Origin of the sequence: Pseudomonas sp. 22085, from assembly GCF_052045815.1 — a bacterium.
Classification (GTDB): domain Bacteria; phylum Pseudomonadota; class Gammaproteobacteria; order Pseudomonadales; family Pseudomonadaceae; genus Aquipseudomonas; species Aquipseudomonas glycinae.
Map to the genome: position 1 here is coordinate 13627 of NZ_JBQEQA010000005.1, position 57671 is coordinate 71297.

Consider the following 57671-nt stretch of genomic DNA (forward strand, 5'->3'; position numbering starts at 1 on the left):
TGAAACGATGCATCGCCGATGGTAGTGTGGGGTTTCCCCATGTGAGAGTAGGTCATCGTCAAGATTAAATTCCGAAACCCCAATTGCGAAAGCAGTTGGGGTTTTGTTTTAGTAGAAGTCACCGATTTTTGCCGGAACGTTACTGCGGTAACGGGCTGGTCACAGAATTTCTTGACGACCATAGAGCGTTGGAACCACCTGATCCCATCCCGAACTCAGAAGTGAAACGATGCATCGCCGATGGTAGTGTGGGGTTTCCCCATGTGAGAGTAGGTCATCGTCAAGATTGAATTCCGAAACCCCTGTCTGCTAACGCAGACAGGGGTTTTGTCGTTTCAGGGGACACCAAAAACCAGTCTTCAAACCGCTCTGCGTGCCTTGCTGCTCTGACGAGCCTGCCACTTGCGCCACCAGATGTAGACGCCAGTCCCCGACAATCCCGCAATCAGAACACCCAACATCGCGATCATCACTTGTCCGGTGAAGCCTATGATCCGCCCCCCATGTATCGGCAACTGCAACCGATAAAACCGCTCTCCCAACGTCCCTTCTCCTGCAATCTCCTGCCCCAATAATCGTCCGTCCGTACCGTGGAAGAACAACCAGGATTTGCCGTGGGCCTCCGTGTCATGCTGTCCGAACCCCGCACCGTAGAAGTTGTACTCAAAGCTGTAATACAGCTCGCCGATCGCTGCTGTCAGCCCCAACCTTTTTCCCTCCTGCTGTGCTCTTTCGTACGCCTGTTGATAACTCAATCGGGTGATCCCCAGCTCTTCGGCAGGCATTCGCCCTCGAGCTTCATACACGCTCGGTTCAATCGGGGAAAACAACGACACCACCGGTTTGAAAACCTGGCTCGGCAGGTTCATCGCCACGCTGCTGACGGCGATCGGCAGTAATAACAACCACAGCCACAAGCCCCCCGCCCGATGTAGATCGAAGTTGAGTCGATAGGCATGACCGCCCTTGATCTTCCAGGCCTTAGACCACTTCTTCCAGAACGGTTTACCCCGCGGCAACGTCAGCCAGAGGGCGATGAAGCAATCGATTACCCAGGCGATGGCCACCAACCCCATCAACAGCAAACCCCAGTTACCGGGCAGTGTCAGGTTGTAGTGAAACTCAAGAATGAACGGGACGAAATTCTCACGCTGGAAACAGCACTCGCCCCAGTAACGCTGGCCTTTCTGTTCGCCACTGACCGGGTCGAGGTAGAACACCTGATTGCGTTCTTTAAACGGTTCGCCCGTCGCCGGATCTTTACGTGGAACCGTCGCAAGCATTGCCGTGTGGCCTTCCTCGTTCGGGTATTCCATGTACCAGACTTGCAACTTCGGATGTACCGATTGCACCGTATCGACCAGCTCACCGGGCGGTAGACGTTTTCCCTCGGCCGACGCCGCGTAAAACTCCGGATTCAACCACTCATCCAGCTCATGATTGAACGCCAGAATGCTCCCGGTGATCCCGGCCAGCAGCAGAAAAACCGCCGTGGCCAACCCGATATACCGGTGCAACAAAACCAGAAACGAACGCATGGAAACTTTCCCCTCAGATACGACAAAGCCAGCCCCTGATTTCAGGGGCTGGCTTTTTTATGCACAAGACAAAGGCTTAGAACTGGTAACTAACCGTAGCGGCGACGTTGCGCTCTTCGCCCATGTAGCAGAAGTCCAGACTGGCGCAGGAGGCCACGTAGGATTCGTTGGTCAGATTGTTCGCATTCAGGCGTACGTCGACACCCTTCAGACCGACCTTGCCGAGGTCATAACCGATCGATGCGTCGAACAATGTGTAGGACGGCACCTTCATGGTGTTCTCTGCATCCGCCCAGCTATAGCCGACATAACGCACACCACCGCCCAGTCGCAGACCATCGAGTGCCGCGCTGTCGAATTTGTAGTCGGCCCACAGCGATGCCATATGTCGTGGCGCCTGGGTTGGCGAGTTGCCCTTGTTCTCGATCAAATTGGTCGGTGTGCTCAAGGTGCTGGTCATCGACTTCGAGTATTCAATGTCGGTGAAGGTGTAGCTGCCGAGGACTTTCAGGTTGTCGGTCAACTGCATGTGCGCTTCCAGTTCCAGACCCTGAGAACGGACAGCGCCTACAGCGCGATAGAAGTTTTCCTGCGGCAGTTTGGTCGCCAGGTTTTCCTGATCAATGCGGAACAACGAGGCGGTGAACAGGTTGTCAGTACCCGGCGGCTGATACTTCAAGCCCATTTCCCACTGCGTTCCATCGGTCGGTGCGAGAGGATTGCCGGCGCTGTCCGCGTAGGAATTCGGATTGAACGACTCGGAATAGCTGACGTACGGCGCGAGGCCGTTATCGAACAGATACAGTGCGCCGGCGCGACCGGTGAGCTTGGTGCGTCGATCGTTGATCTCGGTGCCGACCGGACGGCCCGCTTCGGCGATGCGGTTTTCGTCGGAGGTTTCCACCCAGTCCTGGCGCAGCCCCAGCGAGAAGCGCCACTTGTCCATCTCGATCAGGTCTTGCAGGTAAACGCCGGTCTGCTCCAGGCGCCGCAGATAGCTGGTCTCGCCGTATGGCGTAATTGCCGAATTGCCATACACCGGGTTGAACGCATTGATCGGCGCCAGGCCGCCACTGGTCCAGTCGACCACGGTTTTGCGTCGCTGGTAATCCGCCCCCATCAGCACAGTGTGCTTGGTCGCGCCGGTGAAAAATTCGGCCTGGAGCATGTTGTCGACGATGAACGCGTGCAGGCGCTCGTCACCGCCGGTGTAGTAGCGATTCAGTTCGTTGCTGGTCGGCGACGTCCAGCCATAGGCGTACACCTGATCCATGTTCACTTTGGAGTCGAGGTAGCGGAAATTCTGCCGCGCGGTGAAGACGTCGTTGAAGCGGTGTTCGAACTGGTAACCGAACGACTGCTGATCACGGGAGTAACCGTCAATGCCCGGCTCGCCTTCGAAGAAGTGCGGCGAGATGCGATTGCCGTTGCGCTGATGAATCGTGCCGTCGGCCGGCACGCCACCGTGGTAGCCGCCATCCGGGTCATGCTGCAGATACGCTTGCAGGGTCAGCGAGGTGTCTTCGCTGAAATCGATGCTGACGGTCGGTGCGAGGGCGAAGCGCTTTTCCTTGTTGTGGTCGAATTGCGTGTCGGACTGATCCGTCAAACCGATCAGACGATAGGCGATGCGCTTGTCGTCATCGACCGGTCCGCTGAAGTCAAAACCGACACCACGTTGGCCCTGAGTACCCACCGTGGCTTGTACCTGGTGATAGGCCTCGTACAGCGGCTTCTTGCTGGTCAGCGCCACCAGACCGCCCGGCGAGCTACGGCCGTAGAGTACCGACGACGGGCCCTTCAGAATATCAACGCGTTCGAGGAAAGACGGATCGACCTGCATCGTGCTGTAGGTGCCGCTGTCGCCCATCGACTTGAGGCCGTCGAGGTAAATGTTATCCACCGAACCGTCGTTGAAGCCGCGCATTGCCACGTAGTCGTAGCGGTGCGTGGCACCGTAAGGGTTGGTCAGTACGCCGGGGGTGTAACGCATGGTCTGGGACACGGTTTGCGAGCCTTGGTCATCCATTTGCTCGCGGGTGACCACGGACACACTTTGTGAGGTTTCCAGCAACGCGGTACTGGTCTTGGTGGCGATCTGGCTGTGCGTCGCGTTGTAGCCATCCATGCTGCCCAGCGCGTTGCCGAGGGCGAAGCCTTTGATGTCGGTGGTCGGCAGGGCCAGCGCTTCGGTTTCCGCGACGGTGCGCAACACATAGCTGCTGCCGTCCTGGCTGACCGCCTCCAGACCCGAACCGCCGAGCAGATGACTCAGCGCCTGATCGGTCGAATACTCGCCCTGCACGCCGGGTGATTGTCGGCCTTGAGTCTGCTGTGGGGTCATCGACAAGGTGATGCCCGCCTCACGCGCGAACTGGTTCAGCGCCTCGCCCAATGGCCCGGCGGCGATGTTGTAGCGGTGGCTGCTGACCTCGCTGGCATTGGCCGCCATGCTCAGGCTCGGCAACACGCCAACGCCCAGTACGGTAGAAAACAGCGCCGCCCGAACGGCGTGGCGCAACAGGCCGGATTCGGCAGAGAAATTCAGAGGGTTCTTACAGGTAACGCGCGCAGTCATTGTAGGTTTCCGTAGGCAGTCGCGAAGGCTGAGTTGAAGTGCTTACTGACTAAGCCGGACTTGCCACGAAAACCCGCCAAAATAATTTCAGGCCACAGACTCCAGCGTCACCCACCAACGAGTGCGGTAGCGCAATTGCACCGGCAGGGTCTGGGGCAGAATCGCCAGCAGCTTGTCGGTGTTCTCAAGACGGAACACACCGGAGAGGCGCAGATCCGCAATGTCCGACGCACAGCTCAGAAACCCCTGACGATACCGGCCGACTTCGTTGAGGAAGTCACCCAGCCGCATGTTGCGGGTCACGATCAGACCGTCGACCCAGGCACCGGCGTCCATGTCCAACGGTGGCGCCGGGCGAACTTGATGGTGATCGATCAGATAGCTCTGACCGGCGATGGCCTCTGTCGAGTTGCCGGCGGAGTGAATCGCGACCCGGCCACTGGTGACGCTCAGGCGCGTGCATCCATCTTCCTGGCGCAGAATGAATCGCGCCTTGAACGGCTCGTAACTGCCATGACGACTCTGCACCCGCAGCGGTCGCTCAATCGGCGCACCTTCATCGGCACCGCCACAGGTGACGATGATTTCGCCACGGGTCAGCCTGATCAGCCGTTGTTGCGCGGTGTAATCGAGATCCACGCTGCTGGCGGTGTTGAGTTCGATCCGCGTGCCGTCCGGCAACTGGAAGCCACGGCGTTCGCCGGTGGCGGTGGCGTAGTCGGCGCTCCACTGTTGCCAGACCGACGTGTCTTTGGCCAGCCATCCCGCCGAGCCCATCAACAGCGCGCCGGACAATAGCTTCAAGGCCTGACGTCGACCCAACCCTTTTGCACTGTTTTCCAGCGTGTTGAACGCCACCTGCGCACTGGGCACGGCGCGCAGATTGTGAGTCAGTTCGGCTTGCAGAGACTGCACCCGTTGCCATGCCAGTTCGTGATCATGGTGCTCGGCGCGCCATTGTTCGCACTGGCGATTCAGGCGCGGGTTGCCGTTGTTATTACGCAGGCGCAGGAGCCAATGGATGGCCTGTCGGACGACTTGCTGCGGTGGCTCGGCGCGTCGGCCAAGCGAGAGGTTATCCACCGGCATCAGTTTTCGTACCGCAGCACGTAGCAGTGATACAGCGCATCGGCGACGTAGCGTTCCACCGAGCGCAAGGACAGGCCCATCTGCTCGGCAATCTGCTTGTGGGTCAAACCTTCGCACTGAGCCAGCAGAAACGCCTGACGCACTTTCGGCTTCAAGCCTTCAAGCATGCGGGCAATGCCTTCGAGCAGTTCGATCACCAATGCGCGGGATTCAGCACTCGGGGTTTCGGCTTCAGGTAAATGGGCGATGGTTTCCAGATAGGCGCGTTCAATTTCTTCACGGCGCCAATGATCGATCACCAAACCCCGGGCAACCGTGCGCAAGAATGCGCGTGGTGCCTTGAGTTCCAGACGCTCGGTGCGTTGCAGCAAACGTACGAACGTGTCCTGAGCCAGATCCGCCGCATCGGCGGCATTGCCCAGTCGCGCGCGCAACCAACCGTTGAGCCAGCCGTGATGACTACTGTAAAGCGCCTGTACTGCAAACTCAGGTGAGGACATGAATGCGACAGCCCGAACGTCACAAATGATAATTAGTCGCATTGTCATCAAGGGTTACAGAATTTGCAACCGGCGCTGCAAAACAGTCATCAAAAATTGACAGGCGAACGCTCTGGCACGCCGTTCGGCGGGAATCTGGCAGAAATTTCGTCCATTTCCCACAAAGCCCTAAGTTTTCTCCTAAGCGTGCCGACAGACTGGTGAGACATGCGTGCACCAAAGTAGAGCAGTCGTCAGAACGCTGCCTGCGCTGTACATGGAATGTTGCATCCGGAACGCATCCCCACTTTTCGCATAAGAAGTCCCATGAAATGAATCTCAAGTTCAGCCATAAAATCCTGCTGGCCGCCTCGGGCGTTGTGGTCCTGGCGTTCGCGCTGTTCACTTTGTACAACGACTATCTGCAGCGAAATACGATTCGCCAGAACCTCCAGTCCTCCGTTCAACAGGCCGGCGACCTGACCGCGAGCAGTGTGCAGAACTGGATGAGCGGGCGGATTCTGGTACTGGAAAACCTCGCACAAAACGTCGCTCATCAAGGCAAGAACGCCGACTTCCCGGGCCTGGTCGATCAACCGGCCTTCACCTCGAACTTCCAGTTCACCTACGTCGGCCAGGCCAACGGTGTGTTCACCCAGCGCCCTGACGCGAAGATGCCGGATGGCTACGACCCGCGTCAGCGCCCGTGGTACAAGCAGGCCGTGGCCGCTGACCAGACCATGCTGACCCCGCCATACATGGCTGCCGTTGGCGGTCTGGTGGTGACCATCGCCATGCCGGTGAAAAAGAACGGCGAACTGCTCGGCGTAGTGGGCGGTGACCTGAGCCTGGAAACCCTGGTAAAGATCATCAACTCGGTGGACTTCGGTGGCCTGGGCCACGCGTTCCTGGTCAGCGGTGACGGTCAGGTGATCGTCAGCCCGGACAAAGACCAGGTGATGAAGAACCTCAAGGACATCTACCCGAACGCCGGTGTGCGCATCGAGAAGGGCAATCAGAACGTGGTGCTCAACGGCCAGGAACGCATCCTGTCGTTCACCCCGGTTGCCGGTCTGCCGAATGCCGAGTGGTACATCGGTCTGTCGATCGACCGCGACAAGGCCTACGCCGCACTCAGCCAGTTCCGTACCTCGGCAGTGATTGCGATGTTCGTCGCGGTGGGCGCGATTGCGGTGTTCCTGAGCCTGCTGATCACCGTACTGATGCGTCCGCTGATCACCATGGGCCGCGCGATGCAGGACATCGCCCAGGGTGAAGGTGACCTGACCCGTCGTCTGGTCGTGGAAAGCAAGGACGAGTTCGGCGAGCTGGGCAGTTCGTTCAACCAGTTCGTGGAGCGGATTCACGCGTCCATTTCCGAAGTGTCTTCCGCGACTCGCCACGTACACGACCTGTCGCAACGGGTGATGGCATCGTCCAACGCCTCGATCATCGGCTCCGACGAGCAAAGTGCACGCACCAACAGCGTGGCTGCGGCGATCAATCAACTGGGTGCCGCCACTCAGGAAATCGCCCGCAACGCCGCCGATGCTTCGCAACACGCCAGTGGCGCGAGCGAGCAGGCCGATGACGGTCGTCAGGTGGTCGAGCAGACGATTCAGGCCATGACCGAGCTGTCGCAGAAGATCAGCCTGTCGTGCACCCAGATCGAAACCCTGAATGCCAGCACCGACAACATCGGCCACATTCTCGACGTGATCAAAGGCATCTCCCAACAGACCAACCTGCTGGCGCTCAACGCAGCCATCGAAGCGGCCCGTGCCGGTGAAGCCGGACGCGGTTTTGCGGTGGTGGCGGACGAGGTGCGTAACCTCGCTCACCGTACTCAGGAATCGGCGGAAGAGATCCACAAGATGATCACTTCGCTGCAGGTCGGCTCCCGCGAAGCGGTGACCACCATGAACGCCAGTCAGGCGTCCAGCGAGGAAACCGTTGAAGTGGCGAACCAGGCCGGTCTGCGTCTGGTCAGCGTGACCCAGCGCATCGGCGAAATCGATGGCATGAACCAGTCGGTGGCAGCGGCCACAGAAGAACAGACTGCGGTGGTGGAAACCCTCAACGTCGACGTCAACCAGATCAACCTGCTGAACCAGCAGAGCGTGGCCAACCTCAATGAAACGTTGAAGGATTGCGATGCGTTGTCGCAGCAGGCCAACCGTTTGAAACAGCTGGTCGACAGCTTCAAGATCTGACATCAAGTCAGACCGCGTTATCGTTCATCGCGGGCAAGCCCGCTCCCACAGGATTTCCGGCGCACACAACATTTGTGACCGATCGGGAACCTGTGGGAGCTGGCTTGCCAGCGATAGCGGTGGGTCAATCACCGCAGAACTGAAACCTTACACAAACAGCTTCAGCACATTGCCCATCGCATCATCGGCAAAGCCCTGCACGAAATCCTTGAACCCCGGCAGTGCCTCGGGCCCACCGCTGGCCGGCTCGGCAATGATCGTCCAGGTCGCCCGCGACTTGCCCGCGCCCAGCGATTCCACATTCATCGCCGCCCACAGATTGGCCACGCCCAGCGTGTTGTAGATCGTGGTCCAGGTCATGCTCAGCGCCTGGTCATCCCGGGAGTTGAGTTGCTCGACCACGACGTTGCCATCCTTGAAGAACTTCTTGCGCAGCGAAGACACGCCTTCGCCGGTCATTTCGATGTGCGAAAGCGCTGGAATGAAACGGTCGAAGCCGTCGAATTTGCCGACCACTGCCCACACCTGTTTGGCGTCCACCGGTACTTCCACCGAAGACACGACGTGGCAGCCGTGAGGGTTTTTGATCAGGGTGTCGGGTTGAAGATTGCTCATGGTGTTGCTCCTTGGTTGATGAGTCAGATGAAGTTGATTTCTTTCAGGTAGTCGCAGCCGCGACGCAGCAGCGCCGGGGATTTTTCCGGGTAGTGCGCGCCCATTTGCTGCACGCCGGCCTGGGCGTTGGCGTGGCCGATCAGGGAGATGTCGCCGATGTCTTCCTCGAAGCCGTTGAGGTAGAAACCGAGCACGCCGAACAGCGCGTTGTCGGCATCGACCCGGCCCAGTTGCTGTTGCCAGTCGGCGACGCTGACCAGCGAAAACTCGCTGCCGGTTTCGCGGAACGACGCGACGTAGGCATCCCAGCTCAGGGGCTCCGGGTTATGCAGGTTGAACACCGCCCGTTCGGCCGAATAACGGCTGGCGTGGAAGGCGATGAAACGGGCGAGAAAATCCACCGGCATCAGGTCGAAATTCAGCGCGAAGGCCGGCACCTGACCGAGCTGGATCGAGCCCTTGAGCATCAGCATCAAACGGTTCTTGTGCGGCTGGCAGACGCCGCTGAGGCTGTTGAAACTAATGTTGCCGGGCCGGTACAGATTGACCCGCACCCCACGCTCCCGCGCCCGTTCGAGGATGCGCTCGCCGACCCATTTCGACAGGTTGTAGCCGTTGCGGATGTAGATCGGCGGCGTCGGTGCGGCGGGCAGTTCCAGCACCCGGCCTGCTTCGTCGACGGTGCTGGAGGCCGACAGCGTCGAGACGAAATTGAACACCTTCTTGCTGCGCCCTTCGCACAGCCGCAGCAGTTCGAAAATCGGCTCGACGTTGTCCGCCGCCAACGTCTCGTAATCGAGCACGTGATTGACGTTGGCAGCGTTGTGCACCAGCGCGCCGAACTCGCGATCCAGTCGCTCGAAATCGTCATCGGCCAAGCCCAGTTGCGGCCGGCTGATGTCCGCCGAATAGACCCGCACCCGGCTCAGGTCCAGATGCTCCAGCCGGTTCTCTCGCAGCGCTTGGGCAAAGCGCTGCGCCGCGGTTTGCCCGCCGCCGTCGCGCACCAGACACGCCACTTCGCTGGCGCCCCATCCCAGCAGCGCCTCGACGATGTGCACGCCGACAAAACTGTTGGCGCCGGTGACGATCACCTTGTGCACATCGCCCATGCGGCTGATCGGCAATGGCTCGATGTCCAGCGCTCGCTCGGCGTCGGCCATCGCCTGGGCGCTGAGCACCGCGCTGTCATCGGTGCCGCGCACCAGGGTGGCGAGCTTGGTGATGGTCGGCAGTTCGATGAAGCGGTTGATCGAAATGCTGCGACCGAATTCCTCCCGCAGACGCAGGAGCATGCGCGACAGCAGAATCGAGTGCCCGCCGAGATTGAAGAAGCTTTCGTCGGTGGAAATGTCGCTGGCCGGCAACTCCAGCAACTCACCCCAGATCTCCAGCAGCAGCGCTTCGTCGGCGTTGGCCGGCAGGCATTTGGGGCCGCTGTCCTGCACGCTGACCGGCAGCTCCAGCAAGGCCTTGCGGTCGACTTTGCCATTGGCGGCGAACGGCATGTTCGGCAGTTCCGTCCATGCCACCGGTTGCATGTAGTCGGGTAAAAACTGCTGCGCGTGAGCTTTCAAAGACTCCCGCGCGGCATCCGATTGCGGCTGGGCAAGGAACGCCAGAATTCGCCGCTGACTGTCGATCACCACGGCGATTTGCCGATACAGCTGACTCTCGCGCAGGCACCGCTCGATCTCTTCCGGCTCGACTCGGAAACCGCGGATCTTCACCTGATTGTCGCGGCGTCCGCACAGCTCGATGCCGTCTTCGCCCCACTTGGCCATGTCGCCGCTGCGGTAGGCGCGCAGACGCTGGCCGTCCGGCAGCTCCAGGTGCAGATAGCGCTCCGCCGTCTGCTGCGGATTGTTCAGGTAACCCAGGCACACGCCCGGGCCGACGATGAACAGCTCGCCCACCGTTTGCTCCGGCACCGGTTGCAAGTCGTCATCGAGGATCAGCACCTGACTGTTGGCAATCGGCCCGCCGAGGGTGCGATTGCTGTCGCCCGGTTGCAGTTGCCGCGCGGTGATCAGCACCGTGGCTTCGGTGGGGCCGTAGAGGTTGTGCAGCTTGCCCTGGCGCGTCAGCTGCTCGATCACGAACGGCTCGCAGACGTCGCCGCCGGTCATGATCTGCCCGACGCTTTGCAGTTGTTCCAGCGGCAGGATGCTCAACAGCGCCGGCGGCAGGAACGCGTGGGTCAGTTGCCGACGGCGAATCAGCGCCACCAGTTGCAGCGGATCGCGGCGCTGGTTGTCGTCGGGCACCACCAGTTCCGCGCCTTCGAGCAAGGTCGGGAAAATGTCGATCAGCGACGAGTCAAAACTCAGCGACGAGAACTGCAGCACCCGGCTCTCGGCGCGCAACTGCACGTACTCGGCGTACCACGCGGTGAAGTGGGCCAGGTTCGCCTGACTCAGCAGCACACCCTTCGGGTGCCCGGTAGTGCCCGAGGTGTAGAGCGCCATGCACGGCGCGTCGAGTCTGGGCCGGCGAAGCATCAACGGTTGCGACAGATCGGCGTCAGTACGGTCGATGCGGCAGACATCCAGCCCCGGCATCGAACCGCTCAGCGGGTGTTCGCCGTCGTGCAGCAACAACACCGCTCCGGCGTTTTCCAGAATGTACTGCTGGCGCTGAAGCGGATGGCTCGGCTCCAGCGGCAAATACACCGCGCCGCTGCCGAGAATCGCCAGGATCGAAGCAAACAGCGCATCGCATTTCGGCAGGCAAATCCCCACCACCCACGGTTGCGGTTGTGCCTCCAGCATTGCCAGCAACCGTTGCTGGATTGCACGGCTGTGATCATGCAACTGGCGGTAGCTGATCGACTGCTCGGCGAGGTGCAGTGCCGGGCGCTCCGCATGCTTGATCAGGCTCTGTTGCAGTCGCTCGATCACGGGACTCTGCGCCTGTTGCAACAATCCCGGATTGGCCGTGGCATTAAGGCGATGGACGTAAGCCAGGCCGTCGAGAAACAGCAGATTTTCCACCTGCTCGAAGTCCGGCGCACGGGCCGCTGTCGCGTGCTGGAAATACTCGGCATCGCGGGAAAAACGACTGACCAGCAGCGCCACTTCGTCCACCACCTGCGCCAGTGTTCGCAGGCGCAGCGCCTGACCGTTGCCGGACGGTTCGTCGGCGATGGGCACGCGGCTCAGCAGTGTCGTGTTGCACAGGCACAGCAGATCAAGCACCGGCAAACCGCCGACGCCCGTTGCGCCGATACCCAGACGCAAGTTCAGGTGCGGTGTCGGGCCGTGATCCTGCGGCGCAAGACTGCCGTCATCGATCACCAGGTCCACCGACACAGCAATCTCTGTCAGCAATGAATGACCGTGTTGTTCGAGCTCCTGCGCCAGGTCGGTCAAGGCCTGGCTGCGGCCCCTCAGCAAAATGTCGAGACGTCTCATGTCAGCCTCCTTGTCAAACCAGGTAGTCGCGCAGGGCGTGCTGCACGCACGGTGTGTCGAGCAGCGAACTGTTGTGAAAAAACCGCACGATGTTGCCCACCAGCGGGTGGTGGCGATTGATCGGGAAGGCCAGCCCGGCCATCTCGTCTTTCAGTGCGCAGCGGGTTGCGTCGTTGACCGGCAGGGCGTCGATCAGGCGCAGGTCGAAAGACTTCTGGATGTCGTTGGTCAGGTAATGGCCGATGAACACCGGCAGGATCTGCGCGATGCATTCGCGATCCGCATCGTTCGCGGTGTGCCAGTAGATGCGCACCATCCGCGCCCAGAAACTCGAGTGACGACCCTCGTCGAGCAAGTGATCAGCCATCAAGCCCTTGATCGACGGCTTGACCGTGTCGTCCCGGGCGAACGCCGCGACGTCGCCAGTCACGGTGTTCTCGGCGATGGCCACGCAGATCAGTTCCACGGCGCTGCGCAGGTGTGGCGGAGCCAGTTCGACGGCGGCCGGAATCGCCCGGCTCAGTTCGATTTCATTCGGCAACTCGATCGGCTCGATGCCGGTCATGGCCACCGTCTGTTGCATGAAATCCATCGCCACCAGCGCGTGGTAATCCTCGTCCACCACCACGGTCATGGCGTCGTAACGACAGGCGAACGGGAAGGGCACGGCGAAGCGGTTCTTGGCGATGCTGCGGGCGGTTTTGTCGACGATTTCGGTCTCGAAAATCACCACGTCGTTGATGAATTTGTACAGCGTCTGCACCAGGGCGAAATCACGCTGCTGCGGGCATTCGCGCAGGAAGGTTTCGCTGAGCACCAACGGCTGGCGGCTGAGCGGATAGATCAGCCGCGCATCGTCCTCCAGCACGCGGCGCGGCCGGGTGCGGATGGTCGCGCGGCTTTCCCAGGCATCGGCGAAAGACTGATAGTCGGCGGCATTCATTGGGCCACCTCCGCCAGCGGTTCGCGCATGCTCAGGCGCAAGCCGTCCCACAGGGCGATGCGGCTTTCCACGGCGGCGATGGCGCTGGCGTAGACCTCGGCTTCGCGCTGCGGATCGCCGTCCACCAGTCGGTCCAGCAGTTGCTCTGCGGCAGGGCCGTGGTCTTCGGAGTCGACTTCGATGTGTCGCTCCAGGTAGTAGCGGAAGGTCGGCGCCTGTTCGACGCCGATGCCCCAGGCATCGAGCATGCGCTGGAACATGGTCGGGATCACGCTCTCGCGGCCGTGCAGGAATGCGGCAGCCACGCTGTGCCCCGGCGCATGCAGTGCGGTTTGCAGCGTGTCACGGACGAACCGCGCAGCGGCCGGGTCGACCTCGATGCTTTGCAGGGCGACGTCGTAACTTACGCCTTCCTGTTGCAGCGTCACGAAGCGCTCCACCGCCGTCGTGTCCGCACCGACTTCGCGCATCGCATCGAGGTACAGTTCGAAGTGACTGTAATGCCCGTGTGACAGCCGATCGTCAGATTCTTCCCCGAGCACGATTTCGTTGATCAGTCGTGCGGCGTGCGGATCCCGTGGTGGCAACCACGGCAGACGGGTGCAGGTCAGTTCCTGCTGCAGACGCTTGGTCAGTGACATGAAGTCCCAGACGGCAAATACATGGGACTCCATGAACCGGCGCAATGTCGCCAATGAATCGATTTCAGAGAAGATTGGATGAACGCTAAGTTCGGCTTTCTTGAGTGTAAGTTGCTCTTTGGTTGGCATGGTTGCGAGACTCTGGCTAATAGGGAAATAGGGATTTCTCAACCATTTGCTAACTACGGTGAACAAGTTTCTCCAGGCGAACGACAGCCTCATTCGGATTCGATGAAAACAGGCAATGTCTGAAGGGCCCGGGACAGCGGAGGACGGTAAAAGCCGTCACAAACGAGGCCGTACTGCAAGGTTGTGCCGGGTTGGTGATTTCGGATCCAAACTCGACGAAGAAAAACTAATACATCGCAAAACAACTTAACAAGTTTATTTTTATTTATTTTTAGTTGGCTGTTTTTGAAGTATGAGTGGGGCTGATAAAACTTATAAGTTAAGTTTTATTTGGGCGTAGTTGCTCCTTTCGGCGTTTAATGGCCAAAATTGAACGACAAGAGTGAATGCCTCACTCGAAGCAACTTTCAAGTTAAGTAATCGAATTGATATGAGGGGATGAAGTCGGGCTGTAAGAACGCCGTTTCTTCCTGTTCCCGTGACAAGGCTCCTTCCGTAGGTTCCTGGTGCGGGGACTGCTGCCGGGGCGGCGCGTCCCCGTTCTATATTGGGTTGGCGATTCAAGGGTGCGCGTAAATCGGCGCCGCGGCTATCGTCGAAAATGACTTCCTTGCGGTGCAAATTCCGGGCTGTTCAAAGCAGAAGGGAGGTTAGAGCGCAGGCGTCGATGTGCCACGGCAAATGACCGCGAGCGGAGGGGGGATTTGTAAGCGGGTTATTCGCCGGGTGAGTGGAGGCTCACCCGGGAGGGAGGATTCAGTGCGCCGCTTTGCGGCTTTGGCCGGCGGAGCTGGCGAGGTAACGGGTGATGACCTCGACACCGCGGTTGAGGTGCTGCTCCAGCAGTGTCACGGCGTGCGCGGTGTCACGCTCTTTCACCGCCTGCAACAGCGCGCGGTGATCGTCCTGGGAGAGTTTGCCCAGGCCCATGGCCTCGAGGTTGAAGCGCAGGAAGCGTTCTTCTTCATTCAGGCCGTCTTCCACCAGTCGCAACAGCCGGCCATTGGGCGCCTTGCTGTAGAGCGCCATGTGGAACAGACGGTTTAGCCGACCGATTTCGGTGTAGTCGTGTTCGTTTTCCAGCTCTTCGATGAAGCTGGCGGCGCGTTCGTGGTCGGCCTGGGTCAGCAGCGGGATCGACTGGCGCAGCGCTTCGGACTCCAGCAGGATGCGCAGCTCGTAGGTTTCCGTTGCATCGCCCTGGATCAACGGCGCGACCACGGCGCCCTTATGGGCAGTCACATTCAGCAAGCCTTGGGCCTCGAGTTGACGCAAGGCTTCGCGCACCGGCATGCGGCTGACACCGAACAGGTCGGCCAGATCCTGCTGGCGCACGGCGGTGCCGCAGGGCAGGCGCCCGTCGAGAATCGCGGCGCGCAGGGTTTCTTCAATGACCGAGCGCGCCAGATGCGCGGGAATCGGGCCGTCGACTTTGATGCTGTGGAGTGGCTTGGGCTTCTGGGTCACAACTGCACACCCTATGACTGCGGATTTGGATCCAAAGGACACTAGTGATTGCTCTACAGGTTGTCAAACCGTGTAGAAGAACCCTGTCACATCTGAAGTTTAGCGCGCCAGCGATGATCTCAGGATGCCATTGTTTTTTGCTGGGCTAACCTTCACCATCAAGCGCTTTCCTCTCTACCCTGGATGCCTTGCATTGGCGGTACGTTTCGCGATCCCACGGATTGCGCGCTGGCTTGCCGGCGCGCTGCTGCTGGCCGGCATCATGCTGGGCGGCCTGCATGCCGATTGGGATTTTTCCGCGATCAGCCGCAAAGCCACGGCGCTATACGGGCCGTTGGGCGCCGGGCAACAGCGGATCGACGCCTGGCAGAATCTGCTGGCTACGCAGAAGCAGGTCAGCGAGATGGAAAAGCTCAAGGTGGTCAACCTGTTTTTCAACAAACAGATGCGCTACGTCGAAGACATCGATCTGTGGCACGAGGTCGATTATTGGGAAACCCCCATCGAAGCCTTGTGGAAAGGCGCCGGCGACTGCGAAGACTATGCGATCGCCAAGTATTTCAGCCTGCGCCACCTTGGTGTGGCCAGTGACAAGTTGCGCATCACCTACGTAAAAGCGCTGCGCCAGAACCGCGCGCACATGGTCCTGACTTACTATTCCAGCCCTGACGCCATGCCGCTGGTGCTCGACAGCCTGATCGACCCGATCAAGCCGGCCGCCGAGCGGACCGATTTGCTGCCGGTCTACTCTTTCAATGCCGAAGGGCTGTACCTGCCGGGCGCCAAGGGCAACAAGAAGGTCGGTGACACCAAACGCCTGTCACGCTGGCAGGATGTGTTGAAGAAAATGCAGGCCGAAGGATTCCCGGTCGAGACGACTAACTAGGAGCACGCGCTCAGATGTCTTTGTTCAAACAGCTGTTGATCGCTATCTGTCTGTTCCTGGTGGTCGCCTTCACCGGCAGCTTCATGGTCAGTCTGGAGAGCTCGCGCACCCAGTACGTCAACCAGTTGCGCTCCCACGCCCAGGATGCGGCCACGGCGCTGGCGCTGTCGTTGACGCCGAACATCGATGACCCGGCGATGGTCGAGCTGCTGGTCAGCTCAATCTTCGACAGCGGTTATTACTCGAGCATCCGCGTGGTCGATCTGAAGACCGACCAGACCATCGTCGAGCGCAACGGCATTCCGGCGGTCACCAACGTGCCCGACTGGTTCGTCAAACTGATCGGCCTGGAGCCGGCCGGTGGCGATGCGCTGGTCAGCCGTGGCTGGGAGCAGGCGGCGCGGGTCGAGGTGGTCAGCCATCCGATGTTCGCCCTGGCCAAGCTCTGGCAGAGCGCACTCGGCAGCCTTGGCTGGCTGCTGGTCTGCGGCGCGGTGAGTGCGGTGCTGGGCGCGTTGTTGTTGCGTCGGCAATTGAAGCCGTTGGATTACATGGTCAAGCAATCCCACGCCATCGCCCGTCGTGAGTTCCTCAGCCTGCCGGATCTGCCGCGCACGCCTGAATTGCGCCGCGTAGTGCTGGCGATGAACCAGATGGTCGAGAAGCTCAAGGCACTGTTTCAGGAGCAGGCCGAGCGCAGTGAAAAACTGCGCACCGAGTCCTATCAGGACAACCTCACGGGGTTGGCCAACCGGCGTTATTTCGAGATGCAACTGAATGCGCGGGTGAGCAATCCGGAGCAGGCCAGTTCCGGTTATCTGCTGCTGTTGCGGGTCAAGGATCTGGCTGGTCTGAACCAGCGCCTTGGTGGTCAGCGCACCGATGAATTGTTGAAAGCGGTCGGCGAGCAGCTGTCCCGCGAGTGCGCCAAATACCCGGAAACCCAGAACCTCGTCACCCGTATCCGTGGTGGTGAATTCGCCGTGCTGGCGCCGGGGCTGACCCGCGAAGAGGCGCTGCAACTGGCGCAGAATCTCGACAGCGCCCTGAGCAGCCTGCACGCGACAGGTGCCACCGACGTGGCCGCCGTGGCTTCTATCGGCCTGGCACCGTTCGCTCACGGCGATTCGCCGCAAGCGGTCCTCAGCCTCGGCGATCAGGCGCTGGCCCAGGCCGAAGGGCAGGGCGAGCAGAACTGGGCGTGCCTCGATCAGAGCCTGGTGGCAGACGTCGGTGACGATCACCACGCCTGGCATCGCTTGCTCGATCAGGCGCTGAACCAGCGGCGTTTCGAGCTGTTCTTCCAGCCGGTGGTGGCGGCGCAGGACACGCAACTGGTGCTGCATTACAAAGTGCTGTCGCGCTTGCTCGACGAGCAGGGACAGACCATTCCCGCCGGGCGCTTCCTGCCGTGGCTGGAGCGCTTCGGCTGGACCGCGCGACTGGATCGGTTGATGCTCGAGCGGGTGCTGGAGCAGATGGCCGGACATGAAGAATCGCTGGCGCTGAACCTGTCCTCGGCGACCCTGGCCGATCCGCAGGCGTTGAACAAAGTGTTCGAGATTCTGCGGGCGCATTCCAACCTCGGTGCGCGCCTGACCCTGGAAATCGGCGAGGAACAATTGCCGGAGCAAGCGGTGCTGGAACAGCTGACCCGGCGCCTGCGCGAGCTCGGTTTCTCCCTGAGCCTGCAGCGTTTCGGCGGGCGCTTCAGCATGATCGGCAACCTGGCGCGGCTGGGGCTGGCGTACCTGAAGATCGACGGCAGCTACATCCGGGCGATCGATCAGGAAAGCGACAAGCGCCTGTTCATCGAAGCGATCCAGCGTGCGGCGCACAGCATCGATCTGCCGTTGATTGCCGAGCGGGTCGAGACGGAAGGGGAATTGTCGGTGATTCGCGAGATGGGGTTGTATGGGGTTCAGGGGCAGTTGTTCGGTGAGCCCAAACCCTGGAAATAATGCAGCGCCAAACTGATCGTTCCCACGCTCCGCGTGGGAATGCATAAAGGGACGCTCCGCGTTCCAGTCACACCGTCGGTGTCGCGTCAGACACCGATATGACGCGGAGCGTCACGGGCGGCATTCCCACGCAGAGCGTGGGAACGATCGACTGTAGGCAAATCAGATCAACCCGCCCTCATCCTCATCAATCAACTGGCTCAACCCGCCCAGCGCTTCCCGCGCCTGGGTCCGGTCCATCAACTTGGCCTGGGCCGCCGGAGGCAAGTCGGTGACGCGGATCACGCCTTTCTGGGTCAGTACCTGAATCAGGTCGTCGAGTACCCGGATCATTTCCAGGTCGCTCTGCTTGAGCTGTTTGAGGCTGTTCTCCACGGCCTCGTTGGCGTACCAGGCCTGGATTTCATGGTGGTCGGCCGGCAGCGTTTCCGTGGCCTCGGCGTAGGCCGCAGCTTCCACGCGAATCAACTGACCCTGCGCATCGCGTTGCACGTAAAACATTGAGCATCCCTCGGAAATGGACCAGCGTCATGCTGTCAGCAGCATAGCCAACTGCACGCGAGTATGCGGTGCGCCGACGCAATCGTCACCGGTTCAAGTACTGCAAACGTGACGACCGCCCCAGTGGGGCGGCCGTTGTTCACGCATCAGCTGTTGTTGTGGTCGACCTTGATGGTCGGATCGCTGCCGGCAATCAGGTTGTGAATGTTGGCCGTGGACCAGTTGTTGCCTTCCAGTTTGATCGTCACGTCCGGTGTGGCGGCTGCGGCATCGCCCGAGTTGAACTTGCCGCCCGAGCTGACTTGCAGCGACGACACGCCGTCGACCGTGGTGATCTTCAGGAAGTTGTCGATGGTGCTGCCGGTCTCGCCCTGCAACAGATCACGCAGGTCGATGCGGTCGCCTTCGCTGGCCTTGAAGTCCTTGATCACGTCGTTGCCGGTGTCGCCCGCCTTCCAGACGAAGGTGTCGGCACCGGAACCACCGATCAGGATGTCGTTGCCCTGACCGCCGATCAGCGTGTCGTTGCCCGTGCCGCCGAGCAGGATGTCATTGCCCTTGCCGCCATCGAGCAGGTCGTTGCCGCCCGAGCCGAACAGGATGTCATTGCCCGCGCCGCCCAGCAGCGTGTCGTTGCCGTCGTGGGCACCGGACACATCGAACGCCTGATAGTGCTCGGTGATGTACTGGTGCACGTTGCTGGTGGTGACTTTGCTGACGTCGACCCCGGTTTCCTTGGCCACGAACGCCTGCATCGCCTGATAACCCTCGCCGGCAATGCCGTTGAAGCTCACCAGGTCGCCGAACAGGATGTCGTTGCCATCGCCACCGCTGACGGTGTCGTTGCCCGGCATCGTCGCTTCGGTGTGGCCGATGATCGAGTTGGCCAGGTCCTTCGGATCGATGTTGGTTTGCGGCGTCTTGTCCGAATCGTACGGTTTCAGGTCGTTGAGGCTGACACCGCTGTTGATGCCGATGGCCTCCACATTCGACAAACCGTTGAGCAAGGCGAAACCGCTGCTGGCGTTATCGGTGGTCGTCGTCGTGGTGCTGCTGCCGTTGCCCGCCAGGCTCGAGAACTCGTAAGTACCGTCACCCTGGGCGTGCAAGGTGCCGAAGTTCTGGTACGACCAGTTGCCGCCGGACTTGGTCCAGACCGTCACGTAGCCCGAGGCACTGATGTCGATCTGGTGCGAGCTGTCCGGGTAGAGGCTGACAGCTTTGCCCAACTGATAGTTGCTGGTGGTGATCAGGCTATCGAGGGTTTTGTTGCCGTAGAGCGTCGGGTTGGTCGACTCGTTGCTCTGGTAGTAGGTCGGCTGGCCGTCGGTGATGAAGTACGTGAGGTTCTTCGCCCCGGTGTTGGCCACGGCCTCGGCACTCTGGAACCAGTTGGCGGTGGTCTTGAACACGTCCTCGTAGTTGGTGCCACCACCGGACGACATCGAGTCCAGCACGGCCTTGAGCAAGGTCAGTGCGTTCGGGTCGTTGAGGTTCACCGATACGGACTTGTTGACCTGGGTGTCGAAGTCCACCAGGAAGATGTTCACCGTCCCCGAGTTGCTGCCGCCCAGGCTCTGCTTGAGGGTGTTGAACACCGACGTCAGCGAGTCCTTGGCGGCGTTGATCGACGAGGCGCTCATGCTGCCCGAGCTGTCGACCATGAACGCGATGTTGTAGTTGGTGCCCGGCACCACGGTCAGGCCGCCGATGTCGGCGACGATGATGTCGTTGCCGTCGGTGCCGGTAACGGTGTCGTCCGCCGAGGTGGCGACCACCGCGTTATACACCGCTGGCACCACGGTGACCGGGATGGTTGCAGTGGTGCTGGCCGAGCCGCCAACCTGTTCGGTTGAGGTCGAGGTCACGGTCAGGTTGAACTGGCCGTTGTAGTAGGTCGGCGGGGTCACGGTCAGGGTGCCGAGGTTCCAGCCGGTGACGTTGGCGTCGCCGCTGGTGGCGGTCACGGTGAAGCTGTGGCCTGCGCCATCGCTGAGCACCGAACCGACCGGTGCGCCGCTGATCTTGATGCTCAGGGTTTCCGAGCCGTCGGTGTCGGTCAGCGCGGTGCTGATCGACGACAGTTTCACCGTGGTGCCTTCGGCGCCGGTGTTGAGCTTGTAGCCGTCGTAATAGCCTTCGCCGTTGCTGCCGTGCAGATCGGAGACCGTCACGCCGGCATTCACCAGATCCTGCACGCCGGTGTAGATCGGCACGCCGGCACTGCTCAGGTCGATCGGCGTGCTGCCGTTGACCGACAGGTTGACGTCGTAGCTGCCCGGGCCGCTCTGGTTGTGGTGGTAGATGTCCAGGGTGTAGTAGCCGCTGGTGGTCGGGGTGAACGAACCGTTGAGGTTGCCACCCGCGCCCCACGTGGTCGAGGCCACGTTCTTGCCGCCGATGGTCACCAGCAGGCTGTCATCACCGGTGCCGCTGAAGGTGTAGGTCTTGCCGGCTTCCAGATAGATCAGGCCCGAGGTTTTCGACGCGGTGCCGGCGGTCACGCTGCCGTCGGACTGCACGTTGTTCACGGTGCCGCTGGTGTTCGGCTTGCCTGCACCATCGATCACGTTTTTCAGGGTGGTCGAGTTGGCGCCGCTGCCATCAGTGCCCAGGCCCGACAGACCGGTCCAGACTTCCTTGATCAGCCCGGTGGACTTCACGCTGTTGTCGGCGACTGACAGGGTCGGTGCATCCGCCACCGGCGTGATGTCGATCTTGATGGTGCCAGTGTTGCCCAGCAACTGGCCGTCGGTTGGCTGGAATTTGATCTGCGCGTAGTCGGCCTGATTGTTACCAACGCCAGTGCCACCGTAACCGTTCACACCCGACTCGTTGGCATCCGGCAGGAAGCGCAGCTTGCCGGCGTCGATATCGGCCTTGCTGAAAGTCTGGTTGTTGGCGACGTCTTTCCAGGTCGAGCCGTCCAGATACTGCAGTTTGCCTTCGCCCGGCAGCTGGGTGATTTTCACGCCCAGGCTGCTGGCCGGGCTGTCGACATCGCTGACGCCGAAGGTCGACCAGCCGAGGATCAGCGGGGTGTCTTCAGTGCCGGTGACGTTGACCGGTGCGGCGACCGGCGCATCGTTGACCGCCACCACGTTGACCGTGGTGGTCGCGGTGTTGGAGTAGTTGCCGCCATCGGTCACGGTCACGGTGATGATCCGTGGCACGGTGCTCGGGTCTTCACTGCTGTTGGTGAAGCTGATGTTCTTGATGGCCTGCATGTAGTCGGCGAGCGTCGCGTTGCCCGACAGGGTCAGGGTGACGGTGCCGTTGGTGCTGTTGGCATTGATGGTGATGCCGTTGACGCTGTTGCCCAGGTTCAGCGCATCGCCGTCCTGACGGTTGGTCAGCACGACGGTGGCGCCGGTCAGCATGGTGCTGTCCGGGTCGGTGATCTTGATGTCGGTGTCGGCAATCGACACGCCCGCGCCCGGGGTGTTCTCGGTGAAGGTCACCTTGTAGTCGGCACCCGTTGCACCGCTGGAGTTGTTGGCGTCGAGGTCGATGACCGGTGGCGCATCGTTGTCGATGATCGAGGTGCTGACGCTGCCATTGGTGCTGCTGACCGCCAGGTTCTCGAAGTTGCCGCCGGTGGCCGAGTCGATCTTGACCACGAAGTTCTCGGTGCCTTCGGTGATCTTGTCATCGATGGTCGCAACGTTGAACTGCGCACTGCTGGCACCCGCCGGGATCTTCACGGTGTACACGCCGGTGAAGTCCGAACCGTCGGCGGCGGTGCCGCTGTAGACGATTTTCAGGGTGACTTCGGTTTGCGCCGGGTTGGTCAGGCTGACGGTGTAGGTTGCGGTCTGACCTTCGGTCACCGAGGTGCTGCCGGTGATGCTGACGGTGGTGGTGTCGACGGTGTCGGTGACGCTGGTCACGGCTGGTGTGTTGCTGGTCACCAGGTTTTCGAAATTGCCGCCCGTGGCATTGGTGATCGTGGCCTGCACGTTGCCGGCGTCTTTGTAGACGTCGTCAGCTGGCGCAGGAACGGTCACGGTGCCGGTGGTTTTGCCGGCTTCGATGGTGATCACGGCGCCGTTCGACAGGGTCACGGTCACTGGCGAGCCAGCGGCGTTGGTCAGGGTTGCGGTGTAAGTGATCGAGCCACCTTCGGCGACCGAGTTGGTGGCGCTCAAGGACAGGTTGGTGGTGTCGATGGTGTCGGTGACGGTGGTGCTGACCGGTGTCTTGTCGGCCACGAGGTTTTCGTAGTTGCCGCCAGAAACGTTGGTGATCGAGTTGGTCAGCGGTGTGTGGCCGGTCAACGCGTCGTTCGGCGCGGTAGTGGTCACGGTGCCGGTGGTTTTGCCGACTTCGATGGTGATCGACTGACCGTTCGACAGAGTCACGGTCACTGGCGAGCCAGTCACCGGCGCACCGACAGTGGCGGTGTAGACAACGTTGCCACCCTCGGCCGCTGTTGCGGTCGCGGTCAGCTTCACGGTGGTGGTGTCGATGGTGTCAGTGACGTTGGTCACGGCCGGTGTGTTGCTGGTCACCAGGTTTTCGAAGTTGCCACCGGTGGCCGACTTGATTGTTGCCTGAACAGTGCCGGCGTCCTTGTAGACGTCGTCGGCTGGCGCAGGAACGGTCACGGTGCCGCTGGTTTTACCGGCGTCGATGGTGATCACGGCGCCGTTCGACAGGGTCACGGTCACTGGCGAGCCAGCGGCGTTGGTCAGGGTCGCGGTGTAGATGATCGAACCGCCCTCGGCCACGGTGCCGGTCGCGCTGAGCGACAGGTTGGTGGTGTCGATGGTGTCGGTGACGGTGGTGCTGACCGGTGTCTTGTCGGCCACGAGGTTTTCGTAGTTGCCGCCAGTAACGCCAGTGATCGCGTTGGTCAGCGGCGCATGGCCGCTGAGCGCATCGTTCGGCGCGGTGGTGGTCACGGTGCCCGTGGTCTTGCCGACTTCGATGGTGATTGACTGACCGTTGGCCAGATTCACGGTTACCGGCGAGCCAGTCACCGGCGCACCCACGGTAGCGGTGTAAGTGACGGTGCCACCCTCGGCCGCTGTTGCGGTTGCGGTCAGCTTCACGGTGGTGGTGTCGATGGTGTCAGTAACGCTGGTCACTGCTGGCGTGGTGCTGGTCACCAGGTTTTCGAAATTGCCGCCCGTGGCGTTGGTGATCGTGGCCTGCACGTTGCCGGCGTCCTTGTAGACGTCGTCGGCTGGAGCAGGAACGGTCACGGTGCCTGTGGTTTTACCGGCCTCGATGGTGATCACGGCGCCGTTCGACAAGGTCACGGTCACTGGCGAGCCAGCGGCATTGGTCAGTGTGGCGGTGTATGTGATCGAGCCACCCTCGGCGACCGAGTTGGTAGCGCTCAGAGACAGGTTGGTGGTGTCGACCGTGTCGGTGACGGTTGTCGAAACCGGGGTTTTATCAGCCACCAGATTTTCGTAGTTACCACCGCTCACGCCGGTGATGGCGTTGGTCAGCGGTGCATGACCGGTCAGCACGTCGTTAGGCGCGGTGGTGGTCACGGTGCCGGTGGTCTTGCCGACTTCGATGGTAATGCTCTGGCCGTTCGACAGGTTCACGGTCACTGGCGAGCCAGTCACAGGAGCGCCCACGGTGGCGGTGTAAGTGACAGTGCCGCCTTCAGCCGCCGACTCGGTGGCGGTGAGTTTCACCGTGGTGGTGTCGATGGTATCGGTGACCTGGGTCACGGCAGGAACAGTGCTCGGGACCAGATTTTCGAAGTTGCCACCGGTGGCATTGGTGATCGTGGCCTGCACGTTGCCGGCGTCCTTGTAGACGTCATCGGCTGGCGCAGGAACGGTCACAGTGCCGGTGGTTTTGCCGGCTTCGATGGTGATCACGGCGCCGTTCGACAAGGTTACGGTCACTGGCGAACCAGCGGCGTTGGTCAGGGTTGCGGTGTAAGTGATCGAGCCACCTTCGGCCACGGTGCCGGTCGCGCTGAGCGACAGGTTGGTGGTGTCGACGGTGTCGGTCACGGTCGTGCTGACCGGCGTCTTGTCGGCCACCAGATTTTCGTAGTTGCCGCCCGTCACGCCTGTGATGGCGTTGGTCAGCGGCGTGTGGCCGTTGAGTGCATCGTTAGGCGCGGTGGTCGTCACGGTGCCGGTGGTTTTACCCACTTCGATGGTAATGCTCTGGCCGTTCGACAGGTTCACGGTCACTGGCGAGCCAGTCACTGGCGCACCTACGGTAGCGGTGTAGGTGACGGTGCCACCCTCGGCCGCTGTTGCGGTCGCGGTCAGCTTCACGGTGGTGGTGTCGATGGTGTCAGTAACGCTGGTCACTGCTGGCGTGGTGCTGGTCACCAAGTTTTCGAAGTTGCCGCCCGTGGCGTTGGTGATCGTGGCTTGCACGTTGCCGGCGTCTTTGTAGACGTCATCAGCGGGGGCTGGAACGGTCACGGTGCCCGTGGTTTTGCCGGCTTCGATGGTGATCACGGCGCCGTTGCTCAAGGTCACGGTTACCGGAGTGCCCGCAGCATTGGTCAGGGTTGCGGTGTAAGTGATCGAACCACCTTCGGCGACCGAGTTGGTAGCGCTCAGGGACAGGTTGGTGGTGTCGACGGTGTCAGTGACGGTGGTCGAGACCGGGGTCTTGTCGGCCACCAGATTTTCGTAGTTGCCGCCCGTCACGTTGGTGATGGCGTTGGTCAGCGGCGTGTGGCCGTTGAGTGCATCGTTAGGCGCCGTGGTCGTCACGGTGCCGGTGGTTTTACCCACTTCGATGGTGATGCTCTGGCCGTTCGACAGGTTCACGGTCACTGGCGAGCCAGTCACAGGAGCGCCCACGGTGGCGGTGTAAGTGACAGTGCCGCCTTCAGCCGCCGACTCGGTGGCGGTGAGTTTCACCGTGGTGGTGTCGATGGTATCGGTGACCTGGGTCACGGCAGGAACAGTGCTCGGGACCAGATTTTCGAAGTTGCCACCGGTGGCATTGGTGATCGTGGCCTGCACGTTGCCGGCGTCCTTGTAGACGTCATCGGCTGGCGCAGGAACGGTCACGGTGCCAGTGGTTTTGCCGGCCTCGATGGTGATCATGGCGCCGTTCGACAGGGTCACGGTCACTGGCGAGCCAGCGGCGTTGGTCAGGGTCGCGGTGTAGATGATCGAACCGCCCTCGGCAACCGAATTGGTGGCGCTGAGGGTCAGGTTGGTGGTGTCGACCGTGTCGGTGACGGTGGTCGAGACCGGCGTTTTGTCAGCCACGAGATTTTCGTAGTTGCCGCCCGTCACGCCAGTGATCGCGTTGGTCAGCGGTGTGTGACCGTTCAACGCATCGTTCGGCGCGGTGGTGGTGACGGTGCCGGTGGTTTTGCCGACCTCGATGGTGATCGACTGACCATTGGCCAGGGTCACGGTCACAGGCGAACCGGTGACAGGTGCGCCAACAGTCGCGGTGTAAGTAACGGTGCCGCCCTCAGCCGCCGACTCGGTCGCAGTCAGTTTGACCGTGGTGGTGTCGATGGTGTCGGTGACCTGGGTCACGGCCGGAACAGTGCTCGGAACAAGGTTCTCGAAGTTGCCACCGGTGGCGGTCGAAATGGTTGCTTCGACTTTGCCGGCGTCTTTGTAGACGTCGTCTTTCGGTGCGTCGACGGTCACGGTGCCGGTGGTTTTGCCGGCTTCGATGGTGATCACGGCGCCGTTGCTCAAGGTCACGGTTACCGGAGTGCCCGCAGCGTTGGTCAGTGTAGCGGTGTAAGTGATCGAACCACCCTCGGCCACCGAATTAGTAGCGCTCAGGGTCAGGTTGGTGGTGTCGACGGTATCCGTGACGGTGGTCGAAACCGGGGTCTTGTCGGCTACAAGGTTTTCGTAGTTGCCGCCAGACACGCCAGTGATCGCGTTGGTCAGCGGCGCATGGCCGTTGAGTGCATCGTTCGGCGCGGTGGTGGTGACAGTGCCAGTGGTTTTGCCCACCTCGATGGTGATCGACTGACCATTGGCCAGGGTTACGGTCACAGGCGAACCGGTCACCGGTGCGCCAACGGTGGCGGTGTAAGTAACGGTGCCACCTTCAGCCGCGGTTTCGGAAGCGGTCAGCTTCACGGTCGTCGTGTCGATGGTGTCGGTGACTTCTGTTACGGCTGGAACGGTGCTCGGAACCAGGTTCTCGAAGTTGCCACCGGTTGCGTCCTTGATGGTGACTTCGACTTTTCCGGCGTCCTTGTAGACGTCATCGGCAGGTGCTGGAACGTTCACCGTGCCGATGGTTTTACCGGCCTCGATGGTGATCACGGCGCCGTTCGACAGGGTCACGGTCAGCGGGGTGCCAGCCGGGTTGGTCAGGGTAGCGGTGTAAACGATCGAGCCGCCTTCGGCCACGCTGTCGGTCGCGGTCAGCGACAGATTGGTGGTGTCGACGGTGTCGGTCACGGTGGTGCTGACCGGCGTCTTGTCGGCCACCAGACTCTCGTAGTTACCGCCGCTCACGCCGGTGATCGCGTTGGTCAGTGGCGCATGACCGTTGAGCGCATCGTTTGGCGCAGTGGTAGTGACGGTGCCAGTGGTTTTGCCGACTTCGATGGTGATCGACTGACCATTGGCCAGAGTCACGGTGACCGGCGAGCCAGTCACCGGAGCACCAACGGTGGCGGTGTAGGTGACGGTACCGCCTTCGGCCGCCGACTCGGTCGCGGTCAGTTTGACCGTAGTGGTGTCGATGGTGTCGGTGACTTCGGTAACCGCTGGAACGGTGCTCGGCACCAGGTTTTCAAAGTTGCCACCGGTAGCGGTCGAAATGGTTGCCTCGACTTTGCCGGCGTCCTTGTAGACGTCGTCCTTCGGCGCGTCGACAGTCACCGTGCCAGTGGTTTTGCCGGCTTCGATAGTGATGACGGCGCCGTTCGACAAGGTCACGGTCACCGGCGTGCCGGCCGGGTTGGTCAGGGTCGCGGTGTAAACGATCGAACCACCCTCGGCTACCGAGCCAGTTGCGCTCAGGGTCAGGTTGGTGGTGTCGACGGTGTCGGTCACGGTGGTGCTGACCGGCGTCTTGTCGGCCACCAGACTCTCGTAGTTACCGCCGCTCACGCCGGAGATCGAGTTGGTCAGTGGCGCATGACCGTTGAGCGCATCGTTTGGCGCAGTGGTAGTGACGGTGCCAGTGGTTTTGCCGACTTCGATGGTGATCGACTGACCATTGGCCAGAGTCACGGTCACAGGCGAACCGGTGACAGGCGCACCGACGGTAGCGGTGTAAGTAACGGTGCCGCCTTCAGCCGCCGACTCAGTCGCGGTGAGTTTCACCGTGGTGGTGTCGATGGTGTCGGTGACGTTGGTCACGGCCGGAACCGTGCTCGGCACCAGGTTCTCGAACCCACCGCCGGTAGCGGTCGAAATGGTCGCCTCGACTTTGCCGGCGTCCTTGTAGACGTCGTCTTTTGGTGCATCGACGGTCACGGTGCCGGAGGTTTTGCCGGCCTCGATGGTGATCACGGCACCGTTCGACAGGGTCACGGTCACCGGCGTACCCGCCGGGTTGGTCAGGGTCGCGGTGTAAGTGATCGAACCACCCTCGGCCACCGAATCGGTGGCCGTCAGGTTCAGGTTGGTCGTGTCGACGGTGTCTGAAACCGAGGTATTTGCCGGTTTGCTGTCGACCGCCAGGTTTTCGTAGTTGCCACCGGTGGCCTTGTCGATGGTCACGCTCAGCGAGCTGCCGCCCGCCAGCGGGCTGTTCGGCGCGACGAAGTTCACGGTGCCGGTGGTCTCGCCGACGGCGATGGTGATGGTCTGGCCGTTGGACAGATTTACGACGAGCGGCGAACCGGTCACTGGCGCCGTCACGGTCGCGGTGTAGACCACGGTTTCGCCTTCGGCGACGTTGGCGGTGGCGGTCAGCGACACGGTGGACGTGTCGATGGTGTCATTGACGGTGGTGACCGCCGGGGTGTTGCTGGTGACCAGGTTTTCGAAGTTGCCACCAGTGGCGGTCGAAATGGTCGTTTCGACTTTACCGGCGTCCTTGTAGACGTCGTCCTTCGGTGCATCGACGGTCACAGTGCCGGAGGTTTTGCCGGCCTCGATGGTGATCACGGCGCCGTTGCTCAACGTTACGGTCACCGGAGTGCCGGCAGCGTTGGTCAGGGTCGCGGTGTAGGTGATCTGGCCACCTTCGTTGACTTCCGGCGTCGCGCTCAGGGTCAGGTTGGTGGTATCGACGGTGTCGGTCACGGTGGTGCTGACCGGGGTCTTGTCGGCCACCAGATTTTCGTAGTTGCCGCCGCTCACGCCGGTGATCGAGTTGATCAGCGGTTCGTGACCGTTGAGTGCGTCGTTCGGTGCGGTAGTGGTAACGGTGCCGGTGGTTTTGCCGACTTCGATGGTGATCGACTGACCGTTGGACAGGGTTACGGTCACAGGCGAGCCAGTCACCGGTGCGCCGACAGTCGCGGTGTAAGTGACGGTACCGCCTTCAGCCGCCGATTCGGTCGCGGTCAGTTTGACCGTAGTGGTGTCGATGGTATCAGTGACTTCGGTAACAGCTGGAACAGTGCTTGGCACCAGGTTTTCGAAGTTGCCACCGGACGCATCCTTGATCGTGACTTCAACCTTGCCGGCGTCCTTGTAAACGTCATCGGCCGGGGCTGGAACGCTCACGGTGCCGGTGGTCTTACCGGCTTCGATGGTGATTACGGCACCGTTCGACAGGGTCACGGTGACCGGCGTGCCGGCCGGGTTGGTCAGGGTCGCGGTGTAAACAATCGAACCACCCTCGGCCACGGTACCGGTCGCAGTCAACGACAGGTTGGTGGTGTCGAAGGTGTCGGTGACCGAAGTCGAAACCGGGGTCTTGTCGGCGACCAGATTCTCGTAGTTGCCACCGGTCACGCCCGTGATCGAGTTGGTCAGTGGTTCATGACCGTTCAACGCATCGTTCGGCGCGGTGGTGGTCACGGTGCCGGTGGTCTTACCGACTTCGATGGTGATCGACTGACCGTTGGCCAGGGTTACGGTGACTGGCGATCCGGTTACCGGAGCGCCCACAGTCGCGGTGTAGGTCACGGTGCCGCCTTCAGCCGCCGACTCGGTCGCGGTCAGTTTGACCGTGGTGGTATCGATGGTGTCGGTCACTTCGGTGACAGCCGGAACGGTGCTTGGCACCAGGTTCTCGAAGTTGCCGCCGGTTGCATCCTTGATGGTCACTTCGACTTTGCCGGCGTCTTTATAGACGTCATCGGCCGGGGCTGGAACGCTCACGGTGCCGGTGGTCTTACCGGCTTCGATGGTGATTACGGCACCGTTCGACAGGGTCACGGTGACCGGAGTGCCGGCCGGGTTGGTCAGGGTCGCGGTGTAAACAATCGAACCACCCTCGGCCACCGAGCCAGTGGCGCTCAGGGTCAGGTTGGTGGTGTCGACGGTGTCAGTCACGGTGGTGCTGACCGGGGTTTTGTCGGCCACCAGATTTTCGTAGTTGCCGCCGCTCACGCCGGTGATCGAGTTGATCAGCGGTTCGTGACCGTTGAGTGCGTCGTTCGGCGCGGTGGTGGTCACGGTGCCGGTGGTCTTGCCGACTTCGATGGTGATCGACTGACCGTTGGACAGGGTTACGGTCACAGGCGATCCGGTTACCGGAGCGCCAACAGTGGCGGTGTAAGTGACGGTGCCACCTTCAGCAGCGGTTTCGGTCGCTGTCAGCTTGACCGTGGTGGTATCGATGGTGTCGGTGACTTCGGTGACGGCCGGAACGGTGCTTGGCACCAGGTTCTCGAAGTTGCCACCGGTTGCATCCTTGATTGTGACTTCGACTTTGCCGGCGTCCTTGTAAACGTCATCGGCAGGTGCTGGAACGGTCACGGTGCCGATGGTTTTGCCGGCTTCGATGGTGATGACGGCACCGTTCGACAGGGTCACGGTGACCGGCGTACCAGCCGGGTTGGTCAGGGTCGCGGTGTAAACAATTGAACCACCTTCGGCGACGGTGCCAGTGGCGCTCAGGGTCAGGTTGGTGGTGTCGGCAACGTCGGTAACCGTGGTCGAAACCGGAGTCTTGTCGGCTACCAGATTTTCGTAATTACCGCCGGAAACGCCGGTGATTGCGTTGGTCAGTGGTGCATTGCCGGTCAACGCATCGTTAGGCGCAGTGGTGGTCACGGTACCGGTGGTCTTGCCCACTTCGATGGTGATCGACTGACCGTTGGCCAGGGTTACGGTCACAGGCGATCCAGTCACTGGCGCGCCAACAGTCGCGGTGTAAGTGACAGTGCCGCCTTCGGCCACCGAGGTGTCAGCCGTCAGTCTGACGGTCGAGGTGTCGATGGTATCGGTGACTTCCGTCACGGCAGGGACAGTGCTTGGAACAAGGTTCTCGAAGTTGCCACCGGACGTATCCTTGATGGTCACTTCGACCTTGCCGGCGTCTTTATAAACGTCATCGGCTGGCGCCGGAACGGTCACGGTGCCGGTAGTTTTGCCCGCTTCGATGGTGATGACGGAGCCGTTGCTCAAGGTTACGGTCACCGGGGTGCCGGCAGGATTGGTCAGGGTTGCGGTATAAACAATCGAACCGCCTTCGGCCACTGAGCCAGTCGCGGTCAACGACAGGTTGGTGGTGTCGACGGTGTCGGTGACTTCAGTCACCGCCGGAACGGTGCTTGGAACGAGATTTTCGAAGTTGCCGCCGGACGCATCCTTGATGGTCACTTCGACTTTGCCGGCATCTTTGTAAACGTCATCGGCAGGTGCTGGAACGGTCACGGTGCCAGTGGTTTTACCCGCTTCAATCGTGATGACGGAGCCGTTGCTCAACGTCACGCTCACCGGCGTACCCGCAGGATTGCTCAGCGTCGCGGTGTAAATGATCGAACCACCCTCCGCCACGGAGCCGGTAGCGCTCAGGGTCAAGTTGGTGGTGTCGACGGTATCGGTAACGGTGGTGGAAACCGGGGTTTGGTCGGCCACGAGGTTTTCGTAGTTGCCGCCGGTAACACCCGTGATCGAGTTGGTCAGCGGCGCCTGCCCGTTCAGCACATCGTTTGGTGCAGTCGTGGTCACGGTGCCGGTGGTTTTGCCGATTTCGATGGTGATCGATTGACCGTTGGCCAAAGTGACAGTCACTGGCGAGCCTGTGACCGGTGCACCAACCGTGGCGGTATAGGTCACGGTGCCGCCTTCGGCGACCGAAGTATCAGCCGTCAGTTTGACGGTCGACGTGTCGATGGTGTCGGTCACTTCGGTGACGGCCGGAACGGTGCTCGGCACCAGGTTCTCGAAGTTGCCGCCGGTGGCGTCCTTGATGGTCACTTCGACTTTGCCGGCGTCCTTATAGACGTCATCGGCTGGCGCCGGAACGGTCACGGTGCCGGTAGTTTTGCCCGCTTCGATGGTGATGACGGAGCCGTTGCTCAACGTCACGGTCACCGGGGTGCCGGCAGGATTGGTCAGGGTCGCGGTGTAAACAATCGAACCACCCTCGGCGACGGTGCCAGTGGCGCTCAGGGTCAGGTTGGTGGTGTCGGCAACGTCGGTAACCGTGGTCGAAACCGGAGTCTTGTCGGCCACCAGATTTTCGTAATTACCGCCGGAAACGCCGGTGATTGCGTTGGTCAGTGGTGCGTTGCCAGCCAATGCGTCGTTCGGCGCGGTGGTGGTCACGGTGCCGGTGGTTTTACCCACTTCGATGGTGATGGTCTGACCGTTGGCCAAAGTGACAGTCACCGGTGAACCGGTGACTGGTGCGCCAACCGTAGCGGTATAAGTAACGGTGCCGCCTTCTGCAACCGAAGTATCAGCCGTCAGTTTGACCGTCGACGTGTCGATGGTGTCAGTCACTTCGGTGACAGCGGGAACAGTGCTTGGCACCAGGTTCTCGAAGTTGCCGCCGGTGGCGTCCTTGATGGTGACTTCGATTTTGCCGGCGTCTTTGTAGACGTCATCGGCTGGCGCCGGAACGGTCACGGTGCCGGTAGTTTTGCCCGCTTCGATGGTGATGACGGAGCCGTTGCTCAACGTCACGGTCACCGGGGTGCCGGCCGGGTTGGTCAGGGTCGCGGTATAAACAATCGAACCGCCTTCGGCCACGGAACCGGTGGCGCTCAGCGACAGGTTGGTGGTGTCGATGGAGTCGGTAACGGTAGTGGTCGCTGGCGTCGTGTTCGGCACCAGGTTCTCGAAATTGCCGCCGGTAGCACCGGTAATCGTGGTGCTGACGGTGCCGCCGTTGTTGTAGACGTCATTCGGCGCGGTCGGCACGTTGACGCTGCCGGTGGTCTGGCCGGCGCCGATGGTGATGGTCGAGCCGTTCGACAGGGTGACGGTCACCGGCGTTTGCGCCGGGTTGGTCAGAGTCGCGGTGTAGGTGATCTGGCCACCTTCGACCACGGTGCCGGTGGCGGTCAGGGTCAGATTGGTGGTGTCGACCGAATCGACAATGTTGGTGACGGCCGGCGTCGGGTTCGGCACCAGGTTTTCGAAGTTGCCGCCCGTGGCACCCGTGATGGTGGTGGTGACGGTGCTGCCACTGTTATAGACGTCATTCGGCGCGGTCGGCACGTTGACGGTGCCGGTGGTCTGGCCGGCGCCGATGGTGATGGTCGAGCCGTTGGACAGGGTGACGGTCACCGGCGTCTGCGCCGGGTTGGTCAGCGTGGCGGTGTAGGTGATCTGGCCACCTTCGGTCACGCTTGGGCCGGCCGTCAGGGTGACGGTGGTGGTGTCGATGGTGTCGGTGACCTGAGTCGTGGCCGGGGTGGTTGGCGGGGTCACGGTGATGCCGTTGCCGCCGGTGGTGCCGGTGACGGTCACGTCGATCTGGGTCGGGTCGTTATAAACAGTGTCGTTCGGCGCCAGGGGCACGTTGACGGTGCCGGTGGTGGAACCGGCCGGAATCACGATCACCGCGCCGTTGGACAGGGTGATGGTCAGGTCGGTCAGCGGCGCCTGGGTCAGGGTCGCGGTGTACACCAGCACGCCGCCGGCTTCGGTGATGCTCGGCGTGGCGCTGAGACTCAGGGTCGATTCGCGCAGGGCGTTGGTGGTGGTGTCGGTGGTCTGGCCGCCGGTGATGTTCTGCGCAGCCTGGCCGGCAGCGTTGATGCCTGCGGTCGGGAAACCAATGGTCGGGTCGACGCGGCCAGCGGTCGCATCGAGCATCACGAAGCTGTGGCCGCCACCGGCGGCACCGCCAGTCCCCGCAGCGGTCGGGCCGGCTGCGGTGGATTCAAGGGCGGTGGTCGGGTCGACACCGGCGGCGATGGCTTGTTGCAGCTCTTCTACCGACGGCGCGGCTTGCGCGGTGGCTTCGGCCAGATCAGTGCTGGAGTCCGGAGTATCGGCGCTCCATTGAGTATCACGGCCCAGATCAATCGTGCGGCCATCGGCCAGTTCCAGGGACACGGCGCCGGAAACGCCGGTGTCGACCTGATCGCCGGCAAACAGCCGGTCGCCTTCAACGAGTACGCGACGGACGCCCTCTGGGGACACCACGAAAACCTGACCGACAATGCTTTTGACGATGGCAACAACACTGCTCATTGAAGACTCTCCGGGTGTCACGTTCAGTTGACTTCCATAGACCTGATGGCTGTCTGCGCCGATTCAGTCTGGACGTACTTTAAAAAAGGTGGAACAAAGTTGACGCTGCAATTCGTCAATATTTTGGCTAGATTCTTTCGCGATTAACTTTATGCCAAACTATTGACCTTCTGGGTGCCATCCTAAACAATCGTCCCGGTAATGTCACATTGATATTTATGCGGCGACCTGCCCTTCAGCGTGTGATCCAGTTCCGGTTTTAAACTTTCCGACATACGGTCATTCCGGTTGCCATCTTCCGACGCAGCTCAATATTTTGCTGTGATTCAAGACAAGAAGTTCTGGGAAATCTTTACCATGCGTTCGCACTTGTTCAAGGCTTTACCCTTCGCTCTCGCCGCGTCTTTCGTACAAGCACAATCCTTACCAGAAGCCATGCAGCAGGCGCTGGATGTCCATCCGGAAATCCAGGCAGGGGTCAACAGTCGGCTGGCCGCGGATTATCAATTAAAGGCTGCAAAAGGTGGATACCTGCCCAAGGTCGATCTGCTGGGCGGTTATGGCCGTGAAGGCACCGACAGCGTCACCACCCGTGCCAATGGTGGCGGCAATCACTGGGAAACCCTGAACCGCAGTGAGTCAAGTTTACGTCTGTCGCAAATGGTTTTTGACGGTTTTGCGACGTCCAGCGAAGTGGGGCGTCAACAAGCCACCGTCAACTCCCGCGCGTATTCCCTGCTCGGCACTTCCGAACGCACCGCGCTGACCGTGGCCCAGGTTTACCTGGATGTACTGACCCGTCGCGAGTTCGTGCGTCTGGCCGAAGAAAATCTCAAGAGCCACCAGCGCATCTACGACCAGATCCAGTTGCGCACCCAACGCGGCGTCGGCAGCGGTGCCGACCTTGACCAGGCCGAAGCGCGGATGGCCCAGGCCCGCAACAACCTGATCACCGAGCAGACCAACCTCGCCGACTCGGAAACCAACTTCCTCAGCGCCGTCGGCCAGATGCCCGATCAACTGGAGCGTCCGGCGCCGTTCATGGCGATGATGCCGGCCAACCTGAATGAAGCGCGCCAGCAAATGCTGGAAAACAGCCCGATCCTGCGCTCGGCCGAGTCCGATATCGCTGCGGCCGAGAAGCAATACGAGACTGCCAAGTCGACCTTCTACCCGCGCTTCGACGCCGAGCTGGGCCGCACTGCCGACAACGACCTCGATGGCCAGAACGGTCACAACAACGAATGGCAGGCCATGCTGCGCATGCGCTTCAACCTGTATTCGGGCGGCAGCAACAAGGCAGATCTGGAATCCAAGTCGTACCTGTCGAACCAGGCGCTGGACATCCGCAACAACGCCTTGCGCCAATTGAATGAAGAACTGGGCCTGGCCTGGAACGCCCTGAACAATGCCAACGCCCAGGTGCCGATCGCTCAGCAGTACGTTGATCACAGCACCTCGGTGCGCACCGCTTACCAGCGTCAGTTCAGCCTCGGTGAACGGACCCTGCTGGATTTGCTCGACAGCGAAAACGAGTTGTTCACCGCTTCACGGCGTCTGGCTGAAATCAAAAACATTCAGTTATTTACTCAGTACCGAATCAAGGCGACCATGGGCGAATTGCTCAAGAGCCAGGGAGTGGTCGCACCCTTGGCATCCGTTGTGCAGAACGACGTGAAGCCCAAGGTCCAGCTGCCTGGGATGAATTGAGTTGTCCCTTTTCAACTGCTAAAGAGTGTCGAGCGTGGAATCAGAAGTCAGTCGAGTTCATCTCAGTCATGATCCACGCGCGTTGCACGACGATCCGTTACTGGATGGTCTGCTCGCTCTTTGCATGCTCCACCAGAAACCCGCCAGCGCGGCGATGCTGACCACCGGCCTGCCGCTGCCCAAACAACGCCTGAGTGTCGAGCTGTTGCCCCGTGCAGCGGCGCGCGCCGGGCTGCAAGGGCGGGTGCTGCAGCGCAAGCTCGAAGAGATTCCGGCGATTGCCATGCCGGCGCTGTTGCTGCTCAAGGATGGCCGCAGTGCCGTCCTGCTCGGCTGGCAGGGTGAGAACGACGCGCGGGTGCTGCTCAGCGAAAGCGACGGCGGCGAATCCCTGGTCAGCCGCGAGCTGCTGGCCGACGACTACACCGGCAAAGTGTTCTTCGCCCAGCCCCAGCACAAATTCGACGTCAACCACGGCACGCTGATTCCGCGTGCGCGCTCGTGGTTTCGCGACACCCTCAAGCGTTCGCGCTGGCTGTACGCCGACGCCATCGCCGCCAGTTTCCTGATCAACATCATCGCCATGGCCGCGCCGCTGTTCGTGATGAACGTCTACGACCGCGTGGTGCCGAACCAGGCCGAAGCGACCCTGTGGGTCCTCGCGCTGGGCATCACCGGCGCCTACCTGTTCGACCTGATCCTCAAGAGCCTGCGCAGCCTGTGCCTGGATCTGGCCGGCAAGAAAACCGACCTGATCATCTCCGCCACGCTGTTCGAACGCATCGTCGGCATGGCCATGAAGTACCGCCCGGCGCGGGTCGGCAGCTTTGCCCAGAACATCCATGAGTTCCAGAGCCTGCGCGACTTCCTCGCCTCGCTGACCCTGACCAGCCTGATCGACCTGCCGTTCACCATCCTGATCTTCATTGTCATCGCGATTCTCGGCGGGCATCTGGTGTGGATTCCGGTGCTGGCCTTCCCGATTGCGCTGCTGATCGGCTACGCCTTGCAGAAGCCGCTGGTGGCAACCATGGAACGCACGATGGCGCTGGGCGCCGAGCGTCAGTCGAGCCTGATCGAAACCCTCGCCGGCCTCGATGCGGTGAAGGTCAACAACGCCGAAAGCGAACGCCAATATCAGTGGGAACAGACCATCGGCACCCTCAGCCGCCTCGAGCTGCGGGTGAAAATGCTCTCCGGTCTGGCGATGAACATCACCCTGCTGATCCAGCAGCTGGCCGGGGTGATCATGATCGTCTTCGGCGTGTACCAGATCATCGCCGGCAACCTGAGCATGGGCGGCCTGATCGCCTGCTACATGCTCAGTGGCCGTGCCCTCAGCCCGCTGGCGTCGCTGTCCGGTCTGCTGACCCGCTACCAGCAGGCGCGGGTGACCATGACCTCGGTCGACCAGATGATGGAGTTGCCGCAAGAGCGCAATTTCGAAGAGCGCCCGCTGAGCCGCAAGGTGCTGCAAGGCGCGATCGAATGCCGCCAGCTCAGCTTCACCTACCCGGAGCAACAGAATCCGGCGCTGAAGAACATTAACCTGGTGATCCGTCCCGGCGAGAAGATCGGCATCATCGGCCGCAGTGGCTCCGGCAAAAGCTCGCTGGCGAAACTGCTGGTCGGCCTCTATCAACCGGACGACGGCGCGTTGCTGGTGGACGGCGTCGACATCCGTCAGATCGACGTCAGCGAGCTGCGCTACAACATCGGCTACGTGCCGCAGGACATCCAGCTGCTGGCGGGCACCCTGCGCGACAACCTGATTTCCGGCGCCCGTTACGTCGAGGATGAGCTGGTCCTGCAGGCCGCTGAACTGGCCGGCGTCCACGAATTCGCCCGCCTGCACCCGCAGGGTTATGAGCTGCAAGTCGGCGAGCGCGGGCAGAACCTGTCCGGCGGTCAGCGCCAGAACGTCGCCCTGGCCCGGGCGCTGTTGCTCAATCCGCCGATCCTGTTGCTCGACGAACCGACCAGCGCGATGGACAACACCGGCGAAGAACGCCTCAAGCAACGCCTCGCGGCGGTGGTGGAAAACAAGACCGTGGTGCTGGTGACGCACCGGGCATCGCTGCTGTCGCTGGTCGATCGCCTGCTGGTGGTCGACCGTGGGCAGATTCTCGCCGATGGCCCGAAAGCGGCCGTGATGGAAGCGTTGAAGAAGGGGCAGATCAGTGTTGCTTAAGTCGGGTTTCAAGGATTCGATCCGCCGCTACTTCAAGGGCTCGGCATCGCTGCAGGGCCAGCCGCTGCCAGAGGTCAACAAGGCCTTGATCGAGGACGCGCCACGCGTGGTGCGCCTGACGATCTGGGCGATCATCGGTTTCTTCGTGTTCCTGATGCTGTGGGCCAACTTCGCCGTCATCGACGAAGTGACCAAGGGCGACGGCAAGGCGATTCCCTCGTCGAAGATCCAGAAAATCCAGAATCTTGAGGGCGGTATCGTTTCCGAGCTGTTCGTCAAGGAAGGCCAGATCGTCGAGGCCGGCGCGCCGCTGGTGCGGCTGGATGACACGCGTTTTGCCTCCAACGTCGGTGAAACCGAAGCTGATCGGCTGTCGATGTTGCTGCGGGTCGAGCGCCTGAGTGCCGAGGTCGAGGACCGTCCGCTGAATTTCCCGGAGGACGTGCTCAAAGCCGTGCCGGGTCAGGCAAAGAGCGAAGAATCGTTGTACATCAGCCGTCGTCAGCAACTGCACGACGAGGTCGGTGGCCTGCAGGAACAGTTGATTCAGCGCCAGCAAGAGCTGCGCGAATTCACCTCGAAACAGGCGCAGTACCGCCAGCAACTCGGCCTGCAACGCCAGGAAATCAACATGTCCGAGCCGCTGGTGGCCCAGGGCGCGGTATCGCCGGTGGAAGTGCTGCGACTCAAGCGTGCCGAAGTGGAAACCCGTGGTCAGCTCGACGCCACCACCCTGGCGATCCCGCGTGCTGAGTCGGCGATCAAGGAGGTGCAGCGCAAGATCGACGAAACGCGCGGTAAATTCCGCAGCGAAGCCCTGACTCAGCTTAACGAGGCGCGTACCGACCTGAACAAGGCCCAGGCCACCGGCAAGGCACTGGAAGACCGGGTCAGCCGGACGCTCGTCACCTCGCCGGTGCGGGGTATCGTCAACAAGATGCTGGTCAACACCATCGGCGGTGTGATCCAGCCGGGCAGCGACCTGCTGGAAATCGTCCCGCTGGACGACACCTTGCTGGTCGAAGCGAAGATTCGTCCGCAGGACATCGCGTTCCTGCATCCGGGCCAGGAAGCCACGGTGAAATTCACCGCGTATGACTACACCATCTACGGCGGTCTGAAGGCGAAGCTTGAGCAGATCGGCGCCGACACCATCACCGACGAAGACAAGAAAACCACCTACTACGTGATCAAGCTGCGCACCGAGCGCAGCCATCTCGGCACTGACGAGAAGCCGCTGCTGATCATCCCGGGGATGGTGGCGTCGGTGGACATCATCACCGGCAAGAAGACCGTGCTGAGCTATCTGCTCAAGCCGATCATCCGGGCGCGGGCCGAGGCGTTGCACGAACGCTAGATCCTTATTGGCCTTTCGGGCCCCATCGCTGGCAAGTCGAATCGTCGCACCGCAGCTCCCACAAGTTCCGCGGTGAACACACAAACGTGGTCCACTCTAGGTCCTGTGGGAGCTGGCTTGCCAGCGATGGCGTCAGCTCGAACACCACATCCATGTCAGTAAGTGACACAAATGGTCACTCACCATCCAGTCCATTCCTAAGCAATCGCCATATCGTTATTCGTTAACGGTATTTAATTTCCAATTCTTATATCTATAAAGTCAGCCTCCTGCGTACCTGCCGACCAATCGGCGCGCCGCACGACACGAACCAACACGCAATCCAGCGTGAGTTTCTGATCGACGCGCGCGCCCTTGAGCGCGCCGTGCGTGGGAGATTGATTGATGTCCGCAGCTACTGCTACCCCAAGCGCCGCGACTGCCGCGCCGCAAACCTTCGAGATTCGCCCGTTCAGCGGTGCCGTCGGCGCCGAAATCATCGGCCTCGACCTGACCCGTCCGGTCAACGATGAAGACTTCGCCCGCATCCACCGCGCGCACCTCGATCACCATGTCGTGGTGTTCCGCGACCAGCGCATCACCCCGCAACAGCAGATCGATTTCAGCCGCCGCTTCGGCGTGTTGCAGATCCACGTGCTCAAGCAGTTCCTGCTGGCCAATCACCCGGAAATCCTCATCGTTTCCAACATCGTCGAAAACGGCCAGAACATCGGCCTCGGTGATGCCGGAAAATTCTGGCACTCGGATCTCTCCTATAAAGAACTGCCGAGCCTCGGCTCGATGCTGCACGCCCAGGAGCTGCCGTCCGAAGGCGGCGACACCCTGTTCGCCGACATGCACAAAGCCTGGGACAGCCTGCCCGACGCGCTGCGCAAAGCGGTCGAAGGCCGCTCGGCTGCGCATTCCTACACCGCGCGTTACAGCGAAACCAAATTCGAAGGCAACTGGCGCCCGACCTTGACCCCGGAGCAACTGGCCCAGGTCGCCGAGGTCGTGCACCCGGTGGTTCGCACCCACCCGGAAAACGGCCGCAAGGCGTTGTTCGTCAGCGAAGGTTTCACTACCCGCATCGTCGGCCTTCCGGAAGACGAGAGCAAACAACTGCTCGATGAGCTCTACGCCCACAGCGTGCTGCCGCAGAACATCTATCGCCATCAATGGCAGCCCCACGACCTGGTGTTCTGGGACAACCGCTCGCTGATCCACCTTGCCGCCGGCTGCCCCGCGCACCTGCGCCGCAAGCTGTATCGCACCACCATCCAGGGCGACGCGCCTTTCTGATTCGCCGGAGATCCGATCATGTCCAAACGTCTTCCATTCGCGCCGCTGGCAGCGGCCATCGGCCTCGGTTTCAGCCTGATCGCCGGCAGCCTGGTGGCGCCGACCGTGGCCCACGCCGAAGGTGAAATCCGCATCGCCGAACAGTTCGGCATTGTCTATTTATTGCTCAACGTGGTGCGCGATCAGGGACTGATCGAGAAGTACGGCAAGCAGGAAGGCCTCGACATCAAGGTCGACGGGACCCAGCTGTCCGGCGGCGCGGCAGTCAACGATGCGCTGCTCTCCGGTTCCATCGACATTGCCGGCGCCGGCGTCGGGCCGTTGCTGACGATCTGGGATCGCACCCACGGCAAGCAGAACGTCAAAGCCGTGGCCTCGCTCGGCAACTTCCCGTACTACCTGGTCAGCAACAATCCCAAGGTCAAAACCATCGCCGACTTCACCGAGAAGGACCGCATCGCGGTGCCGGCGGTGGGCGTTTCGGTGCAGTCGCGTTTCCTGCAATACGCCGCGGCCAAGCAGTGGGGCGACAAGGAATTCAATCGCCTCGACAAGTACACCATCGCTGTTCCGCACCCGGATGCCACCGCTGCGCTGATTGCCGGAGGCACCGAGCTGACCGGGCACTTCTCCAACCCGCCGTTCCAGGATCAGGCACTGGAAAATCCGAACGTGCACGTGGTGCTCAATTCCTATGACGTGCTCGGCCCGAACTCGCCGACCGTGCTGTTCGCCACCGAGAAATTCCGCAACGAGAACCCCAAGACCTACAAAGCATTCGTCGAAGCCCTGACCGAAGCCGCGCAATTTGCGCAGAACGATAAAGGCGCGGCGGCGGACACTTACATCCGCGTGACCAAGGCCAAGATCGACCGCGCCGCGTTGCTGAAAATCATCGACAACCCACAATTCGAATTCAGCGTCACGCCGAAAAACACCTACCCGCTCGCCGAATTCCTCTACCGCGTCGGCGCGATCAAGAACAAACCTGAATCGTGGAAGGACTATTTCTTCCAGGACGCCAAACCGCTGCAAGGGAGCTGATCGACATGAACGCCCCTTTGCAAGGCCACGCGGCCAGCAACCCGACTGCCACAGCGCAAGCACTGCTGGCGGTCGATCAGGTCAGCCTCGAATACCGCACGCCGCAACGGGTCGTGCGGGCCACCCATCAGGTCAGCTTCGAAGTCGATCAACAGGATCGCTTCGTGCTGCTCGGCCCGTCCGGCTGCGGTAAATCCACCTTGCTCAAAGCCGTCGCCGGGTTCATCGCGCCGTGCGAGGGCGAGATCCGTCTGCAAGGCCAGCGCGTCGATGCGCCGGGGCCGGACCGGATCGTGGTGTTTCAGGAGTTCGATCAACTGCCACCGTGGAAAACCGTCAAACAGAACGTGATGTTTCCGCTGTTGGCCTCGCGCACGCTGAAGAAAAAGGAAGCCGAAGAGCGCGCCCTGCATTACCTGGAGAAGGTCGGCCTTGCGGCGTTCGCCGATGCCTATCCGCACACCTTGTCCGGCGGCATGAAAGCGCGGGTGGCGATTGCCCGGGCGCTGGCGATGCAGCCGAAAATCCTGCTGATGGACGAACCGTTCGCCGCGCTGGATGCCCTGACCCGGCGCAAGATGCAGGAGGAATTGCTGCTGCTCTGGGAGGAGGTGCGGTTCACCTTGCTGTTCGTCACCCACTCGATTGAAGAAGCGTTGGTGGTCGGCAATCGTATCCTGCTGTTGTCCCCGCATCCGGGCCGCGTGAGGGCGGAAGTGCACAGTCATCAATACGATCTGCACAGCCTTGGCGGCGTGGCGTTTCAAGAGTCGGCAAGGCGCATTCATCGGTTGTTGTTCGATGAAGGGCAGTCGCCGGAAACCGAGCGCGAACTGGATTTCACCGATATCCGCATCGCTTATTGAGCCGCCTGGAGGATTGCCCGATGAGCCATTCATCATCCGTACGTCAAGAATTCGAAAACGATCTGCAACCGCTGACCAGCGTCCCGGTGGAGCGCGAGTTGCCGCTGGGCCAGCGTCTGTGGCAACAGGGCTGGCTGCGCAAAAGCGTGATCCTGATTTTGCTCGCCGTGCTCTGGGAGATTGTGGCCCGGGTGCAGAACAACGACCTGCTGCTGCCGAGCTTCTTGCAGACCAGTCATGCGCTGTATGACGGCCTGCTCAGCGGCGAACTGCTGGGCAAGGTGTGGATCTCGCTGGTGGTGCTGATCAAGGGTTACCTGATCGGCATCGTCCTGGCCTTCGCCCTGACCACGCTGGCGGTTTCGACCCAGGTGGGTCGGGACTTGCTCAGCACTCTGACTTCGATGTTCAACCCGCTGCCGGCGATTGCGCTGCTGCCGCTGGCGTTGCTGTGGTTCGGCCTGGGCCAGAACAGCCTGATTTTCGTGCTGGTGCATTCGGTGCTGTGGGCGCTGGCGCTGAACACGTATGCCGGGTTTCTCGGTGTCTCGGAAACCCTGCGCATGGCCGGGCGCAATTACGGTTTGAAGGGCATGCGCTTCGTGCTGTTCATCCTGATTCCGGCGGCGCTGCCATCGATTCTCGCCGGGCTGAAAATCGGCTGGGCCTTCGCCTGGCGCACCCTGATCGCCGCCGAACTGGTGTTCGGCGCCACCAGCGGCAAAGGTGGCCTGGGCTGGTACATCTTCCAGAATCGCAATGAGTTGTACACCGACAAGGTGTTTGCCGGTCTGGCGGTGGTGATCCTCATCGGCTTGCTGGTGGAAAACCTGGTGTTCGACACGCTGGAACGGGTGACGGTGAAACGGTGGGGGATGCAACGCTGAGATGTGTGCGGAAGCGGCTTGCTCGCGAAGACGTCGGTTCATGCGCCACCGATTTCAAGTATGTTTGCTAGCATTGCACCCGAATCAATCCTGATCGGTCACGAGTGCTCAGCATGCAACTCCCGGACATGAACCTGTTGGTCGCCCTCGACGCTTTGCTCGACGAGGGCAGCGTGGTCGGCGCCGCGCGGCGTATGAACCTCAGCCCGGCGGCCATGAGCCGCACGCTGACGCGGATCCGCGAAGCCATTGGCGATCCGATTCTGGTGCGTGCCGGCCGGGGACTGGTGCCGACACCCAAGGCACTGGAGCTGCGCGAGCAGGTGCGGGATGTGGTCGAGCAGGCGGCGCTGCTGTTTCGCTCGGCCGATGCGGTGGAGCTGGGCACCTTGCGCCGGCGCTTCAGCATTCGCGCCAACGATTTTTTCGTCGGCGTGTACGGCGGCAAGCTGTTCGACACCCTCGATCAACTGGCGCCGCACTGTGAGCTGCGCTTCGTTCCCGAGGGCGACGGCGACGATGAGGCCTTGCGCGAAGGGCGGATCGACCTGAGCGTGAGCAACACCCGACCGGTGACGCCGGAAGTAAAAGTGCAGAACCTGTTTTCCACCCACTTCGTCGGTCTGGTGCGCGAGGATCATCCGCTGCTGGATGGCGAGATCACCGCCGAACGCTACGCCGGGTTTTCCCACATCAGCATGTCCCGCCGGGGCATCGCCCGTGGGCCTATCGACACCGCGCTGAATGCCCTGGGTCTGGAACGGCGGGTGGCGGTGATCGCGCCGAGTTTCCACGCAGCGATGTTCGCCCTGCCGGACTCCGACCTGATTCTGCCGGTGCCCAAGGAAGCGCTGCTGAGCGTGCGACGGCTGGGCTTGAAACTGCGCTCGTTCGACCTGCCGATCCCGCTGCCGACGCTGATGCTAACCCAGGCCTGGCACCCGCGTTTCGACAAGGACCCGGCCCACCGCTGGCTGCGGGAAACCCTCAAGACCTGCTGCGACGAAACCTGGCTGGCGGCACAGCCCTGATAATTGCGTCTGGTGCACTTATAAACTGCCAAGAAGTCAATTTTCGTCAGCACTAAGCCCTACTACCATGCTCCGGTATTTTTCCCTCCGGAGTTTGCCTGCATGACATCCCTGACGGTCACGGCGCCGATTGCCGCTGCCGCTCCGATGGCCGCCGCGCCACCGGGGTTCGGGGCGCGGATCATCATCGGTCTGGTCGGCGTGCTGCTGGCGGTGCTGGTGTCGGGTCTCAACGAGATGGTGACCAAGGTCGCCCTGGCCGACATACGCGGTGCCCTGAGCATCGGCTACGACGAAGGCACCTGGCTGGTCGCCGGCTACACCGCGACCTCGGTGGCGGCCATGGCATTCGCGCCGTGGTGCTCGGTGACCTTTTCCCTGCGTCGCTTCACCCTGTGCGCCATCGGCGTGTTTACCCTGCTCGGGGTGCTCTGCCCGTTCGCCCCGAACTATGAAAGCCTGCTGCTGCTGCGCATCCTGCAAGGCCTGGCCGGCGGCGCGTTGCCGCCGATGCTGATGACCGTTGCGCTGCGATTCCTGCCGGCCAACATCAAGCTTTACGGCCTCGCCGGTTACGCCCTGACCGCCACTTTCGGCCCAGGTCTCGGTACACCGCTGGCCGGGTTGTGGACCGAATACGTCGGCTGGCAATGGACGTTCTGGCAAATCATCGTGCCGTGCCTGATTGCCATGGCGATGGTTGCCTGGGGTATTCCACAGGACCCTCTGCGTCTGGAACGCCTCAAGTCGTTCAACTGGAAAGGCCTGCTGCTGGGCTTTCCGGCGATCTGCATGCTGGTGATCGGCCTGTTGCAAGGCAATCGCCTGGACTGGTTCGAGTCGAACCTGATCTGCGCTTTGCTCGGCGCCGGTTCGCTGTTGCTGGTGGCGTTTCTGATCAATGAATGGTCGCAGCCGATTCCGTTTTTCAAGTTGCAGATGCTCGGCATCCGCAACCTGTCGTTCGCGTTGATGACGTTGGCCGGGGTGCTGGTGGTGCTGCTGGCGGTGGTGCTGATTCCGTCGAGTTACCTGGCTCAGGTGCAGGGTTACCGGCCGGTACAGACCGCGCCGATCATGCTGCTGGCGGCATTGCCGCAGTTGATCGCGCTGCCGCTGGTGGCGGCGTTGTGCAACTTGCGTTGGGTCGATTGCCGCTGGGTGCTCGGCATCGGTTTGAGCATGTTGACGCTGTCGTGTCTGGGCGGCTCGCAGCTGACTTCGGTGTGGATTCGCGACGATTTCTACGTCCTGCAATGGCTGCAGATTTTCGGCCAGCCGATGGCGGTGCTGCCGTTGCTGATGTTGTCGACCGGCAGCATCCAGCCACAGGACGGGCCGTTCGCCTCGGCGTGGTTCAACACCGTGAAAGGCCTGGCGGCGGTGGTCGCCACCGGCGTGATCGAGGCGCTGACCACTTCGCGCCTGCATTTTCACTCGACGATGCTGGTCGATCGACTCGGCAACTCGCCGCTGGCCGCGAGCAACGACCCGGGCCTCGCCCATCGCCTGCACGAACAGGCCGTGGTGCTGACTTCATCGGATCTTTATCTGTGCATGGCTGGCGTCGCGGTGGCGCTGATCCTGCTGATTTTCTGGCTGCCGACGCGGATCTTCCCGCCGCGCGCGCCGACCTGACTGAAACAGAAGGTTTTTTATGACGACTCAAGCAAAGCAAAAACTCGCGGTGGCTGTGGCCGCTGCGCTGGCGGTCGGTGTGCTGGTGTATCTGGCGATGCCCGGCCTGTTCGGCAAGCGCACTCAGCAAACTACCAACGACGCCTTCGTCTCTGCTGACTTCACCCTGGTGGTGCCGCGTGTGGCGGGGTTCATCAAAGAGGTGCTGGTGGAAGACAACCAGCAGGTCAAGGCCGGGCAGTTGCTGGCGCTGATCGATGACCGCGACTTGCGCGCCGCTGCCGAAGCCGCCGATGCGCAAACCCTGGTGGCTCGCGCGCAGTTGCAGAACGCCAAGGCCACGATGGAGCGCCAGTCCTCGGTGATCGCACAGGCGCAGGCGTCGGTGGTGTCGGCCAGGGCTGAAATGGCTTTCGCCCAGCAGGAATTGAACCGCTATAACCACTTGGCTGGCGTCGGTGCAGGCACCGTGCAGAACGCGCAACAGGCGCGTACCCGGATCGATCAGGCCTCTGCGCGGCTGGACACGGCCACCGCGAAACTGGCAGCGGAACGCAAGCAGGTGGAAATCCTCACGGCGCAGCGCGATGCCGCTGAAGGCAGTTTGAAACACGCGCAGGCCGCGCTGGAAATCGCCAGTTTCGAGCTGTCCTACACGCGCATCACCGCGCCTCAGGACGGCATGATCGGCGAGCGCGCCGTACGGGTCGGCGCCTATGTGACGCCGGGCAGCAAACTGCTGGCGGTGGTGCCGCTGAAGCAGGCCTATGTGGTCGCCAACTTCCAGGAAACCCAGCTTACCGACGTGCAGCCGGGGCAGGACGTTGTGGTGCGGGTCGACAGCCTCGGCGGCGAAGCCCTCACCGGCCGCGTCGAGAGCATTGCCCCGGCGACCGGCGTGACCTTCGCGGCGGTCAAACCGGACAACGCCACCGGCAACTTCACCAAAGTCGTGCAGCGGATTCCGGTGAAGGTTTTGCTGGATCCGGGCCAGCCGCTGGCCGAACGGCTGCGAGTGGGGATGTCGGTAGAGGCGAGCATTGATACCGAAAGCTCGGCGACGACGGTGCGTGAGGTGACGCAGCGATGAAGCGCTTTCAGTCGATGACAGTGGTCCTGAGTCTGTCGGCATTGGCGGCCTGCACTGTCGGCCCGGACTTCCAGAAACCTGAAGCTACCCGGATTGCCGAGTGGGCAAAGCCGTCAAAAACCGCCGTCAGCCAAGCTGTCAGCGAACCCTTGAACGAACGCTGGTGGGAAGTCTTTCACGACGCGCAACTCTCGGCCCTGACCCAGCGCGCCTTGCGCAGCAACCTTGACCTGCAACTGGCCAGCAGCCGCCTGCAACAAAGCCGCGCCGCCCGTCAGGTGATCACCGCCGACCGTTATCCAACGACCGCCGCCACCGGCAGCTACGCCCGCAAACGCAACAGCGGCGAAGGTCTGAACGATCCGTCCGGGCACAACGGCGATTCTGCCTTCAACCTGTGGGATGCCGGTTTCTCCGCCTCCTGGGAGCTGGACTTCTGGGGGCGCGTACGCCGGGAGACCGAAGCCGCCGACGCCAATCTCGAAGTCGCGGAAAACGACCGTCGCGGCGTGCTGTTGGCGGTACTCGCGGACACCGCGCAGAACTACATCCAGCTGCGTGGTGTGCAGAACACCCGCGCGGTCACCGAGCAGAACCTCGATGTGGCGCGGCACAGTCTGAAGCTTTCGCAACTGCGCCTCAACGACGGTGTGGCCACTGATCTCGACGTCGCCGAAGCGGCCGCGCAAGTGGCGGCCATCGAATCGCGGCTGCCAGCGCTGGAACAACGTCAGGCGCAACTGATCAACGCGATCAGCCTGTTGATGGGTGAACCGCCGCAGGCTCTGGCCAACGAGTTATCCACAGACGCGCCAGTGCCGCAGTTGCCGCTGACTGTCGCCATCGGCCTGCCGTCGCAACTGGCCGAACGTCGCCCGGACATTCGCCAGGCCGAAGCCCGTCTGCATGCCGCCACCGCCAACATCGGCGTGGCCAAGGGCGATTTCTATCCGCGCATCACCCTGTCCGGCAACCTCGGCTCGCAAGCCATGCAGCTCAGCGATTTCGGTTCCTGGGGCTCACGGGCCTTCGGCATCGGCCCGCAATTCAGCCTGCCGCTGTTCGACGGCGGCCGCTTGCGTGGCGTACTGCAACTGCGCGAAGCCCAACAGCAGGAAGCAGCGATCGGTTATCAACAGACCGTCCTGCGTGCCTGGCACGAAATCGACGACCAGTTGACCGCCTACAACGCCAGCCAGCGCCGCCGCGACAGCCTCGCCGAAGCCGTACGCCAGAACCAGATCGCCCTGCGCACCGCGCAACAGCAATACGTCGAAGGCGTGGTCGACTTCGTCAACGTTCTGACTGTGCAAAGCGCACTGCTCGCCACTCAGGAGCAATGGGTGGAAAGCTCCACCGGCGTTTCACTGGCGATGGTCGGGTTGTACCGGGCGTTGGGCGGGGGATGGGAGTCGGTGTATCCGGTGGGGGAGATGGCGCAGCGTTGATTCTCGCGCGGAAAACAAAAAAAGCAGGCTGTGCAGCGTTTTGGCTGCTCAACCTGCAAAGTTTTCGATTTTGATTTGCCCATCAGGAAATGTAGCGATGATTTCAAGCTCGCCGCCCATCGCGCGGATGTAATTGCGCAGCGTGCTGATGTACATATCGGTGCGTCGCTCCATCTTCGAGATCGCCGCCTGATTGATGTGCAGGGTCTCGGCAAGCGTCGCCTGACTTAAAGCTTTGGCCTGTCGCAATTCGTTTAGCGGCATTTCCTTGATGTGTTGTTCGTAGATCGAATCGGCATGTGCCCGGGCTTCGGGTGTCATACGCGCTTCGAGTTCGGCAAATTTCTTAGCCATCTTTGTAACCCTCTTTGCGCAATGTATCGAGGTGCTCATCGTACAGTTGATCGGCGAGCGGGACATTGACTTCATACCAGCGATCCTGACCGGTTTTGTCTCCACCGATCAATAGCAGCGCACATCGCCTCGGATCAAATGCATAAAGTATGCGGTACGGTCGTCCGGCATGTTGAACCCTCAGTTCTCGCAAATGGCCATGTCGCGCACCATTGATCGCGCTGCTGTGTGGAAAGCGCAGGCCAGGTCCGAATTGCCCCAGCAATTTGACGCTCGCAGCCACCGAGCTCTGCTCGTTTTCAGTCAGATCTTCCCACCAGTTGCCGAACTCGTCGGTGTATTCGATATCCCAATTCATGGGGGACGAATATGAATGTTATGGAATATTCCTTCAAGGTTATATTTTCGATGGGTTGATCTTAGTCATTTCACAAAATTTCGCCAGCCCTTCGGAGGAGTGATGGCCTTTCGCTTGACGCTAATCGCCGCTGTCGTAGACTCCGAGCATCCGTCAGGGAGTAACGGTTATGCGGCGTTTTCGTGGTTGGGTTGTCGGATTGACCTTTGTAACGTGTGCAGTTCAGGCTCAAACGCCCGCGCCAGACGATCCGCTGCTGGATAACGGCGGGGCGGCGAATGCGTCGGCCAGCAGTGAGGCGCGCGGAGTGTTGCGGGCGCGGGATCAGGCGACCCTGGCCAGCGAGTTGTCCGGGCGAATTGTCGAGTTGCCGTTCAGCGAGGGCGAGTCGTTCAAGAAGGGCGATACCCTGGCGCGGTTCGACTGTTCGGCTTATCAGGCCCAGTTGAATGCCGCGCAGGCCGCCAGCCGTGGCGCCGGTGAAGAGCTGGCGCACAACCGGCAACTGGCGGCGCTCAATTCCGTCGGGCGTTTCGAAGTGGCTCGGGCCGAAGCCAAGGTCAGCGAAACCCAGGCGCAATCTCAGGTTTATCAAGTCCAGGTCAAACGCTGCAGCGTGGTCGCGCCGTTCGACGGGCAAGTGGTCGAGCGCAAGGTGCAGCGTTATGAAAGCGTGCCGGCCGGTGCGCCGCTGCTCGATGTGGTCGACAACCGCACGCTGGAAATCCATCTGCTGGTGCCGTCGCGCTGGATGGCCAGGCTCAAGCCCGGTCAGTCGTTCAGCTTCGTGCCCGATGAAACCGGACAGCCGATCGACGCCACGGTCAAGCGCCTCGGTGCGCGAATCGATGAAGGCAGCCAGACCCTGTTGCTGGTCGCCACACTCCCCGAAGCCAAAGGCTTGCTCGCCGGCATGAGCGGCACCGCGCGTTTCCCGGAGCTTAAGTGAACGCCCCGGTGAGCGGCGCCGCCGAGCAGGTGTTCGCGCGGTTTCTCGATCTTGAACGGCAGACCCGCGCCGCTTGTGATATTTCGCAACTGGCCTACAGCCTGGTCAATGACGGTCAGTCGCTGTTCGGTTTTCGCCATGCGGCGCTGTTGATCGCCGGCAAGGTGCAGGCGGTGACCGGGGTCAGCGCGGTGGAGCCGAATGCGCCGTTCGTGGCATTTGTCGAGCAGGCCGTGGCGCAGTTGTTCAAGCAGGATGTGCTGAAACAGGCGCGGGTGATCACGCCGGAAATGGTCGGCGAATCGATTCAGGCCGACTGGCGCAGTCTGTCGGCCATGCAAGTGTTCTGGCTGCCCTTGATCGACCGTCAGGGCCAAGTGTTCGGCGGTTTGTGGTTGGCCCGTGATCTGCCGTGGAACCCTTCCGAACAAGTGCTGCTGTCGCAGCTGGGCGACACCTACAGCCATGCCTGGCTGGCGTTGCAACCGCGCAAGCCGTGGCGGCTGCGCTGGACCCGCAAACGTCAGGTGGCGCTGGTCGCCGTGTTGTTGCTCGGGCTGTTGATCCCGGTGCGCCAGTCGGTGCTGGCGCCCGCCGAAGTGGTGCCCCAGGGCGGGCGCGTTGTCGCCGCACCGCTGGACGGGGTGATCGCCGAGTTTCTGGTCAAACCCAACCAGAGCGTGAAAACCGGCGACCTCTTGCTGCGTTTTGAAAGCACGACGCTGAAAGCTCAGGCCGATGTCGCCGAGCGCGCGCTCGGGGTCGCCGAAGCGGAACTCAAAGCCAATTCCCAGCGCTCGTTCGTTGATGCCGAATCCAGCTCCCGGGTCGATCTGCTGGCCGCCCGCGCCGAACAGAAACGCGCCGAACGCGACTACGCCCGCGAACTGCTCAACCGCAGCGAAGTGCGCGCCGAGCGCGACGGCATTGCGGTGTTCGCCGATGCCGAACGCTGGACCGGCAAACCGGTGCAGACCGGCGAACGGCTGATGGAAATCGCCGATCCGAGTCAGGCCGAACTGCGCATCGAACTGGCCGTGGGCGACGCGATCTCGCTGGAGCGGGGCGCCGAAGTCGCGCTGTTTCTCGACAGCGATCCGCTGCAACGCCATCTCGCCACCCTCGAACGTTCGGCCTACGAGGCGCAGCCCACCGCCGGCGGCCAATTGGCCTATCGGCTGGACGCCAATTTCGCCGACGCTCCGCCGCGTATCGGCCTGCGTGGCACTGCGAAAATATTCGGCGACCGCGCACCACTGGCCTTGTACCTGCTGCGGCGTCCGCTCGCCGGGCTGCGCCAGAGCGTAGGCCTGTAAATGACCCTGCCGAGCCTGCGTGCCGACCTGCAATTGTCGCCCGCGGCGCCGGCATTGGACGGTTCGCCGCGCTGGACCCTGGCCGACCCGGTGCGCGGGCGCTACTTCAAGCTTGGCGCGGCGGCGATGCGCCTGTTGCGTCACTGGTCGCTGGGCGATCCCGAACAAGTGCTGCGCGCTGCCAATCGTGAACCGGGTTTGCCGCTGGACGGCGTCGAGCTGGAGCAACTGCTGACGTTCCTGCGCGGGCATGACCTGATCAGCGCCCTCGACGATCAGCAACGCGCCAGTTACTCACTCAAGGCCCTCGCGCAACGCCAGAGCCTGTGGACAATCCTGCTGCATCAATACCTGTTTTTCCGCATTCCGCTGTGGCGGCCGGATGCCTTTCTCAATCGGGCGTGGCCGTGGCTGGAGCGCTTTGGGCCAAGGGTTTTGCGCTACGGTCTGCCGGCGACCCTGGCGCTCGGGGTGTTTCTGGTGTCGCGGGACTGGCAGCGGTTTGTCGGCACCTTTCCGCATCTGTTCAGCCTCGGTGGCGCGATCGCGTTCGGCATCTCGCTGTTTTTTGCCAAGCTCTGTCACGAATTCGGTCATGCATTCATGGCCAAGCGCGCCGGGTGTCGGGTGCAAAGCATGGGCGTGGCGTTCATGGTCTTGCTGCCGATGTTCTACACCGATGTCAGCGATGCCTGGCGGGTCAATGATCGACGCGCGCGACTGCTGATCGGTGCCGGCGGGGTGCTGGCGGAGTTGCTGTTGGCGAGCATCGCGCTGCTGGTCTGGTCGTTCCTGCCGGACGGGCCCGGTCGCACGGCGGCGTTCATGCTCGCCAGCGCGACCTGGATCACCACGCTGGTGGTCAATCTCAACCCGTTCATGCGATTTGATGGCTACTTTCTGCTCAGCGATTTGTGGGAGGTCGACAACCTTCAGGGCCGCGCCTTTGCCTTTTGCCGCTGGCGCCTGCGTGAGTTCTTGTTCGGCTATGGCGCGCCGGCGCCGGAGCCTTGGTCGCCGACGATGCAGCGGCGTTTGCTGATCTGGGGGTATGGCTCGTGGTTATGGCGTGCGGCGTTGTTTTTCGGGATCGCGCTGGCGGTCTATCACCTGTTCTTCAAGGTGTTGGGGATCTTCCTGATGCTGGTCGAGCTGGTGTGGTTCATCTTCCTGCCAATCATGAGTGAGTGGCGCCAGTGGTGGAGCCGCCGCGAACAGGCTCACGGCCCTCGCGTGGTGCTCAGCAGCCTGGGGGTACTCGGCCTGTTGCTGGTGCTGATCGTGCCGTGGCGCAGCTCGGTCGAATTGCCGACGATGCTCGAGGGCGGTCGCGCCAGTGCCTTGCACGCGCCGACGGCGGCGCGGGTCAAAGCCGTGAGGGTGGCGGATGGTCAGACCGTGGCTCAGGGCGACGTGCTGATCGAATTGGAATCGCCGGACCTCGATTCGCGGCAGGCCATCGTCCGCCGGGAAATCCGCATTCAGCAATTGCTGATGCGCCGTCAGGCCGGCCGCAGTGAAACCGCTGCCGACGCCGGCATCGTCGAGCAGCGTCTCGCCGAAGCGGTGGCGGAATATCGCGGCCTGACCGCCCAACGCGAACGTCTGCTGTTACGCGCGCCCCACGCCGGCACCGTGCGTGATCTGCTGCCGAACCTGACGCCGGGCCGCTGGCTGTCGAGCAAGGATGCGCTGGCGCGGGTGGTCGAAGACGGCACGCGACTGCGCGGTTATCTGGCCGAGGCCGAACTGTGGCGAGTCAAGCCCGGCGCCACCGGGCGGTTTATCGCCGACGACCCGATGCATGCCGCCATCGCGGTGCAACTCAATGAAATCGACACCAACGGTGTGGCCTATGTCGATCAGGAAGCGCTGACTTCCGATCACCACGGGCCGATTGCCGTGCGCCGCGATCAACAGCATCGAGCGGAACCGGTGCAGGCGCAATATGGCGTGCGTTTGACTACGCTGGATCAGGCAGCGACCCCGGTGCAACCGCTGCGCGGCGTGGTGGTGTTGCAGGGCAGTGGCGAGTCGGTGCTCGGCGTGGCCTGGCGCCGGATGGCGGCGCTGGGGGTCAGGGAAAGCGGTTTCTAGGGAGCGTGAAGATGACGGAAAACCTGGCGGCGGACGGATTGGTGGTGCGGCCTTCGCGGGCGTCGGACGGGCCGTTTCTGCAAAGCTTGTATCAATCGGCGCGCCCGGATCTGCAATGGATCGACGGCGAGCAGGAACAGGTGCAGCAAATCGTTGCCCAGCAGTTTCAGGTGCAGGAGCAGGGCATGGGGGAAAACCATCCGAATGCCATGCACTACATCGTGGAAAAACTCGGCACGGCCATGGGTGCACTCAGCACTGATTTCGGCGTCAATGAAATCCGCGTGTTGTACCTCGCCTTCATTCCCCAGGCCCGAGGCAAGGGCTACGGGCGAACCGTGCTGCAAGGCGTGCAAAAAGCCGCGCAGCAAGTGCGCTGCCCGGTGGCGACGGTGGTCTGGGCCAATAACCCCCATGCGCGCCAGCACTACCTGGCGCTGGGTTTTGCGGTGGAGGAGCGCAACCCGGCGGCGGAGCGGCTGGTGTGGTATCCACAGGCTTGAGTCAGATGATCGAGTCAATGTCGAAAGTGTGGGGCGCGCCGATTCTGTGACCGTAGAGCGTTACCAGCAGCGGGTCATCCTCGGCGGCTTCCGGTGCCATGGCCAGTTGTTCCGTTGCGAGGTTTTCCGGATGCAGCTGCCAGCGCGGCAGGCTTTCGGCCAGGCGTTCCGGTTGTTCCGCCAGCGATCCATAAACATCCGTGGTCGTCAGGCGCCGGTGCCGCAGACTGGCCAGCCGTTCGCGGGTCGTGCGGATGTTCTCGATTTCATGATTGAGCGCTTCGACAATGTTTTTCCGGCTGCGCACATAGCTGTCCGGCCGTCCCGGCAAATTGCTGCGCTGGCGGCGCAACTGATCGGTGATGCGCTGCAGGGCCGACTCAACCAATGCGAATTCTCGCTCGGTAACCAGCGTGCGGTTTGACTCCTGTGCCTCCTGCCAACGCCGCAACACCGCCCAGCACGCCGGGATGTAAGCCCCGGTCATCGAATGGTGCCCGGCGTCGAAGATCTGCTTGAGCAACGTCGGCCGATCCGGCAGGCCGTGCCGCTGCCGGATCGCCACGTCACAGGCTGCGTGCTGGGTGATGGTGTCGCAGCCCGGCTACCAGAGGATTGACGACACCTGCTGGCGGCCGAACTCCACCGGCATGGCGTGGCGCAAACGGCCGTGGTGGTCGTAGGCTTCCCCGGTCCAGTTGGTGATGCCCGCGACGAACACCGATAGACCGAGCGGCACATTCACGAAGGTCAGCGCTGCCCCGGTGCCGTAGATATCGGCCTTGGTGTTCATCCAGCTGCCGGGCACGCTGGGCACCGGGTCGTTGTGGTTGACCATGCGGTGATGCACGAGATCGGCTGCGCCCTTGACGAAATCCGCGTCGCCGGCGCGGGGGGCGCCGTAGGTGTAGAGCTGGATTTTGTAGCCCTCTGGCCTACGGCGGAGCATTTCGGCCAGCAGCAGCGTGATTGCGCCACCGAGGCTGTGGCCGCAGATCAGGAGTGTTTGGCCGGTGTAGAACTTTTCCAGGTAATTGACGGCGAATGCGGCAGCTTTTTTGGCCGCTTCATAGAAACCTCGATGTACCTGGCCTTCGCCTTCCGCAAACGGCACCTGCAAGGCATCGGCATCGCGTAACCCATCGGCGACGATCTCGGCGGTACCGCGAACGGCGATCAGGATCAGTTCGTCGTTGTGGGTGATGAAAGCTTGGGTGTCTGTACTGTCTTTACTACCGATGTCGTCGAGAAAGTGAACGCTGGCCGGGTGTTCAGGATCACGTTCTGGCGTATGTCTGTTGACTGCATAGAGGTTCGGGTCAAACGGGATGATTTCCAACCTTGCGGAATACGGAACATCTTCGTAGAGCGGGTAATAGGCTTTGGTCTGGGCGCTGTCGACTTTCCACAGTTCTTCCCCCTTGGGCAGTGCATCGCCGAACCAATTGCCGACGCTGGGTTGCAGCAGAAACTTAACGGATCTGGTTTCGGCGCAAGGGACTTTGGGTTTCTGGCCGAAAGGGCAGTAACTCAGGGTTGCCATCAATGCGAGCTGGTACAGGTTGAGTGCACAGAATGCCGGAGCTGTGGATAATATCGGACGCAACGCACGTAACGGTCGCACTTCCAGAATGGTGTGACGTTGCGGCATCAGGGCGACCCCGAGTTTGCCGTGTTCGCGCATGATGGCTGCGCACCCGGAATCGAGGGGATAATCGCGATAAACCTCCGGTGGAAGGTGGGAGGCATGTCTGACCAGGTGACGGACTTCGACTTGAAAGTAATCCCCACCGTCTGCGATTTCGGGGCGTTCCCGCGTACGAGTGGCATTAGGGTTCAGGTAATGGGTTGCTTCGGCGCGAACCTGAAGCTCGGTGATTTTCAGAGGGTAATGTGGTCTGCCTTGCAAATATGAGTAGAGCTTTTCCTTGCCTTCGTATGCTTGATCAAACAGCAGCGTTACTGGTCCCGCAAAGTGATTATTCACTTTGCCCTTGCCCGCTTCGTCCAAGCGGCCTGTGTACTTATGGCCTTCCGAGTCGGTAACGATGTAAGCCAACCCGGCATAGGGTTCACCCGAACAGAACTCGTCGATGAGTTGGAAACTTGTCCATTTTCCACCTGCAGGACATGTCAGCATGCGACTGCCCAACGGAGATTGCAGATCCTTTTCAAATGAAGTCATGGCGAAATCTCCTTATTCCGTGCAACCTGGATAAATGGTGCAGACTTGGCCATCCGGCATGGTGAAAGTGCTGAAGTCGGTGTAGTTGCCGTAACAAAAGCCGTACTGATCCTCAAAGTTGTCACCCATGCACCGTTTCCAACCATTTGGATTTTTTACCCAGGTATCCCTGATGGCCGGTTGCTCCTCCGCTGCCAATTCGATCTTCATCTTTATGGTTTTACCCGGTAGTTGGTCGAGCCCATAAGCAGAATAAGTCTTTCCTTTCCCACGCTCTCCTTGGGCACCAGATGTCTTGCAATCAAGGATCTTGACGATGCGGCGTTGTGCGCCAGCTGTCCGGAACCACCATTCACATTGACCGTAAAAAGTACTTTCACCTGCCTCATTGAAAGTGCCTTTGTACTGCTCCTCTATATCGTTCCCCAAAAAGACCATGCCTTCGTCACCCCCAAAATCTCCCCGTGCTTTGTAGTAACTCGCGTTGATCTCCAGCGCGATCCTGCTGATTACCAACGGACACCCCTTAACAATCTTGCGAATCGTGATCTCGGCATCAGGCTTGTAGTCCGTTCGCCACTTGCTGTTGAACACCGGCGCAAGGTTGTCGCGTCTGTCGAGGGTGCAGGTCTGACCTTTCTCGGGTACGTAATAAACCGCTGCGACGTAGGCAAACCCCGGTGGTAGATCGGCTGTGAATTTGAAGGTGTTGGGCGGTTCGGTCTTGCAGCTTGCGATCAAGACAAGGCAGCAGCCCAAAGTTGCAACACGCCGCGTGAGTCTGGTTTTCAGGGCAGTCAGCGCTGGTGATTGCAGATCCTTTTCCAATGACGTCATGGCGAAATCTCCTTATTCCGTGCAACCCGGATAAATGGTGCAGACTTGGCCATCCGGCATGGTGAAAGTGCTGAAATCGGTGTAGTTGCCGTAACAGAAGGCGTATTGATCCTCAAAGTTGTCGCCCATGCAGCGTTTCCAGCCGTTAGTGACCTTGACCCAGGTGTCCTTGATGGCCGGTCGCTCGTCCGCTGCCAAGGTGATCTTCATCCTCACCGTTTTGCCCGGCAGTTGATCAGGGTTAAAAGCCCCGAAGGTCTTCCCGTAGGCACGTGCTCCTTGGGCATCGACCGTTCTGCAATCCAGGATTTTTCTTAGAATTCGCGGTTTGCCCGAGGTGCGAAACCACCACTCGCACTGACCGTGGAAGGTGCTTTCACCGGCCTCGTTGAATACGCCTTTGAACTGCTCCTCCAGATCATCGCGGATGAAAACCATGGCTTCGTCACGGCTGAAGTCGCTCCAATCCTTGCCGTACGCCGAGTTGATCTCCAGTTCGATTCGCCTCACGACCAACGGACACCCCTTAACAATCTTGCGAATCGTGATCTCGGCATCCGGCTTGTAGTCCGTGCGCCACTTGCTGTTGAACAC

General features: G+C 61.4%; 33 protein-coding genes, 1 rRNA gene and 1 pseudogene (1 of these 35 running past the window's edge). 19 read left to right on the forward strand and 16 right to left on the reverse strand.

Features of this window, described 5'->3' with window-relative positions; all coding sequences use genetic code 11:
- The first annotated feature begins 170 nt into the window (after positions 1–170).
- Positions 171–286 (forward strand): 5S ribosomal RNA (rrf, locus tag ACTJK7_RS06965).
- Positions 287–359: 73 nt separating this feature from the next.
- Here rrf and ACTJK7_RS06970 read toward each other — a convergent pair.
- From ACTJK7_RS06970 to ACTJK7_RS06985, 4 genes are all read right to left on the reverse strand, one after another.
- Positions 360–1538 carry a PepSY-associated TM helix domain-containing protein gene (locus ACTJK7_RS06970; protein ID WP_108558957.1) on the reverse strand — a complete coding sequence of 393 codons (1179 nt, stop codon included), beginning with the start codon at positions 1536–1538 and terminating at the stop codon, positions 360–362.
- Between the two features lie 76 nt (positions 1539–1614).
- Positions 1615–4116: a TonB-dependent siderophore receptor gene (locus ACTJK7_RS06975; RefSeq protein WP_440781089.1), complete on the reverse strand. Its 2502-nt coding sequence runs from the start codon at positions 4114–4116 to the stop codon at positions 1615–1617.
- An 87-nt stretch (positions 4117–4203) separates the two neighbouring features.
- The gene (locus tag ACTJK7_RS06980) at positions 4204–5205 is read right to left on the reverse strand and encodes a FecR domain-containing protein (RefSeq protein ID WP_108558960.1); all 1002 of its coding nucleotides are present in this window, start codon (positions 5203–5205) and stop codon (positions 4204–4206) included.
- The gene (locus tag ACTJK7_RS06985) at positions 5205–5705 is read right to left on the reverse strand and encodes a sigma-70 family RNA polymerase sigma factor (protein ID WP_108558962.1); all 501 of its coding nucleotides are present in this window, start codon (positions 5703–5705) and stop codon (positions 5205–5207) included. Before ACTJK7_RS06985 ends, ACTJK7_RS06980 begins: the two co-directional genes overlap by 1 nt.
- A gap of 311 nt (positions 5706–6016) precedes the next feature.
- Here ACTJK7_RS06985 and ACTJK7_RS06990 point away from each other — a divergent pair, with 311 nt between their 5' ends.
- Positions 6017–7897 carry a methyl-accepting chemotaxis protein gene (locus tag ACTJK7_RS06990; protein ID WP_011331841.1) on the forward strand — a complete coding sequence of 627 codons (1881 nt, stop codon included), beginning with the start codon at positions 6017–6019 and terminating at the stop codon, positions 7895–7897.
- 147 nt (positions 7898–8044) lie between these two features.
- On the opposite strand, the gene ACTJK7_RS06995 is transcribed toward ACTJK7_RS06990, so the two are convergent.
- The 5 genes from ACTJK7_RS06995 to ACTJK7_RS07015 form a co-directional block, all read right to left on the reverse strand.
- Positions 8045–8512 (reverse strand): SRPBCC family protein, encoded by a 468-nt coding sequence (locus ACTJK7_RS06995; RefSeq protein WP_085748542.1) that lies wholly within the window; start codon positions 8510–8512, stop codon positions 8045–8047.
- A 23-nt stretch (positions 8513–8535) separates the two neighbouring features.
- Positions 8536–11925: an amino acid adenylation domain-containing protein gene (locus tag ACTJK7_RS07000; protein ID WP_440781091.1), complete on the reverse strand. Its 3390-nt coding sequence runs from the start codon at positions 11923–11925 to the stop codon at positions 8536–8538.
- Between the two features lie 13 nt (positions 11926–11938).
- Entirely contained in the window at positions 11939–12868 is a 930-nt protein-coding gene (locus ACTJK7_RS07005; protein WP_108558967.1) for a diiron oxygenase, read from the reverse strand.
- Positions 12865–13638 carry a DUF3050 domain-containing protein gene (locus ACTJK7_RS07010; protein ID WP_108558969.1) on the reverse strand — a complete coding sequence of 258 codons (774 nt, stop codon included), beginning with the start codon at positions 13636–13638 and terminating at the stop codon, positions 12865–12867. The genes ACTJK7_RS07005 and ACTJK7_RS07010 overlap by 4 nt, the downstream gene beginning before the upstream one ends.
- Before the next feature lie 756 nt (positions 13639–14394).
- Positions 14395–15105: a GntR family transcriptional regulator gene (locus tag ACTJK7_RS07015; RefSeq protein ID WP_108558971.1), complete on the reverse strand. Its 711-nt coding sequence runs from the start codon at positions 15103–15105 to the stop codon at positions 14395–14397.
- 193 nt (positions 15106–15298) lie between these two features.
- Here ACTJK7_RS07015 and lapG point away from each other — a divergent pair, with 193 nt between their 5' ends.
- Both lapG and lapD read left to right on the forward strand, forming a co-directional pair.
- Positions 15299–15991: a cysteine protease LapG gene (lapG, locus tag ACTJK7_RS07020; protein WP_064382647.1), complete on the forward strand. Its 693-nt coding sequence runs from the start codon at positions 15299–15301 to the stop codon at positions 15989–15991.
- Positions 15992–16005: 14 nt separating this feature from the next.
- Positions 16006–17952 carry a cyclic di-GMP receptor LapD gene (lapD, locus tag ACTJK7_RS07025; RefSeq protein WP_064382648.1) on the forward strand — a complete coding sequence of 649 codons (1947 nt, stop codon included), beginning with the start codon at positions 16006–16008 and terminating at the stop codon, positions 17950–17952.
- A gap of 162 nt (positions 17953–18114) precedes the next feature.
- Here the strand turns inward: lapD and ACTJK7_RS07030 are convergent, their stop codons facing one another.
- Positions 18115–18453: a hypothetical protein gene (locus ACTJK7_RS07030; protein WP_039773037.1), complete on the reverse strand. Its 339-nt coding sequence runs from the start codon at positions 18451–18453 to the stop codon at positions 18115–18117.
- A gap of 146 nt (positions 18454–18599) precedes the next feature.
- Positions 18600–33935, reverse strand: coding sequence for a LapA family giant adhesin (locus ACTJK7_RS07035; RefSeq protein ID WP_440819225.1), 15336 nt, complete (start codon positions 33933–33935; stop codon positions 18600–18602).
- Positions 33936–34292: 357 nt separating this feature from the next.
- On the opposite strand from ACTJK7_RS07035, the gene ACTJK7_RS07040 reads away from it, so the two are divergent.
- From ACTJK7_RS07040 to ACTJK7_RS07090, 11 genes are all read left to right on the forward strand, one after another.
- Positions 34293–35645: a TolC family outer membrane protein gene (locus ACTJK7_RS07040; protein ID WP_011331849.1), complete on the forward strand. Its 1353-nt coding sequence runs from the start codon at positions 34293–34295 to the stop codon at positions 35643–35645.
- Between the two features lie 34 nt (positions 35646–35679).
- Positions 35680–37836, forward strand: a complete 2157-nt coding sequence (locus ACTJK7_RS07045) for a type I secretion system permease/ATPase (protein WP_064382650.1) — start codon at positions 35680–35682, stop codon at positions 37834–37836.
- Positions 37826–39193, forward strand: a complete 1368-nt coding sequence (locus ACTJK7_RS07050; RefSeq protein ID WP_108558974.1) for an HlyD family type I secretion periplasmic adaptor subunit — start codon at positions 37826–37828, stop codon at positions 39191–39193. The genes ACTJK7_RS07045 and ACTJK7_RS07050 overlap by 11 nt, the downstream gene beginning before the upstream one ends.
- Positions 39194–39577: 384 nt before the next feature.
- Positions 39578–40474, forward strand: coding sequence for a TauD/TfdA dioxygenase family protein (locus tag ACTJK7_RS07055; RefSeq protein ID WP_064382651.1), 897 nt, complete (start codon positions 39578–39580; stop codon positions 40472–40474).
- Positions 40475–40492: 18 nt separating this feature from the next.
- Entirely contained in the window at positions 40493–41518 is a 1026-nt protein-coding gene (locus tag ACTJK7_RS07060) for an ABC transporter substrate-binding protein (RefSeq protein WP_440780439.1), read from the forward strand.
- A gap of 5 nt (positions 41519–41523) precedes the next feature.
- Complete coding sequence (locus ACTJK7_RS07065; RefSeq protein WP_108558976.1) at positions 41524–42384, forward strand: ABC transporter ATP-binding protein; 861 nt, start codon at positions 41524–41526, stop codon at positions 42382–42384.
- A gap of 20 nt (positions 42385–42404) precedes the next feature.
- Positions 42405–43271, forward strand: coding sequence for an ABC transporter permease (locus tag ACTJK7_RS07070; protein ID WP_108558978.1), 867 nt, complete (start codon positions 42405–42407; stop codon positions 43269–43271).
- 113 nt (positions 43272–43384) lie between these two features.
- On the forward strand, positions 43385–44302 hold the full coding sequence (locus ACTJK7_RS07075) for a LysR family transcriptional regulator (RefSeq protein WP_011331856.1): 918 nt from the start codon (positions 43385–43387) through the stop codon (positions 44300–44302).
- Positions 44303–44404: 102 nt separating this feature from the next.
- Positions 44405–45940: an MFS transporter gene (locus ACTJK7_RS07080; RefSeq protein ID WP_108558982.1), complete on the forward strand. Its 1536-nt coding sequence runs from the start codon at positions 44405–44407 to the stop codon at positions 45938–45940.
- A 19-nt stretch (positions 45941–45959) separates the two neighbouring features.
- Positions 45960–47030, forward strand: coding sequence for an HlyD family secretion protein (locus ACTJK7_RS07085; RefSeq protein WP_108558984.1), 1071 nt, complete (start codon positions 45960–45962; stop codon positions 47028–47030).
- Complete coding sequence (locus tag ACTJK7_RS07090; protein WP_108558986.1) at positions 47027–48478, forward strand: efflux transporter outer membrane subunit; 1452 nt, start codon at positions 47027–47029, stop codon at positions 48476–48478. The genes ACTJK7_RS07085 and ACTJK7_RS07090 overlap by 4 nt, the downstream gene beginning before the upstream one ends.
- Before the next feature lie 48 nt (positions 48479–48526).
- Here ACTJK7_RS07090 and ACTJK7_RS07095 read toward each other — a convergent pair whose 3' ends face one another.
- Both ACTJK7_RS07095 and ACTJK7_RS07100 read right to left on the reverse strand, forming a co-directional pair.
- The gene (locus ACTJK7_RS07095) at positions 48527–48832 is read right to left on the reverse strand and encodes an XRE family transcriptional regulator (protein WP_064382656.1); all 306 of its coding nucleotides are present in this window, start codon (positions 48830–48832) and stop codon (positions 48527–48529) included.
- Entirely contained in the window at positions 48825–49190 is a 366-nt protein-coding gene (locus ACTJK7_RS07100; protein WP_064382657.1) for a type II toxin-antitoxin system RelE/ParE family toxin, read from the reverse strand. The genes ACTJK7_RS07095 and ACTJK7_RS07100 overlap by 8 nt, the downstream gene beginning before the upstream one ends.
- 169 nt (positions 49191–49359) lie before the next feature.
- On the opposite strand from ACTJK7_RS07100, the gene ACTJK7_RS07105 reads away from it, so the two are divergent.
- The 4 genes from ACTJK7_RS07105 to ACTJK7_RS07120 are packed head-to-tail and all read left to right on the forward strand — an operon-like array spanning position 49360 to position 54055.
- Positions 49360–50139 carry an efflux RND transporter periplasmic adaptor subunit gene (locus ACTJK7_RS07105; RefSeq protein WP_115076096.1) on the forward strand — a complete coding sequence of 260 codons (780 nt, stop codon included), beginning with the start codon at positions 49360–49362 and terminating at the stop codon, positions 50137–50139.
- Positions 50136–51455: an efflux RND transporter periplasmic adaptor subunit gene (locus ACTJK7_RS07110; protein WP_323151219.1), complete on the forward strand. Its 1320-nt coding sequence runs from the start codon at positions 50136–50138 to the stop codon at positions 51453–51455. Before ACTJK7_RS07105 ends, ACTJK7_RS07110 begins: the two co-directional genes overlap by 4 nt.
- On the forward strand, positions 51456–53552 hold the full coding sequence (locus tag ACTJK7_RS07115; RefSeq protein ID WP_440780442.1) for an HlyD family efflux transporter periplasmic adaptor subunit: 2097 nt from the start codon (positions 51456–51458) through the stop codon (positions 53550–53552).
- 11 nt (positions 53553–53563) lie between these two features.
- Positions 53564–54055 carry a GNAT family N-acetyltransferase gene (locus ACTJK7_RS07120; RefSeq protein WP_440780443.1) on the forward strand — a complete coding sequence of 164 codons (492 nt, stop codon included), beginning with the start codon at positions 53564–53566 and terminating at the stop codon, positions 54053–54055.
- Position 54056: 1 nt separating this feature from the next.
- Here the strand turns inward: ACTJK7_RS07120 and ACTJK7_RS07125 are convergent.
- From ACTJK7_RS07125 to ACTJK7_RS07135, 3 genes and pseudogenes are all read right to left on the reverse strand, one after another.
- Positions 54057–56240 (reverse strand): annotated as a pseudogene (locus tag ACTJK7_RS07125) (lipase family protein).
- 12 nt (positions 56241–56252) lie between these two features.
- Complete coding sequence (locus ACTJK7_RS07130) at positions 56253–57077, reverse strand: hypothetical protein (protein WP_440780445.1); 825 nt, start codon at positions 57075–57077, stop codon at positions 56253–56255.
- Between the two features lie 12 nt (positions 57078–57089).
- On the reverse strand, positions 57090–57671 hold the 3' portion of the coding sequence (locus ACTJK7_RS07135; RefSeq protein ID WP_011331866.1) for a hypothetical protein. Its footprint extends 192 nt past the window's final position; the window shows 582 of its 774 coding nt (coding positions 193–774); the start codon falls outside the window, past its right edge; the stop codon is at positions 57090–57092.

Bases quoted from the DNA above. Each gene is read 5' to 3' on its own strand.
- ACTJK7_RS06995 (WP_085748542.1), bottom strand. From the start codon at position 8,512: ATGAGCAATCTTCAACCCGACACCCTGATCAAAAACCCTCACGGCTGC.
- ACTJK7_RS07060 (WP_440780439.1), top strand. From the start codon at position 40,493: ATGTCCAAACGTCTTCCATTCGCGCCGCTGGCAGCGGCCATCGGCCTC.
- ACTJK7_RS07100 (WP_064382657.1), bottom strand. From the start codon at position 49,190: ATGAATTGGGATATCGAATACACCGACGAGTTCGGCAACTGGTGGGAA.
- ACTJK7_RS06980 (WP_108558960.1), bottom strand. From the start codon at position 5,205: ATGCCGGTGGATAACCTCTCGCTTGGCCGACGCGCCGAGCCACCGCAG.
- ACTJK7_RS07095 (WP_064382656.1), bottom strand. From the start codon at position 48,832: ATGGCTAAGAAATTTGCCGAACTCGAAGCGCGTATGACACCCGAAGCC.
- ACTJK7_RS07130 (WP_440780445.1), bottom strand. From the start codon at position 57,077: ATGACGTCATTGGAAAAGGATCTGCAATCACCAGCGCTGACTGCCCTG.
- ACTJK7_RS07075 (WP_011331856.1), top strand. From the start codon at position 43,385: ATGCAACTCCCGGACATGAACCTGTTGGTCGCCCTCGACGCTTTGCTC.
- ACTJK7_RS07010 (WP_108558969.1), bottom strand. From the start codon at position 13,638: ATGCCAACCAAAGAGCAACTTACACTCAAGAAAGCCGAACTTAGCGTT.
- ACTJK7_RS07035 (WP_440819225.1), bottom strand. From the start codon at position 33,935: ATGAGCAGTGTTGTTGCCATCGTCAAAAGCATTGTCGGTCAGGTTTTC.
- ACTJK7_RS07070 (WP_108558978.1), top strand. From the start codon at position 42,405: ATGAGCCATTCATCATCCGTACGTCAAGAATTCGAAAACGATCTGCAA.
- ACTJK7_RS07030 (WP_039773037.1), bottom strand. From the start codon at position 18,453: ATGTTTTACGTGCAACGCGATGCGCAGGGTCAGTTGATTCGCGTGGAA.
- ACTJK7_RS07115 (WP_440780442.1), top strand. From the start codon at position 51,456: ATGACCCTGCCGAGCCTGCGTGCCGACCTGCAATTGTCGCCCGCGGCG.
- ACTJK7_RS07120 (WP_440780443.1), top strand. From the start codon at position 53,564: ATGACGGAAAACCTGGCGGCGGACGGATTGGTGGTGCGGCCTTCGCGG.
- ACTJK7_RS07005 (WP_108558967.1), bottom strand. From the start codon at position 12,868: ATGAATGCCGCCGACTATCAGTCTTTCGCCGATGCCTGGGAAAGCCGC.
- ACTJK7_RS07090 (WP_108558986.1), top strand. From the start codon at position 47,027: ATGAAGCGCTTTCAGTCGATGACAGTGGTCCTGAGTCTGTCGGCATTG.
- ACTJK7_RS07000 (WP_440781091.1), bottom strand. From the start codon at position 11,925: ATGAGACGTCTCGACATTTTGCTGAGGGGCCGCAGCCAGGCCTTGACC.
- ACTJK7_RS06975 (WP_440781089.1), bottom strand. From the start codon at position 4,116: ATGACTGCGCGCGTTACCTGTAAGAACCCTCTGAATTTCTCTGCCGAA.
- ACTJK7_RS07105 (WP_115076096.1), top strand. From the start codon at position 49,360: ATGCGGCGTTTTCGTGGTTGGGTTGTCGGATTGACCTTTGTAACGTGT.
- ACTJK7_RS06985 (WP_108558962.1), bottom strand. From the start codon at position 5,705: ATGTCCTCACCTGAGTTTGCAGTACAGGCGCTTTACAGTAGTCATCAC.
- lapD (WP_064382648.1), top strand. From the start codon at position 16,006: ATGTCTTTGTTCAAACAGCTGTTGATCGCTATCTGTCTGTTCCTGGTG.
- ACTJK7_RS07040 (WP_011331849.1), top strand. From the start codon at position 34,293: ATGCGTTCGCACTTGTTCAAGGCTTTACCCTTCGCTCTCGCCGCGTCT.
- ACTJK7_RS07080 (WP_108558982.1), top strand. From the start codon at position 44,405: ATGACATCCCTGACGGTCACGGCGCCGATTGCCGCTGCCGCTCCGATG.
- ACTJK7_RS07065 (WP_108558976.1), top strand. From the start codon at position 41,524: ATGAACGCCCCTTTGCAAGGCCACGCGGCCAGCAACCCGACTGCCACA.
- ACTJK7_RS07055 (WP_064382651.1), top strand. From the start codon at position 39,578: ATGTCCGCAGCTACTGCTACCCCAAGCGCCGCGACTGCCGCGCCGCAA.
- ACTJK7_RS06970 (WP_108558957.1), bottom strand. From the start codon at position 1,538: ATGCGTTCGTTTCTGGTTTTGTTGCACCGGTATATCGGGTTGGCCACG.
- ACTJK7_RS06990 (WP_011331841.1), top strand. From the start codon at position 6,017: ATGAATCTCAAGTTCAGCCATAAAATCCTGCTGGCCGCCTCGGGCGTT.
- ACTJK7_RS07085 (WP_108558984.1), top strand. From the start codon at position 45,960: ATGACGACTCAAGCAAAGCAAAAACTCGCGGTGGCTGTGGCCGCTGCG.